Source organism: Streptosporangium amethystogenes subsp. fukuiense (assembly GCF_042665875.1).
GTDB classification, from domain to species: domain Bacteria; phylum Actinomycetota; class Actinomycetes; order Streptosporangiales; family Streptosporangiaceae; genus Streptosporangium; species Streptosporangium fukuiense.
This window is the reverse complement of record NZ_JBHTEE010000001.1, coordinates 9,479,505-9,535,504: the sequence shown is the minus strand read 5'-3', so window position 1 is coordinate 9,535,504 and position 56,000 is coordinate 9,479,505. Positions and strand designations below refer to the sequence as shown.

General features: G+C 71.0%; 50 protein-coding genes, 1 tRNA gene and 1 pseudogene (2 of these 52 cut by a window edge). 24 read left to right on the top strand and 28 right to left on the bottom strand.

Features of this window, described 5'->3' with window-relative positions:
- A protein-coding gene (locus ACFQVD_RS42255) for a M64 family metallopeptidase (protein ID WP_343975112.1) crosses the window boundary here: on the top strand, positions 1 to 472 show its 3' end. 503 nt of this gene lie to the left of the window's left edge; the window shows 472 of its 975 coding nt (coding positions 504-975); its start codon lies off the left edge, out of view; the stop codon is at positions 470 to 472.
- A 112-nt stretch (positions 473 to 584) separates the two neighbouring features.
- Here the strand turns inward: ACFQVD_RS42255 and ACFQVD_RS42250 are convergent, their stop codons facing one another.
- The gene (locus tag ACFQVD_RS42250; RefSeq protein ID WP_343975109.1) at positions 585 to 1,892 is read right to left on the bottom strand and encodes a M64 family metallopeptidase; all 1,308 of its coding nucleotides are present in this window, start codon (positions 1,890 to 1,892) and stop codon (positions 585 to 587) included.
- A gap of 166 nt (positions 1,893 to 2,058) precedes the next feature.
- Positions 2,059 to 3,315: an alpha/beta fold hydrolase gene (locus tag ACFQVD_RS42245; RefSeq protein ID WP_343975106.1), complete on the bottom strand. Its 1,257-nt coding sequence runs from the start codon at positions 3,313 to 3,315 to the stop codon at positions 2,059 to 2,061.
- Positions 3,316 to 3,425: 110 nt separating this feature from the next.
- Here ACFQVD_RS42245 and ACFQVD_RS42240 point away from each other — a divergent pair, with 110 nt between their 5' ends.
- Positions 3,426 to 4,376: a LysR family transcriptional regulator gene (locus ACFQVD_RS42240; RefSeq protein WP_343975103.1), complete on the top strand. Its 951-nt coding sequence runs from the start codon at positions 3,426 to 3,428 to the stop codon at positions 4,374 to 4,376.
- A gap of 28 nt (positions 4,377 to 4,404) precedes the next feature.
- Here the strand turns inward: ACFQVD_RS42240 and ACFQVD_RS42235 are convergent, their stop codons facing one another.
- Positions 4,405 to 5,217: a DUF1684 domain-containing protein gene (locus tag ACFQVD_RS42235; protein WP_343975099.1), complete on the bottom strand. Its 813-nt coding sequence runs from the start codon at positions 5,215 to 5,217 to the stop codon at positions 4,405 to 4,407.
- 184 nt (positions 5,218 to 5,401) lie between these two features.
- Here ACFQVD_RS42235 and ACFQVD_RS42230 point away from each other — a divergent pair, with 184 nt between their 5' ends.
- Positions 5,402 to 6,964: a glycoside hydrolase family 10 protein gene (locus tag ACFQVD_RS42230; protein ID WP_343975097.1), complete on the top strand. Its 1,563-nt coding sequence runs from the start codon at positions 5,402 to 5,404 to the stop codon at positions 6,962 to 6,964.
- A 69-nt stretch (positions 6,965 to 7,033) separates the two neighbouring features.
- Here the strand turns inward: ACFQVD_RS42230 and ACFQVD_RS42225 are convergent.
- Positions 7,034 to 7,107, bottom strand: a tRNA-Lys gene (locus tag ACFQVD_RS42225).
- A 101-nt stretch (positions 7,108 to 7,208) separates the two neighbouring features.
- Between ACFQVD_RS42225 and ACFQVD_RS42220 the strand changes: the two genes are divergently transcribed.
- Both ACFQVD_RS42220 and ACFQVD_RS42215 read left to right on the top strand, forming a co-directional pair.
- A complete protein-coding gene (locus ACFQVD_RS42220; RefSeq protein WP_343975094.1) occupies positions 7,209 to 8,060 on the top strand; it encodes an AAA family ATPase in 852 nt (283 codons plus the stop codon).
- 52 nt (positions 8,061 to 8,112) lie between these two features.
- A complete protein-coding gene (locus tag ACFQVD_RS42215; RefSeq protein ID WP_343975091.1) occupies positions 8,113 to 9,465 on the top strand; it encodes a vWA domain-containing protein in 1,353 nt (450 codons plus the stop codon).
- 30 nt (positions 9,466 to 9,495) lie between these two features.
- Here the strand turns inward: ACFQVD_RS42215 and ACFQVD_RS42210 are convergent, their stop codons facing one another.
- Positions 9,496 to 10,233, bottom strand: coding sequence for a nuclease-related domain-containing protein (locus tag ACFQVD_RS42210; RefSeq protein ID WP_343975088.1), 738 nt, complete (start codon positions 10,231 to 10,233; stop codon positions 9,496 to 9,498).
- A 228-nt stretch (positions 10,234 to 10,461) separates the two neighbouring features.
- Here ACFQVD_RS42210 and ACFQVD_RS42205 point away from each other — a divergent pair, with 228 nt between their 5' ends.
- Positions 10,462 to 11,067 (top strand): TetR/AcrR family transcriptional regulator, encoded by a 606-nt coding sequence (locus ACFQVD_RS42205; protein WP_343975085.1) that lies wholly within the window; start codon positions 10,462 to 10,464, stop codon positions 11,065 to 11,067.
- An 87-nt stretch (positions 11,068 to 11,154) separates the two neighbouring features.
- Here ACFQVD_RS42205 and ACFQVD_RS42200 read toward each other — a convergent pair whose 3' ends face one another.
- The 3 genes from ACFQVD_RS42200 to ACFQVD_RS42190 form a co-directional block, all read right to left on the bottom strand.
- Complete coding sequence (locus tag ACFQVD_RS42200; RefSeq protein ID WP_343975080.1) at positions 11,155 to 12,264, bottom strand: acyl-CoA dehydrogenase family protein; 1,110 nt, start codon at positions 12,262 to 12,264, stop codon at positions 11,155 to 11,157.
- 28 nt (positions 12,265 to 12,292) lie between these two features.
- Entirely contained in the window at positions 12,293 to 13,468 is a 1,176-nt protein-coding gene (locus tag ACFQVD_RS42195; protein ID WP_425580477.1) for an acyl-CoA dehydrogenase family protein, read from the bottom strand.
- 101 nt (positions 13,469 to 13,569) lie between these two features.
- The gene (locus ACFQVD_RS42190; protein WP_343975077.1) at positions 13,570 to 13,704 is read right to left on the bottom strand and encodes a hypothetical protein; all 135 of its coding nucleotides are present in this window, start codon (positions 13,702 to 13,704) and stop codon (positions 13,570 to 13,572) included.
- 195 nt (positions 13,705 to 13,899) lie between these two features.
- On the opposite strand from ACFQVD_RS42190, the gene ACFQVD_RS42185 reads away from it, so the two are divergent.
- A complete protein-coding gene (locus ACFQVD_RS42185) occupies positions 13,900 to 14,487 on the top strand; it encodes a GNAT family N-acetyltransferase (protein ID WP_343975074.1) in 588 nt (195 codons plus the stop codon).
- Between the two features lie 129 nt (positions 14,488 to 14,616).
- On the opposite strand, the gene ACFQVD_RS42180 is transcribed toward ACFQVD_RS42185, so the two are convergent.
- Entirely contained in the window at positions 14,617 to 15,192 is a 576-nt protein-coding gene (locus ACFQVD_RS42180) for a TetR/AcrR family transcriptional regulator (protein ID WP_343975071.1), read from the bottom strand.
- 73 nt (positions 15,193 to 15,265) lie between these two features.
- Here ACFQVD_RS42180 and ACFQVD_RS42175 point away from each other — a divergent pair, with 73 nt between their 5' ends.
- Entirely contained in the window at positions 15,266 to 16,408 is a 1,143-nt protein-coding gene (locus ACFQVD_RS42175; protein WP_343975068.1) for an FAD-dependent oxidoreductase, read from the top strand.
- Between the two features lie 17 nt (positions 16,409 to 16,425).
- Here the strand turns inward: ACFQVD_RS42175 and ACFQVD_RS42170 are convergent, their stop codons facing one another.
- The 3 genes from ACFQVD_RS42170 to ACFQVD_RS42160 form a co-directional block, all read right to left on the bottom strand.
- Entirely contained in the window at positions 16,426 to 17,313 is an 888-nt protein-coding gene (locus ACFQVD_RS42170) for a DMT family transporter (protein WP_343975065.1), read from the bottom strand.
- 157 nt (positions 17,314 to 17,470) lie between these two features.
- Positions 17,471 to 17,836 carry a VOC family protein gene (locus ACFQVD_RS42165; RefSeq protein ID WP_343975062.1) on the bottom strand — a complete coding sequence of 122 codons (366 nt, stop codon included), beginning with the start codon at positions 17,834 to 17,836 and terminating at the stop codon, positions 17,471 to 17,473.
- 112 nt (positions 17,837 to 17,948) lie between these two features.
- Entirely contained in the window at positions 17,949 to 20,072 is a 2,124-nt protein-coding gene (locus ACFQVD_RS42160) for a prolyl oligopeptidase family serine peptidase (RefSeq protein ID WP_343975059.1), read from the bottom strand.
- Between the two features lie 247 nt (positions 20,073 to 20,319).
- Between ACFQVD_RS42160 and ACFQVD_RS42155 the strand changes: the two genes are divergently transcribed.
- A complete protein-coding gene (locus ACFQVD_RS42155; RefSeq protein WP_386273851.1) occupies positions 20,320 to 21,261 on the top strand; it encodes a DMT family transporter in 942 nt (313 codons plus the stop codon).
- 65 nt (positions 21,262 to 21,326) lie between these two features.
- Here the strand turns inward: ACFQVD_RS42155 and ACFQVD_RS42150 are convergent, their stop codons facing one another.
- Positions 21,327 to 22,118, bottom strand: coding sequence for a class II aldolase/adducin family protein (locus ACFQVD_RS42150; RefSeq protein ID WP_343975053.1), 792 nt, complete (start codon positions 22,116 to 22,118; stop codon positions 21,327 to 21,329).
- A 387-nt stretch (positions 22,119 to 22,505) separates the two neighbouring features.
- Between ACFQVD_RS42150 and secA2 the strand changes: the two genes are divergently transcribed.
- Entirely contained in the window at positions 22,506 to 24,716 is a 2,211-nt protein-coding gene (gene secA2, locus ACFQVD_RS42145; protein ID WP_386273848.1) for an accessory Sec system translocase SecA2, read from the top strand.
- 19 nt (positions 24,717 to 24,735) lie between these two features.
- Here the strand turns inward: secA2 and ACFQVD_RS42140 are convergent, their stop codons facing one another.
- Positions 24,736 to 25,011 carry a type II toxin-antitoxin system RelE family toxin gene (locus tag ACFQVD_RS42140; RefSeq protein WP_343975050.1) on the bottom strand — a complete coding sequence of 92 codons (276 nt, stop codon included), beginning with the start codon at positions 25,009 to 25,011 and terminating at the stop codon, positions 24,736 to 24,738.
- Positions 25,008 to 25,286: a type II toxin-antitoxin system Phd/YefM family antitoxin gene (locus ACFQVD_RS42135; protein WP_343975047.1), complete on the bottom strand. Its 279-nt coding sequence runs from the start codon at positions 25,284 to 25,286 to the stop codon at positions 25,008 to 25,010. The genes ACFQVD_RS42140 and ACFQVD_RS42135 overlap by 4 nt, the downstream gene beginning before the upstream one ends.
- 186 nt (positions 25,287 to 25,472) lie before the next feature.
- Between ACFQVD_RS42135 and ACFQVD_RS42130 the strand changes: the two genes are divergently transcribed.
- The 4 genes and pseudogenes from ACFQVD_RS42130 (at position 25,473) to ACFQVD_RS42115 (ending at position 29,034) form a co-directional block, all read left to right on the top strand.
- Positions 25,473 to 25,892, top strand: a complete 420-nt coding sequence (locus ACFQVD_RS42130; protein WP_343975044.1) for a hypothetical protein — start codon at positions 25,473 to 25,475, stop codon at positions 25,890 to 25,892.
- A gap of 380 nt (positions 25,893 to 26,272) precedes the next feature.
- Positions 26,273 to 27,471 (top strand): annotated as a pseudogene (locus ACFQVD_RS42125) (IS110 family transposase); the annotation flags it as partial.
- 69 nt (positions 27,472 to 27,540) lie between these two features.
- Entirely contained in the window at positions 27,541 to 28,464 is a 924-nt protein-coding gene (locus ACFQVD_RS42120; RefSeq protein WP_343975208.1) for an aminoglycoside phosphotransferase family protein, read from the top strand.
- Between the two features lie 90 nt (positions 28,465 to 28,554).
- Positions 28,555 to 29,034 (top strand): hypothetical protein, encoded by a 480-nt coding sequence (locus ACFQVD_RS42115; protein ID WP_343975042.1) that lies wholly within the window; start codon positions 28,555 to 28,557, stop codon positions 29,032 to 29,034.
- On the opposite strand, the gene ACFQVD_RS42110 is transcribed toward ACFQVD_RS42115, so the two are convergent.
- Positions 29,001 to 29,999 (bottom strand): quinone oxidoreductase family protein, encoded by a 999-nt coding sequence (locus ACFQVD_RS42110; protein WP_343975039.1) that lies wholly within the window; start codon positions 29,997 to 29,999, stop codon positions 29,001 to 29,003. The genes ACFQVD_RS42115 and ACFQVD_RS42110 overlap by 34 nt on opposite strands.
- Positions 30,000 to 30,086: 87 nt before the next feature.
- On the opposite strand from ACFQVD_RS42110, the gene ACFQVD_RS42105 reads away from it, so the two are divergent.
- Both ACFQVD_RS42105 and ACFQVD_RS42100 read left to right on the top strand, forming a co-directional pair.
- Positions 30,087 to 30,509 (top strand): MarR family winged helix-turn-helix transcriptional regulator, encoded by a 423-nt coding sequence (locus ACFQVD_RS42105; RefSeq protein ID WP_343975036.1) that lies wholly within the window; start codon positions 30,087 to 30,089, stop codon positions 30,507 to 30,509.
- Between the two features lie 574 nt (positions 30,510 to 31,083).
- On the top strand, positions 31,084 to 31,887 hold the full coding sequence (locus ACFQVD_RS42100) for a helix-turn-helix domain-containing protein (RefSeq protein WP_343975033.1): 804 nt from the start codon (positions 31,084 to 31,086) through the stop codon (positions 31,885 to 31,887).
- Positions 31,888 to 31,925: 38 nt separating this feature from the next.
- Here the strand turns inward: ACFQVD_RS42100 and ACFQVD_RS42095 are convergent, their stop codons facing one another.
- The 4 genes from ACFQVD_RS42095 to ACFQVD_RS42080 all read right to left on the bottom strand — a co-directional run bounded on the left by ACFQVD_RS42095 (position 31,926) and on the right by ACFQVD_RS42080 (position 36,193).
- Positions 31,926 to 33,392, bottom strand: a complete 1,467-nt coding sequence (locus ACFQVD_RS42095) for a PepSY-associated TM helix domain-containing protein (protein WP_343975030.1) — start codon at positions 33,390 to 33,392, stop codon at positions 31,926 to 31,928.
- 323 nt (positions 33,393 to 33,715) lie between these two features.
- Entirely contained in the window at positions 33,716 to 34,258 is a 543-nt protein-coding gene (locus ACFQVD_RS42090) for a hypothetical protein (protein WP_343975027.1), read from the bottom strand.
- A 221-nt stretch (positions 34,259 to 34,479) separates the two neighbouring features.
- Complete coding sequence (locus ACFQVD_RS42085; protein ID WP_343975024.1) at positions 34,480 to 35,535, bottom strand: CU044_5270 family protein; 1,056 nt, start codon at positions 35,533 to 35,535, stop codon at positions 34,480 to 34,482.
- The gene (locus ACFQVD_RS42080; RefSeq protein ID WP_343975021.1) at positions 35,528 to 36,193 is read right to left on the bottom strand and encodes an RNA polymerase sigma factor; all 666 of its coding nucleotides are present in this window, start codon (positions 36,191 to 36,193) and stop codon (positions 35,528 to 35,530) included. The genes ACFQVD_RS42085 and ACFQVD_RS42080 overlap by 8 nt, the downstream gene beginning before the upstream one ends.
- Positions 36,194 to 36,486: 293 nt before the next feature.
- On the opposite strand from ACFQVD_RS42080, the gene ACFQVD_RS42075 reads away from it, so the two are divergent.
- A complete protein-coding gene (locus tag ACFQVD_RS42075; protein WP_343975018.1) occupies positions 36,487 to 37,596 on the top strand; it encodes an ADP-ribosylglycohydrolase family protein in 1,110 nt (369 codons plus the stop codon).
- Here ACFQVD_RS42075 and ACFQVD_RS42070 read toward each other — a convergent pair.
- Positions 37,574 to 38,560 (bottom strand): hypothetical protein, encoded by a 987-nt coding sequence (locus tag ACFQVD_RS42070; protein ID WP_364148793.1) that lies wholly within the window; start codon positions 38,558 to 38,560, stop codon positions 37,574 to 37,576. The two genes, ACFQVD_RS42075 and ACFQVD_RS42070, sit on opposite strands and share 23 nt — an antisense overlap.
- Positions 38,557 to 38,946 (bottom strand): hypothetical protein, encoded by a 390-nt coding sequence (locus ACFQVD_RS42065; protein WP_343974296.1) that lies wholly within the window; start codon positions 38,944 to 38,946, stop codon positions 38,557 to 38,559. Before ACFQVD_RS42065 ends, ACFQVD_RS42070 begins: the two co-directional genes overlap by 4 nt.
- Positions 38,947 to 39,067: 121 nt before the next feature.
- Here ACFQVD_RS42065 and ACFQVD_RS42060 point away from each other — a divergent pair, with 121 nt between their 5' ends.
- The gene (locus ACFQVD_RS42060; protein WP_343974300.1) at positions 39,068 to 42,625 is read left to right on the top strand and encodes a CHAT domain-containing protein; all 3,558 of its coding nucleotides are present in this window, start codon (positions 39,068 to 39,070) and stop codon (positions 42,623 to 42,625) included.
- 37 nt (positions 42,626 to 42,662) lie between these two features.
- Here ACFQVD_RS42060 and ACFQVD_RS42055 read toward each other — a convergent pair whose 3' ends face one another.
- Positions 42,663 to 43,379: an SDR family oxidoreductase gene (locus ACFQVD_RS42055; RefSeq protein WP_343974303.1), complete on the bottom strand. Its 717-nt coding sequence runs from the start codon at positions 43,377 to 43,379 to the stop codon at positions 42,663 to 42,665.
- A gap of 167 nt (positions 43,380 to 43,546) precedes the next feature.
- On the opposite strand from ACFQVD_RS42055, the gene ACFQVD_RS42050 reads away from it, so the two are divergent.
- The 3 genes from ACFQVD_RS42050 (at position 43,547) to ACFQVD_RS42040 (ending at position 47,348) form a co-directional block, all read left to right on the top strand.
- Positions 43,547 to 44,392: a helix-turn-helix transcriptional regulator gene (locus tag ACFQVD_RS42050; RefSeq protein ID WP_343974306.1), complete on the top strand. Its 846-nt coding sequence runs from the start codon at positions 43,547 to 43,549 to the stop codon at positions 44,390 to 44,392.
- A gap of 62 nt (positions 44,393 to 44,454) precedes the next feature.
- Positions 44,455 to 44,787 carry a hypothetical protein gene (locus ACFQVD_RS42045; RefSeq protein WP_343974309.1) on the top strand — a complete coding sequence of 111 codons (333 nt, stop codon included), beginning with the start codon at positions 44,455 to 44,457 and terminating at the stop codon, positions 44,785 to 44,787.
- 68 nt (positions 44,788 to 44,855) lie between these two features.
- Positions 44,856 to 47,348: a DUF4132 domain-containing protein gene (locus ACFQVD_RS42040; RefSeq protein WP_343974312.1), complete on the top strand. Its 2,493-nt coding sequence runs from the start codon at positions 44,856 to 44,858 to the stop codon at positions 47,346 to 47,348.
- A gap of 152 nt (positions 47,349 to 47,500) precedes the next feature.
- Here the strand turns inward: ACFQVD_RS42040 and ACFQVD_RS42035 are convergent, their stop codons facing one another.
- From ACFQVD_RS42035 to ACFQVD_RS42025, 3 genes are all read right to left on the bottom strand, one after another.
- Positions 47,501 to 48,163, bottom strand: a complete 663-nt coding sequence (locus tag ACFQVD_RS42035; protein ID WP_343974316.1) for a DUF998 domain-containing protein — start codon at positions 48,161 to 48,163, stop codon at positions 47,501 to 47,503.
- Between the two features lie 667 nt (positions 48,164 to 48,830).
- Complete coding sequence (locus tag ACFQVD_RS42030; RefSeq protein WP_343974319.1) at positions 48,831 to 49,985, bottom strand: ARPP-2 domain-containing protein; 1,155 nt, start codon at positions 49,983 to 49,985, stop codon at positions 48,831 to 48,833.
- Positions 49,982 to 51,451: a hypothetical protein gene (locus ACFQVD_RS42025; RefSeq protein ID WP_343974322.1), complete on the bottom strand. Its 1,470-nt coding sequence runs from the start codon at positions 51,449 to 51,451 to the stop codon at positions 49,982 to 49,984. Before ACFQVD_RS42025 ends, ACFQVD_RS42030 begins: the two co-directional genes overlap by 4 nt.
- A 439-nt stretch (positions 51,452 to 51,890) precedes the next feature.
- Between ACFQVD_RS42025 and ACFQVD_RS42020 the strand changes: the two genes are divergently transcribed.
- On the top strand, positions 51,891 to 52,355 hold the full coding sequence (locus ACFQVD_RS42020) for a hypothetical protein (protein WP_343974325.1): 465 nt from the start codon (positions 51,891 to 51,893) through the stop codon (positions 52,353 to 52,355).
- 236 nt (positions 52,356 to 52,591) lie between these two features.
- Positions 52,592 to 53,566: an ankyrin repeat domain-containing protein gene (locus ACFQVD_RS42015; RefSeq protein ID WP_386273839.1), complete on the top strand. Its 975-nt coding sequence runs from the start codon at positions 52,592 to 52,594 to the stop codon at positions 53,564 to 53,566.
- Here the strand turns inward: ACFQVD_RS42015 and ACFQVD_RS42010 are convergent.
- Complete coding sequence (locus ACFQVD_RS42010) at positions 53,470 to 53,976, bottom strand: winged helix-turn-helix transcriptional regulator (protein WP_343974333.1); 507 nt, start codon at positions 53,974 to 53,976, stop codon at positions 53,470 to 53,472. The two genes, ACFQVD_RS42015 and ACFQVD_RS42010, sit on opposite strands and share 97 nt — an antisense overlap.
- 93 nt (positions 53,977 to 54,069) lie before the next feature.
- On the opposite strand from ACFQVD_RS42010, the gene ACFQVD_RS42005 reads away from it, so the two are divergent.
- Positions 54,070 to 54,741: an NAD(P)-dependent oxidoreductase gene (locus ACFQVD_RS42005; RefSeq protein ID WP_343974338.1), complete on the top strand. Its 672-nt coding sequence runs from the start codon at positions 54,070 to 54,072 to the stop codon at positions 54,739 to 54,741.
- Between the two features lie 76 nt (positions 54,742 to 54,817).
- Here the strand turns inward: ACFQVD_RS42005 and ACFQVD_RS42000 are convergent, their stop codons facing one another.
- On the bottom strand, positions 54,818 to 56,000 hold the 3' portion of the coding sequence (locus ACFQVD_RS42000; protein WP_343974341.1) for a serine/threonine-protein kinase. It continues 377 nt past the right edge of the window; only the last 1,183 of its 1,560 coding nucleotides appear in the window; the start codon falls outside the window, past its right edge — the gene reads right to left on this strand; it ends in the stop codon at positions 54,818 to 54,820.

The following is a 56,000-nucleotide window of genomic DNA, read 5'->3' as shown; positions in this document are numbered from 1 at the left end:
GACCGCCAAGTCCTACGCCGCGCTGGCCCCCGGCTCCGACCAGGTGGTGGCGCTGGCCAACAGCACCAAGTACGGCGGTGCGGGGTACGGCGCGGGCGGCGGCGTCGCCACGGCCTCGGGAGGCAACGCGAGTTCCGGCCAGGTCGCGATCCACGAGCTCGGACATTCGATGGGTAATCTCGCGGACGAGTACTCCACCGTCAACAGCACCTACACCGGCGGCGAGCCGTCGGCGGCGAACGCGTCGAAGTACACCGCCGCGCAGCTCACCTCGGGCAGGCGCAAGTGGTACCGGTACCTGGGCCAGGCCACTCCCGACGGTGGCGTGATCGGCGCCTACCAGGGGGCCGCCGACTACGCGTACGGCATCTACCGCCCGTCGGAGAACTCGATCATGCGTACCCTCGGAAGGCAGTTCAACCTGGTCGGTCTCGACGCGATGACCAAGGCGATTCTCGCCAAGACCGGATGACGATCCGGCCCTGAACGCACTAGATCGCCGAGAGACGCCCGCTCCCGTGCAGCGACTTTCGGCGATCGCGGTCCTGCCGCGCCCCGCTCGGGGCGCGGCAGGACCGCCTGGTTCAGTGCTTGTCGACCGTCCAGGTGATCGACTGGGTGAGGACGTCCGCCTTGTAGGCGGAGTTCCGCACGAAGTCGGTGGAGTCACCGACCTGCACCGAGTAGGCGCAGTCGCCCTTCTTGGCCTTCAGGTCCTTGCGCCCGCACCACGGCGCCTCGGGCTTCCCGTGGCCCTTGGGCTTCTTGGTCAGGGCCACCGCCGAGGTCCTGCCCGCCCACTCGGTGATCTCGTGGCCGTTGATGAACCAGCGGGTGGACACGGTCGGCAGACCCACCGGGGTGACCGTCAGGGTGCTGTCCGGCTTGACCTTGCCGCTCGGGGTGGAGTCGTCGATCAGGCCGGTCGTGCCGACGAAGGTGCGGACCATCTCCTCGCGGCCGACCAGGTTGAACTCCCGGTACAGGGTGCGCATCAGCGAGTTGTCGCTGGGCCGGTAGATGCCGAGGTTGTAGTAGGCGCCGCCCTCGAAGGTGTCGATCACGCCGCCGTCGGGGGTCTGGGCGCCCAGCCAGTACCACCACTTCGTCCGCTGGGCGGTCTGCTGCCCGGCGTTGTAGATCGAGACGTTCTTCTCGACCGGCTCGTCGTCGGTGTAGGTGCTGCCGTCGTCCGGGTAGGCCCAGTAGGGGTACTCGTCGGCCAGGTCGCCGATGGAGTGGCCGAACTCGTGCGGCAGGATCTCCGGGCCACTCCTGTGCCCGCCGGAGAAGGTGACCAGGTTCTCCTCGATGTAGCCGGCACCGCCGTAGGTGGGGCTGTTGATCACGACGGCGATCTGGTCGAAGGCGGGGGCCAGCGCGGCGTAGGACTCGGCGGTGGGAACGTCCACGCAGACCAGGCGCTCCAGGTCCTCACACCAGTACTCACCGCCCAGCGCGGTGTCCTTCCGCACCCCCTTGACCGGGTCGTTGTCGACGCCGGACTCGCCTGAGACGACGTTCACCTGCCAGACGTTGAACAGCTTGCGGTAGCTCTTGAACGGCTCGCGCTGAACCAGGATGTTCCAGCTGTTGGCCACCTGGGCGGTGTAGGCGGCCTGCTCGGCCTCGGTGAAACCGTCGCCGAGATAGACCAGGTCGATGCGTTTGTCGCTGGGGCCGTTGACCTCGATCGGCGTCACCGTGGCGGACGGCGTGGCCAGGCCCCTCGCCTTGCCGCTCTCCACCGGAACCTCGGTGTAGCCCTGGGGGGCGTTCTCGCCGAAGACCTCGACCTTTCGCGTCCGACCTGGATCCTCGGCGTGAGCCGGGCCGGTCGACAGACACGCCATGACCATGAGCGTGGCGACCACCACGGACGATCTGCGCACGGGTTCTCCTTGCTTGGGGAATGTCGCAGATTGTCACCGGTGTCGGATAACGGGGTGATCACGCGAGAGTGTCGAGCTTGCCGCCCCGTTCGCGTCCGCTGGGGAGTCGCAGGTCAAGGCCGCCCATAACCGACGGGTTATGGGCAGTTGAGATGGAGTGATGGGCTCACCGGCGGGCCATCGTGACGAGCCGGTCCAGCACGGCCCCGCCCGAGGCGCTCAACCCGTCGTGGGCGTACTCGTTGGTGATCCAGGAGGACAGGTCGCGCACCGCGCCCGCCGTGCGGAGGGAGCTGTCGCGGTCCACGTACAGGTCGTCGTGGTAGATCACCGCCGCCACCGGGACGGTGTTGCCGCTCAGCCGGTCCAGGTCGTAGAGGCGCGGCCAGGACTCGCAGGCGGCCAGTGCCTCGGCACAGGCCCGCAACGGGACCAGCGCCGGGTCCTCGTCGAAGAACCACGGGAAGATCATCTCGCCGAAGAACCGGACGGGCCCGCCCTGCTCCACATCGAACTCGGGGAACTCGCCCAGCGCCCGGTGCGCGGCCCAGCCGGAGGCTTCGCCCTGGCAGTAGGACGCCTCGTGCAGCACCGCGTACAGCGGGTGCTCGGCGTAGGAGACCATCGCGTCCACCCGGCGCAGGAAGACGTCGGACAGCTCCTTCTCACCGGCGAACGCCTCCTCCAGCAGATGGTGCAGCGTGTCGAACCTGCCCTCCGTGCCGAACGTGATCCCGAGGGTCTGGAAGCGCCGCGGGGTCAGCCGCTCCCCGCCGGGCAGGAACACCTCCTGCCGGTGCAGGTGGTCGACCACCTGACGGGCGATCGCCAGGTCACCGGGATAGCGGGCGAAGAACCGCTCGTTGTGCGCCAGGACGCGGGGGTAGGCCGCCCGGTACACGTCCTCGGGCCGGCCGGTCAGCGGCGGCAGCCCACCCGCGATCATGACTTCGCGCAGCCCCTCGGGGGCCAGCGACAGGTAGGTCAGCGCGCAGAACCCGCCGAAACTCTGCCCCAGCAGGCTCCACGGCCGGTCCCCCGCAAGGTGCGCGCGGAGCAGTTCGGCGTCCCTGACGATCGAGTCGGCCCGGAAATGGCGCAGGTAGGCGGCGGGGTCGTCGAGGCCGGCCAGGGTCTGCCGGTTGGCGGGAGTGCTGCGCCCGGTGCCGCGCTGGTCCAGCAGCAGCACCCGGTACTCCCGGGTGGCCCGGTGCAACCACCCGGCCGGCGAGCGGGGGGCGCTGTGGCCGGGTCCGCCCTCCAGGTACAGCAGCCACGGCAGGCCGTCCCCCTGCCGCCCCGCCGCGACCACCTCCCGCGCGAACACCTCGATCGTCGCACCGTCCGGGCTGGAGTGGTCAAGCGGGACGGTGATCGTGTGATCGGTGAAGACGAGGTCGGAACGACGGTAGGTCACTGGCATAGGGGTTCCTTCGAAAGTCGGGATCACCGTTAACTGTGCGCCAAACCGAGGAGCCTCGTCTTATCCCAGAGACATATAAATCCAGCGTTATGCCGCACTATATTTGGCCCATGCAGCTGGAGCTACGGCACCTTCGAGCGTTATGCACCATCGCCGGCGCGGGGAGTCTCAGCAAGGCGGCGGCCTCCCTGGGCGTCTCCCAGCCCGCCCTGACCGCCCAGCTGCACCGGATCGAGTCCACGCTCGGCGGCCAGGTCTTCCGGCGCAGCCGGTTGGGCGTGACACCGACCCCGTTCGGCCAGTTCGTGCTCACCCGGGCCAGGTCCGCGCTGCACACCGTGGACGAGCTGATGACAGGCGCCCTGCCGCCCAGCGGCCAGACGAGCGTCGCCCGCATCGGCGGCTACGCCAACCCCCTGTTCAGCGGCCTGCTGCGGCGGCTGTTCGAGGTCCCGGGAGCCTCGATCACCGTGCACACCGAGCACTCGCCCCGCCTGCTGCTGGATCTGCTGGCCTCCCGGCGGCTGGACGCCGCGACCCTCATCGACTACCCCGGCCACGAGCTGGTCATCCCGCCCTCGGTGGGCGTGCGTCCCATCGCCGTGGAACCCGTCTTCGTGGCGATGGCCGAGGCCCATCCCCTCGCGGTGCTGGAGGAGGTGCCGCTGGCGGAGCTGGCGGACGACGACTGGGTGCTCTCGCCACCGGACGGCGCCGGGTGGCCGGAGTGTTTCGTGACCACCTGCCAGAACGAGGGCTTCGTCCCGAAGATGCCGTACATCATGATCGAGCCGATGATGATCCGTAATCTCATCGCCGAGAAGCACGCGATCTCGCCCTGCCAGGCCAGTTTCCCCTCGGGGCAGGGGCTGGTGGTCCGCCCGATCGCCGGATCACCACTGTGGATCAGGCACCTGGCGGCCTGGCGCCGCGACGGCGCCCTCGCCCACCGGGCCGAGGAGCTGACGCGCCTCGCCACCGAGGCCCACCGCGAATCCCTCGAAAGCCAGCCGCACTACACCGCCTGGCGCGCCCGCCACCCGGCGGACCTACGGCCGTGACGGGGGCACGGGCGCGCCCGTCCGGACGTCAGCCGCGCTCGTAGGGGATCTTCTCGCCCGCCTCGATCGCGACCGGCAGCCGGTTCTCCGCCGGCGGCAGCGGGCAGGTGGCGAAGTCGGTGTAGGCGCACGGCAGGTTCGTGGCCCGGTTGAAGTCCACGGTCACCTGGTTGTCGGCGTCGGGCACCCCCAGTTGCAGGACGCGGTTCGCGGCGTAGGTGGTCACACCGGAGGTCGCGTCGGTGAACAGGGCGATCAGGCTGCCCGGCGCGTGGCCGTTGAACGCCGTCAGGCTCAGCGTCCGCCCGTCGAGCTCGAACTCGACCCGCCCTGGCGCGTCGTAGACGTGCCGCAGCCCTTCCACCGCGGCCCCGACGTCCGTCGGCCGGGGCTCGTCGAACGGCAGGTAGCGGCCGGTGACCAGCCATCGCGGGTCCGGCGGGAACACCGGGGTGCCGGCGAACGCGACCCGCAGCGGGTGGTCCGGGTGTCTCGGCCTGACGATGTCATGCCCGCCTCGCCTGGCCACCTCGATCACCGCGTCACCCCAGGTGGCATTGATCGCGCCGCGTTCGGGGATGGGGCCGAACACGTACCGGCCACGCACCGGCGTGCCGTCCACGACCAGTTCCTCCGCGTCGCCGAGGGTCACCACGACGCCCTCGCCGCCGGTCGACCACTCCCCCGGGGCGTCCGGCAGGCGCTGCGGTTCGGAGGTCAGCCAGTGCAGGTTCGTGACGGCGAGGAACCCGTGGGGATCGGCCAGCACCGCCTCGTGCCGGTGGTGCCAGTCCTGCCATTCCTGGACGTAGGTGGCCACGTCGATCACTTTGGCTGCCATGGCTGCTCCCTGAATGTCATGGAATCTTTCATACTATTCCTACCGCTTATATCGGTTTACGTCCAGAGTCGCCCGGACGCTGTCGAGCGGCTCGACGATGTTTTCTTTCATTGTCATTGATTTGAAAGTAAGTTTCTGCCAATGTCACGCTCGGCGCCTTCTTCTTCAGCCCCCGGAGGTCCGCATGAGCGCACCCACCCGACGTTCCGTCCTGAACGGTCTGGCCCTGGCCTCGGCCGCGACGATTCTCCCCCTGTCGGCCCTCACCTCGATGCCCGCCTTCGCCGCCGAAACCGCCGACAGTCCCGTCCCGCCGCTGCGGCAGATGCGCGGGATGTGGATCGCCTCGGTGCTCAACATCAACTGGCCGTCGAAGCCCGGCCTGACCGTCGAGGCGCAGCAGGCCGAGTACCTGGCCTGGCTGGACCTCGCGCGGGCCCGTCGGCTCAACTCGGTCTTCGTCCAGATCCGGCCGACCGCCGACGCCTTCTGGCCCTCGCCGCACGAACCGTGGTCGGAGTACCTGACCGGCGTTCAGGGGCAGGCCCCGGGCTACGACCCGCTGGCCTTCCTGGTCGAGGAGACGCACCGGCGCGGCCTGGCCTTCCACGCCTGGTTCAACCCGTACCGCGTGTCGATGCAGCCGGACCCGGCCAAGCTGCACCCCGAACACCCGGGCCGCAAGAACCCGGACTGGATCGTCTCCTACGGCGGCAAGCTGTACTACAACCCGGGCATCCCGGCGGTGCGGGCGTTCGTCCAGGACGCGATGATGGACGCGGTCACCGGATACGAGATCGACGGCCTGCACTTCGACGACTACTTCTACCCGGTCAACACCACGGCCTTCGACGACGCCGCGGCCTACGCGCGCTACGGCGCGGGCTTCCCCGATCTCGCCTCCTGGCGGCGCGACAACGTGGACCTGCTCGTCCGGGAGATGCAGCAGCGGGTCCGGCAGGCCAAGCCGGAGGTCGCCTGGGGCATCAGCCCCTCGGGCATCTGGCGGAACAGCTCCACCGACCCCCTCGGCTCGGACACCGCCGGCAGCCAGTCGTACGACAACCTGCACGCCGACACGCGGGGCTGGGTCAGGAAGGGCTGGCTGGACTACATCGCACCGCAGATCTACTGGTACATCGGCCAGTCGAACGCCGACTACGCCAAGCTGATCCCCTGGTGGTCCGGCGTGGCGGCGGGCACCGACGTCCAGCTCTGGATCGGCCAGGCCGCCTACAAGGCCGGTGCCGCCGGGCAGCCCGCCCAGTGGTTCCAGCCGGACGAGCTTTCCCGGCACCTCACCCTCAACCTGGACAACCCCCAGGTCGGCGGTGATATCTGGTACAACTCCGGCGATGTACGGGAGGACCGGCTGGGCAGCGTCAGCACCGCCGTGACCGACCACTACATCCGCCCGGCCCTCGCCCCGCTGCTGCCGCGCCTCGCGAGCGGCCGGCCACCGCGCCGCCCGGTCCTGGCCGCCGCCCACAAGGTGGCCGGGGGCGCCGAGTTGCACATCGTCGCCCCCGGCAGGGACGTCCCGTTCCAGTTCGCGGTCTTCAGGTTCGACCGGCAGGCCGGTTCCGGCGACTTCGCCGACGCCCGCAACCTGGTCGCGGTCATCCCCGCGGGCCGCGACGTGCGCTGGGTGGACCCCGAGGGAGCACGGGGCGCGAACTACCACGTGACGGCCGTGGACCGGGCGAACCGCCAGAGCGAGCCCAGCCCCGGCCGCCGGGTCCGCTGACCCGGGTCAGCGAGGATTCACACAGAGAAAAGCCCGGATCGGCGATGCCGATCCGGGCTTTCCCGCAGGTGCGCCGCCAGGGACTCGAACCCCGGACCCGCTGATTAAGAGTCAGCTGCTCTAACCAACTGAGCTAGCGGCGCTTGAAGCCCTTGAAGGATAGCGCACATCGGGCAGGGCTTCGAAATCCGTGACGATCAACGGGTAAGCTAGAACAACATTCGGTCCTGTACTGGGAGCACACATGTGGTTCGCCTCGCCCGCCGACGCCAGCGAGCGGCTCAGCGCCGTCGACTACCTCTCCGACGACTCCATCGCGACCTCGGTCTTCCTGGCGGGAGCACTCGGCAAACCACTCCTCGCCGAGGGACCGGCCGGCGTGGGCAAGACCCAGCTCGCCAAGGCCGTGGCGGCGGCGACCGGGGCGGAACTGGTCAGATTGCAGTGCTACGAGGGACTTGACGAGGCCAGGGCGCTGTACGAGTGGAACTACAAGAAGCAGCTGCTGCGCATCCAGGCCGGGCAGGACGAGAGCTGGGACGCCACCCACGACGACATCTTCACCGAGGAGTTCCTGCTGGAGCGGCCACTGCTCGCGGCGATCCGGTCCCGGACGCCCACGGTCCTGCTGATCGACGAGACCGACAAGGCGGACGTCGAGGTGGAGGGGCTGCTGCTGGAGATCCTGTCCGACTACCAGGTCACCATCCCCGAGCTCGGCACGATCACCGCCGTGCGCAGGCCGTACGTGGTGCTGACCTCCAACGCGACCCGCGAGCTCTCCGAGGCGCTGAAGCGGCGCTGCCTCTACCTGCACCTGGAGTACCCGACGCCGGAGCGCGAGCGCGACATCGTGCTGGCCCAGGTGCCCACGATCACGGCCGCCCTGGCCGAGCAGCTCGCCCGCACGGTGGCCACCATGCGCACCCTGGAACTGAAGAAGGCGCCCTCGATCGCCGAGACGGTCGACTGGGCCAACACCCTGATCGCGCTGGGCAGGACCGAACTGGACGAGGCGGCGATCGGGGCCACCCTCGGCGTCGTGCTCAAGCACGCCTCCGACCAGACCCGGGCCCGCAAGGAACTGGCCCTGTGACCGGCCCTGTGACCGACACGGGGCGCCCGGCCCACGGGGCGGGAGGCGGAAGGTGAGCCTGCTCGACCGGCACGTGGGATTCGTGCACGCGCTACGCGAGGCGGGACTGCCGGTGTCGCTGGCCGAGGGGCTGGACGCGGCCAGGGCACTGGAGGTGATCGACCTGACCGAGCGGGAGTCGCTGCGGGCCGCGTACGCCGCGACGCTGGTCAAGCGGCCCTCGCACCGGCCGGGCTTCGACACGCTGTTCGACCTGTGGTTCCCCGCCTCCACGACCGGCCTGCGGCCCTCGCACGAGACCGAACTCGATCTGGAGACCGCCGAGCTCCCCGAGCTGCGCGACCGGCTGGCCGGGCTGCTGCTGGGCGCCGAGGGGATTAACGAGTTCGCACGGGCCATGGTGGAGCGCTTCGGCCGTCAGGCGGCGAGTCCCGGCAGGCAGAACTGGTTCTCCTACTCGGTGATGCGGGCGCTCTCCCCCGAGACGCTCATGGCGCGCCTGCTCGCCGAGGTCCTCGCCGGTCAGGAGCGCGGCGGGCTGGCCGAGAAGGTCGCCCGGCAGCGGATCGGCGAGAACACCAGACGCTTCGAGGACGCCGTCTCCCGCGACGTGCGCCGCCGGATCGCCGAGGACTCCGGAATCGAGCGGATCGCCCGATCCTCGGTACGCCCGCCGCTGGAGCAGCTCGACTTCCTGCGGATCACCAAGGCCGACCTGGCCAGGCTCCGCAGGGAGGTCCACCCGCTCGCCCGGCGCCTCGCCGCCAGGCTGACCGTCAAGCACCGGCTCGGCCACCGCGGCCGCCTCGACTTCCGCAGGACCGTACGGGCCTCGCTGTCCAGCGGCGGGGTGCCGCTGACCACCTTCAACAGGCCGCGCCGCCCGCACAAGCCCGAACTGGTCGTGCTCTGCGACACCAGCGACTCGGTCGCCGCCTTCGCCCACTTCACCCTGCTGCTGACCTACGCGCTGCGCGAGCAGTTCACCAAGGTCCGCGCGTTCGGGTTCGTGGACACCGTGGACGAGATCACCCGGTTCTTCGTGCCCGGTGCCGACGTGGCGGAGGCGATGACCCGGCTGGTGCGGGAGGCCGACATGGTGCGTTTCGGCCGGACCAACTACGGCCATGCGCTGGAGAGGTTCGCCGAGCGGTACGGCGACGCCATCGGGCCGAAGACGTCGCTGCTGATCCTGGGCGACGCCCGGTCCAACTACCAGCCGCCCGCGCTGGAGACGCTGAAGCGGCTGACCAGGGAGGCCCGGCACAGCTACTGGCTCAACCCGGAGCCGACCGCCCAGTGGGACACCGGCGACTCGGTGGCGACGGCGTACGGGGGGATCGTGCCCATGTACGAGTGCCGGAACGTCGCGCAGCTGGCGGCCTTCATCGAGGAGCTCGCCTGAGCGGCCCCCACCTCCGCGGTCGGCGTACGGTCAGCTCATCCGGCGCAGCACCCGGGCCGCGGTCCTGGCGAGCACCTCCACCTGGGCGTCGTCGAAGTCCGCCCGCGGACCGTCCTTGATCCAGCGCGCGACCAGGCGGGGCTTGAGGAGGGTGAGCCCCTCCGCGGTGACCGACCGCCTGAGCTGCCCGCCGTGCACGGCGAGCAACGGCTCGATGGTGACGGGGATGCCCGACTCGCGGGAGAGCACCTCGGCCAGTGACTCGGAGACCTCGACGAGCGCCTTCGCCGTTTTCGTGCCGTACTTCTCGCCGAGGAACAGCCGGTCACCGTACCGGGCGATCTCGGTCTCCGGGTGCCATGCCTCGTTGTCGACCACCCAGACGCCGCCGGGACCGATGACGAGGTGGTCGATCGAGGCCTTGCCCGGGATGGCCCGGCCGTCGAGGATGTGGTAGCCGGCCCTGCGCAGCCTGCGGCGGAGCAGCCTGCCGGTGATGGTCTCGCCCCTGCGCCTGCCGCGCCAGACGGCGGTGGCGTCGTACTCGCGCCAGGTCCAGAACGCGTCCGCGGCACCGACGAGCAGCCCGCACAGCAGCCCGAGGATCGGCGCGGACAGGTTGAACCGGTAGGCCAGCGCGACGCCCACCACCAGGCCGACCGCCGCCTTGACCCCGCGCATCTTCCTGCGGTGGACGACCTCCTTGAGCCAGAACTGCTCGTACATGACCTGGGGTGACAGGCCGTGGACCTGGTCGACTGGCGTCACGTAGATAGATCCGCCGGGCATGACGAACCCCCATGGCTCGATGTGGTCGTGAAGGAAATGTGGGGGGACCTGCCACACTGAAGATCCTTGGACTATGAAATACCCAATTGGGGGCTCCAGCTATCGCGTAAACGCGAAGGTGACGCAAGTAACACGTCTCCGACAATCGACCGCCTGTTTGACCAACCAGTCGGTACGCTTTCCCTCACCACACCATGGGGGACACGTATGACTCAGGACCAGGAGCCGGTAAGGCAGCGCCTGCTCGGCGAGGCCACCCGCCTCTTCGCCGAGCGGGGCTTCGAGGGCACGTCGGTGCAGGGGATCGTCTCGGCGGCCGGTGTCACCAAGGGCGCCATGTACCACTACTTCGATTCCAAGGACGACCTGCTCCGCGAGATCTACGGCCGGGTGCTGCGCATGCAGATGGAGCGGCTGACCCACTTCGCCGAGAGCTCGGGACCGGTGGCCGAGCGCCTGCACACCGCCGCCGCGGACGTCGTGGCGACCACCGTGGAGAACCTGGACGACTCCAAGATCTTCTTCCGGTCGATGCACCTGCTCGCGCCCGACATCCGCAAGGTCGTCCGCGCCGAGCGGCGCCGCTACCACGAACGCTTCCGCGACCTGGTCATCGAGGGACAGCAGGAGGGCACCTTCAGGAAGGACGTGCCCGCCGACATCGTCGTCGACTTCTTCTTCGGCTCCGTGCACCACCTGGGCACCTGGTACAGCCCGGAGGGCCCGCTCTCGGGTTCGGAGCTGGGGGCGCACTTCGCCGACCTGCTCCTCACCTCGCTCCGTCCGGAGCCGACGCCCCCCTTTACGAAGTAAGTCCCCTACCCGGCGCACGGGGCAAGCCCCGCTCCCCGCTCGCGAGCCGGATGACACCGACCCGCGAGCGGGAGCGGGGCGGCGGGATCAGGCGGGCGCGGGCAGGTCCGCGAGAGCCGCCACCGCCTCCCGGTGCGCACCGGGGGTGCCGAGTGCGATCTCGGTCGCCTTGGCGCGCTTGAGATACAGGTGCACCGGGTGCTCCCAGGTCATCCCGATCCCGCCGTGGAGCTGGACGCTCTCCTCGGCGACGTGCAGCGCCACCTCGGAACACCACGACTTGGCCACCGCCGCGGCCAGCTCACGGCTCTGGACCGTCTCCGCGTCGCCGAAGCCGACCCGGTCCCCGGCGTCCCCGGCCGGCAGGTCGGCCGCGTTCCTGGCCGCCGCGCGGGCGCGCACCACGTCCAGCCAGAGATCGGCCATCCGGTGCTTGATCGCCTGGAAGGACCCCACCGGGCGGGCGAACTGGTGACGCTCCTTGATGTAGGCGAGCGTCGTGCCCAGGCACCACTCGGCGACGCCCAGCTGCTCGGAGGCGAGCAGCCCCGCGCCGAAGCTCAGCACCCTTCGCACGTCGAGCCTGCCGAGCGCCGACGCGGGGGTGTCCGAGAAGGTGACGGTGGCGATCGGCCGGGTCAGGTCCAGCGAGGGCAGCACCTTGATCCGGACGTTCTCCGCCTCCACCCGGTAGAGCGCCGTTCCGACGGGCACCAGCAGCACGTCCGCCACGTCCGCGCCGGCCACCGCCCTGACCTCCCCGTTCAGCAGCCCCTCGTCGGTGACGGTGACGGTCTCCGGCAACGGCCGGTACGGAGACGCCGCCAGCGACACCGCCAGCGCCGCCGTCGTCTCGCCCGAGGCGAGCTCCTGGATCAGGTCCTCCTCGCCGACCTGCAGCAGGGCCTTCGTGGCGAGCACCGAGCTGGTGAAGAACGGCAGCGGCGCCACCGCCCGTCCCAGCTCCTCCAGCACCACCGCGACCTCGCGCGCCGACGCCCCCGCCCCGCCGTGGTCCTCCGGCACCAGCAGGCCCGCCACCCCGATCTCCCGCGACAGCGTCTTCCACAGGTCCATGTCGTACGGCGCCTCGGACTCGACCCGCTTCAGCACGGCGTCGGCCGGGCAGCGGTCCGCGAGGAGGCCCCGTACGGAGGCGCGGAGCTCCTCCTCGACCTCGGTGTAGAGCAGTGTCACCGGTCGCTCACCACTTTCGCGTCGTACCTCATCGGGGCAGGTCCTTCCAGGGCACGTCCTTGTCGACGCGGGGTTCCGAGGGCAGGCCGAGCACGCGCTCGGCGACGATGTTGCGCAGGATCTCCGAGGTGCCGCCCTCGATGGAGTTCCCCTTGGCGCGCAGGTAGCGGTACCCGGAACCCCGGCCGACGAAGTCGACGCCCTCGGAGCGGCGGAAGGTCCAGTCGTCGTAGGCCAGGCCCTCCTCGCCGCGCAGCTCGACGTCCAGCCCGGACAGGGCCTGGTTGAGCGAGGCGAAGGCGAGCTTCATACCGGAACCCTCGGGGCCCGGCTGCCCGGCGGACAGCTGCTCGCGCAGCCGCGTCCCGGCCAGGCGGGTCACCTCCGCCTCCACCCACAGGCGCAGCAGCCGCTGGTGGAGGTCGTGGGTGCGCGCCTCGGGCCGGGAACGCCAGACCTCCGAGAGCAGGCCGACCATGCCGCCGCCCCGCTTGACCGGCGTGCCGCCGATGGCGACCCGCTCGTTCATGAGCGTGGTCTGCGCGACCCGCCAGCCGTCGCCGATCTCTCCCAGCCGCAGGTCGTCGCCGAGCCGCACCCCGGTGAGGAAGACCTCGTTGAACTCGGCCTCACCGGTGATCTGCCGCAGCGGCCTGACCTCGACCCCGGGGGCGTGCATGTCGCACACGAAGTAGGTGAGCCCCCGGTGCTTGGGCACGTCCGGGTCGGTCCTGGCGACCAGGATCGCCCACCGGGAGTGGTGGGCACCGGAGGTCCACACCTTCTGCCCGTCGACGACCCACTCGTCCCCGTCCCTGACCGCGCGGGTGCCGAGCGTGGCCAGGTCGGAGCCGGCGCCGGGCTCGCTGAAGAGCTGGCACCAGATCTCCTCACCCGTCCACAGCGGGCGCAGGAACCGGCTGCGCTGCTCGTCGGTGCCGAACGTCAGGATCGTGGGCGCGGCCATGCCCAGCCCGATCGTCTGCAGCCCGAGGTTGATCTGCGGCGTCCCCGCGAGCTCGTGCTCCACGACGTGCTGCAACTCGCGGGCGGCTCCGAGCCCGCCGAGCCCCTCGGGGAAGTGCACCCAGGCCAGCCCGGCGTCGAACCTGGCCCGCAGGAACTCCAGCCGATCCCCAGCGGGATCGTGCGCGGCCAGGAACGCGACAGCGCGCTCCCTGACCGCCTCTTCGTCCAGCGCCACGAACGCTCCCTTCGTCGATCTTCATCGATTCGGGCGCCCGGCGACCCCGGGCCCCCTGGCACCGCCCGCAGTCCCGGCACGCGGGAGGGGGAACGGCGAGGTCAGGTCAGGTGCTTTTCAGAAGATCCGCAGCGCCCGGCGACCCGGGCCGCGAGCACCGGACGGGCGAACCCGTCCATGACGTCGGGCAGCCGCCCCCGCGACTGCCCGGTCCCGGTCTGGAACACGAAATCCATGGGATCTCCTCACGGTCTGCCGAGAGTGTACCGACCAGACGGTACGCCTGTCGACACGCCCGACCCTGCCGAAATTCACGGGATCCCGTTCCGCGACGGGACCGGGGGCCGCGCCCCGGCCGCCGAGTGGTCGCCGGAAAGTCCTGCCGAGTGGACCTTCGAGCAGGTCCGCTCGGAGCCCTAGAGTCACCTGCCATGACCGCGCAGATGCCCACTCCCCTCACCCTCGAAGGCGACACCGTACGGCTGGAGCCGTTGACCGACGGCCACATCCCCGACCTGTTCGCCGCCGGCGGCGGCGACGACGAGGTGTGGCGCTGGGTGACCGGCCCCGCCCCGCGCACCGAGGCCGAACTGGCCCTGATCGCGGCGCGGCTGATCGAGACACCGGACCACGTGCCGTTCGCGGTGGTGCTGAGGGAGACCGGCCGGGCGGTCGGCTGGACCACCTACATCGACACTCCCGGGTACGCCGACAGCATCGAGATCGGCTGGACCTGGTACGGCAGAACCGTGTGGCGCTCCGCGGTGAACACCGCGTGCAAGGTCCTGCTGATCGACCACGCCTTCGACAAGCTGGGCGTGAACCGGGTGCAGCTCAAGACCGACAACCTGAACATCCGCTCGCAGAACGCGATCAGGCGCATCGGCGGCGTTCACGAGGGCACCCTGCGCCGCCACCGCCGCCGCGCCGACGGCACCTGGCGCGACACCGTCTACTTCGGCATCCTGGACGACGAGTGGCCCGCCCACCGCGCCCGCCTCACCGGCCTGACCCGCTGAGCGGCTCCCGAACCGGCCCGTCCGCCCTTCCGGGCCTCTCCGGTCCCCCGGATCGCCGCTGAACCCTGCCGAGCCCCGAACCATTCGAGCTCCGGACCTCTCCGGTCTCCGCGACGCTCCGGCCGAGCCCTACCCTTCCCGGCCCAGCATGCCGCGCAGCAGCTCTCCGATCCCCAGGCGGAGGTCGTCCAGGGTCGGTTCGGCTCCGGCACCGACCATGGCGTCGAACATCATCCCCTCGCCGAAGGCCACGACCTGGCGCCCGTGCCGTACCGGATCGGCCGACCCGGCGGCGGCGAGGATCGCGACCACGGGATCGCGGAAGCGCTCGCCGGCCCGGTCGTAGATGGTGCGCAGCTCGGGACGGCGGGTGGCCTCAAGGGCCAGCTCATAGCGGGCGACCGTCCGGCGGCGGCCGACGGTCAGCTGCGACCAGAGCAGCCGGGCCGTCATCTCGGCGAGCACGTCGACCGCGTCCAGCCCCGGCGCGTCGAGGATCGGCGCGAACAGGGCGGACTCCAGCCGGGTGAGCCGGTCGAGGGTCAGCTCCAGCAGTGCGGACCGGGTACGGGCCAGGTTGGAGGTGGACCCCGGCGGCAGTCCCGCCGCCTCGTCCACGGCCCGGTGGGTCAGGCCGCGCATCCCCCGCTCCACGAGCAGGTCGATGGCGGTGTCGGCGATGAGCTCGGCGCGCTGGGACTTCACCCTCGAATACTACATTTGTAGTTTAACTACGGACGTAGTAACTTTCACTACATCCGTAGTGAAGGAGAGGGCCATGGCACACGCGGCGATCGTCGGAGCGGGCATCGGCGGGCTGACGGCGGCGGTGGCGTTACAGCGGCGGGGCTGGCAGGTGACGGTCTTCGAGCGGGCCGCGTCCCTGGAACCCGTCGGCTCCGGCCTGGCCGTGGCCGCCAACGCACTCAGGGCGCTCGACACGATCGGGGCCGGCGACGAGATCCGCGGGCTGTCGGCGATCCAGGGCGCGGGCGGCCTCCGGCGTTCCGACGGCAGATGGCTGGCGAAGACCAGTACGGAGGCCGTCTCCGCGCGCAACGGCGGCGACTTCGGGGTGCTACTGCGCCGCGCGGACCTGGTCACCGCGCTCTCCGCACGCCTCACGAGCGGCACGGTCCGGCTGAACACCGAGGTCACCGGGGTCGACGCGGACAGCGGCCTGGTGACCTTCGCCGGCGGGCGGACGGAGGCGGACCTGGTGGTCGGGGCCGACGGCATCCACTCCCCCGTCAGGTCCACGCTGTTTCCGGCGCATCCCGCCCCGAGTTACTCGGGCGTCACCGCCTGGCGGCTGCTCGTCCCGGCTCCGGGCATACCCGGCCAGGCCTACGAGAGCTGGGGACGCGGAAAGGTCTTCGGGGTCATGCCGCTGGCCGGGGACACGGCCTACTGCTACGCCACCGACACCGTCCCCGCGGGCGGCGGTGGCGGGGACCAGTCGGCCGAGCTGCGCCGGTTGTTCGCAGAGTGGCACTCCCCGATCCCGGAACTGCTCGCCGCCGCCACACCGGAACGGGTGCTGCGGAACGACGTCCACCACCTCGCCACCCCGTTGCCCGCCATGCACCGGGGCAGGGTCGCGCTGCTGGGCGACGCCGCGCACGCCATGACCCCCAACCTCGGCCAGGGCGCCTGCCAGGCGATCGAGGACGCGGTGGTGCTGGCCCACGTGGTCGGCGACGGCGAGACCGGCAGGCTGGCCGACTACACCGCCGCCCGGCTGGAGCGCACCTCCAGGATCGTGGCCCGGTCCGCCGCGGTCTGCCGCGTCACCCGGCTGCGCAACCCGCTGGCCGTGCGGCTGCGCGACACGATGACGGCGCTCAGCTGGCGGATCGCCCCCTCACGCGCGAACGGCGCGATGGACGAGGTGCTCGGCTGGACGCCACCCTCGGCCTGACCCGCCGCCCGGGGCGGCTACGGCGAGACCGTCGCCTTCTCGCGCGCCGCGGCCGGGACCCCCTGGTCCGGGGAGAGCCTCCCCAGGACGACCGTCCCCCAGACCACCAGCGCGCCCGCGAAGAGCGCGGGGACCACGTTCAGCCAGCCGGTGGGCACCGCCTCGTCGAGCAGGAGCACGCCGGCGAGGATCGAGGTGATCGGGTCGACCACCTGCACCGCCGCGTAGGAGATGCCGAAGTAACCCACCTCGTAGGTCTTCTGCAGCAACACGACCGCGCAGACGAGCAGCACCGGGATGGCGACCGTGAACCAGCTGAGCAGCTTGCCGAAGTCGCCGCCGAAGTTGCCGCCCACCACCCGGACGAAGGTGGAGACGCTGGCGGTCATCGCTCCGGCGGCGACCGACAGCATGAGCGCCTTGGCCGAACCGCCCATCTTCCGCCCCAGCAGATGGGTCACCAGGATGACCAGCCCGACGCAGCCGAGGAAGCCCAGCGCCTCCTGGTTCGTCAGGTGCGGTTTCACCGGGTGCACGGGAACCAGCAGCAGCAGGCCGAGCAGCCCGACGGCCACCGCGATCGAACCGCTGATCTCCGCCCGGTGCGGACGTCTGCCGTGCAGTATCGCCGCCAGCGGCACCGCGAACACCAGCGTCGCCACGCTGATCGGCTGTACCGCTATCAGCGGCGCGAAGCTGAGGGCGACGGCGTGCAGGGACGCCCCGGTGAACCCGATGACACCGCCGATCCACCAGCGGGGCCGCCTCATCAGCTTCAGCGAGGCGCCCTCGGAGACCGCCTCGAACTGCTGGAGCGCGGCCCCCAGGGCGTAGCCCAGCGCACCGACCAACGCGATCGATATCCCGACCCAGGTCATCGCCACCCCGCAGAACGAACAGGACATCTGGGAAGAAGCGCTTCTTGGGTCACCCCGCAAGCTTAGAGCGCGCGACGAACGGGTAGAGACTTGCGCCGCCTCTCATCGCACCCGGCGGCGGCCCGCCGCCGGGTGCGATGACCGTCCACGCTCGCCGGGTTCGGCGGCGGGGCCCGGAGACGGCCTACTGGTCGCCCGTCGGGCAGACGCAGAACAGGTGGCCCTCGGGGTCGGCGAGCACCACCCACTTTCCCTCGCCCGGCTGGAAGGCGGGCCTGGTGGCCCCGAGCTCCAGGTAGTCCCGGACCGCCGTCTCCACGTCGGCGACGCGGACGTCCAGGTGGAACTGCTTGTCGGGGCCGGGCCACGCGGCGGGCTTGCGGTCCAGGTTCTGCTGGAAGTAGAGGGTCATCGTGCCGTCGCCGATACCGGCGTAGGTGTCCTCCGCGTACTGCACCTGGTAGCCGAAGACGGCCGCGTAGAACTCGGCCAGTCGCCTGGGCTCGGCGCAGTCTATGGTCACGGCGAGGAGTTTCGCTGTCATGGTCATGGCACGATCCTCTCGCCCATACCTGTCAGCCGCTGTCACGTTCACCGACCGTTTACCGGCGAAAACCGGTGGCCCCGTTCTCCGAGCCCACGACGAGCGTCCCCGGCCCGGCTCAGCGCGCGGCCCGCGAGGTCACACCGGACGCCTCGTCCGGCGAGGGCACCGCGACGTCGAGCGCCCAGCAGCAGAAGCTCAGCTCGTCGACGTCCTGTTCGACGAGCGCCGTCAGCGTGGTGCCGCCGCCGTGTCCCGAGGCCCGGAGCGGCAGCAGGAGATAGGGGCCGCCCTCCTTGGCCTCGGACTGGAGCATGGCGACCATCTTGAGCGGATCGTGCGGCGGCGCGACCCGGTCGTTCAACGCCGGCACGAACGCCATCACGGGATAGCGGCGATCGGCTCGGACGTTGTGATACGGCGAGTACCCGGCGAGATAGGCGCCCTCGACGGGGTCGTCGGGCGAGCCGTATTCGACGGTCGCCGAGCTCAGGTGGCCGAATCTCGGAAAGTTCAGCATGTCGAGGACGGGCGCGCGGCAGTAGACGGCTCCGAACGCCTCGGGTGCCTGCATGGCGGTGACGGCGACGAGCAGACCGCCGTTGCTGTTGCCGCGCGAGAGGAGCCTGGAGGGTGTCGTGTAGCCCGCCGACTCCAGCCGGCGGGCCGCCGCGATGTAGTCGTCGAAGGCGTTCTGCCGCCGCGTCTTGACCGCCCCCTCGTGCCAGGCGCGGCCGTACTCGCCGCCGCCTCGCACGTTGGCGAAGGCGAGCACGCCGCCCAGTTTCAGCCAGGCGGCGTTCAGCGCGGAGAAGCGCGGCTCCAGCGGGATGTTGAAGCCGCCGTAGCCGTTCAGCCGCACGGGCCGGCGACCGTCGCGAGGCAGATCCCGGTGATGAACGACGAACATCGACACCCGGGTACCGTCCGGCGACTCGTACCAGTCCTGGTCCGTCACGTACGCGGAGGCGTCCAGCCCCACGTCGGGTACGTGGTACGGCGACAGGCGGTCGGCCGCGTAGTCGTACCGGTAGACCGACGGCGGCTGCACGTACGAGGTGAAGTTCACCCACACCTCGTCGCCGCTCCAGGAGCCGCTGACACCGCTGACGATGCCCTCGCCCTCGTTGCGATTCACCGAGCCGAGCCCCGGCAGCGCCAGGTCGCGCAGATAGGCGCCGTCTTCGGCGTGGATGCGCACCCGGTGCGACGCCGCGTGCGAGTAGACGGCGTAGAGCCGGCCGCCGATGCCCGTGACCGTCTGCAGCGTGTCCGAGTTCTCCGGGATGAGCGTCCGCCACTCCGTCGGGGCGGTGAGCGGCGCGACGCAGAGGCGGCCACGCGGCGCGTCGAGGTCGGTGTGGACGAGCAGAGAGTCGCCGACCACCTGCACCTGGTTGAGAGAGCGCATGACGGGAGCGACCGGCAGGAACGCGTCGTCGGCCAGGCGCAGCAGGTGGACGACGTTGGCGTGCACGTAGTCCCACTTGTACAGCACGGCGAAGCGCCCGCACTCACTGATCCTGACGGAGCACCAGTACTCCTTCTCGTGGTCGTCACCGAAGATCCGGCGGGCCGGCTCGTCCGACCCGAGCCGGTGCTCATAGACGGCGTTCCAGTGCGCCTCGTCGCCCGCGGGCACCTCGCCCGGCTCGGGACAGGCCGCGTAGAAGAACCCCGACCCGTCGGGTCGCCAGGCCGGTGCCGTGTGGCCCGTGCCGCGGGGCCGGTCGGGAAGGAGCCGCCCCGTCTCGACGTCGAGCACCTGGATCACCGCGTCGTGGGTACCGCCGACGGCCTTCCCGAACGCGACCAGCGCGCCGTCGGGCGACGGCACGGCGAACACCAGTGCCTCGTCGCTCGGCCAGGTGTTGGGGTCGAGCACCGCCTCCAGCGGTGCGCCCCCGTGGCGCCGGAGCATGAGGGAGAGCTTCTCGTCGCCGGCCTCCGCCCGCCAGACGAACTCGCGTCCGGGCGGCCCGGCGGGAATCGGCGGCGACAGCCGCGCGTGGCGCGCCGATCGGGACACCGCCGCGCGCAGCCAGTCGCGTCCGGGCTCCGCGCGCAGCACGGAGTGCGTGACGGCCTCCTGCGCCGCGATCCACGCCTGGGTCTCCGCGTCGTCGAGCCGCTCCAGCCAGGCGTAGGGGTCGGCGAACCACCTGCCGTGCAGCGTGCGGCCACCGTCCGGATCACGTCGCGTCCCGGGAACCGCCAGGGCCCGGCCCGGCTTCCTCGTCATCTGATCCTCCGCTGGTGCGACCAGCCTGTCGTCGGGAGCTTCCGTGAGCCCGGTTTCCATGGGAATGCGAATTGAGAATCTACAGAACGTCTGGCTAGGGTGAGTCCGTGTTTCTGATCACTTCCCCGCCGACCGCCCGCTAGCGGGCGGCCCTCTCTCCTGACGACCGGACCCGAGCGGTCCGGTGGGTGCTTGCCGTCCGCATACGTGCGACCTGACGACGATCACCTCATCTGGAGAGACCTCCATGACGCATGTCTCCGTGCGGCGGGGCCTGCTGTACGTGTCCGTCGCGGCGACCGCCTGGGGCACCGGCGGTGCCGCGGGCGCGCTGCTCTACCAGGCGGGCGGGCTCGGCCCCGTCGCCGTCTCCTTCTGGCGGTTCGCCGCCGGAGCCGCCATGCTCCTGCTGGCCGGCCGTCTCCTCGGCCTCGGCGGCCCCCGGTCCGCCGGACCGCCCACCATCCGCGGGACCCGCTCGCCGCGGCCCCGGCTCGGGGCCGCCCTCGGGCGGATCCTGGTCACCGGCGTGGCGATGGCCGTCTACCAGACCGCCTACTTCGCGGCGATCGCCGGATCGGGACTGGCCGTGGCGACGGTGGTCACCATAGGCGCCACTCCCGTCCTCGTCGCCGCGGGCGGGCGGCTGCTCCTGGGCGAGCGGCTGGGCGCGGCCGGGCTGGGCGCGGTCACGATCGCCCTGACCGGTCTGGCGATGCTGACCCTCGACGACGGCTCCGCGACCTTCTCCGCGGCCGGCATCGGGTGGGCGCTGCTGTCGGCGGCCGGGTACGCGGGCGTGACCCTGCTCAACCGGGCCTCCTCCGGCGAGCCGTACCGCACCGCCATGGGCGGCTTCGTCGTCGGCGGGCTCTGCCTGCTGCCCGTCGCACTGGCCCAGGGCCTGCTGCCCTCCGGCGACCCGCTCGCCTCCTGGGCGATCATCGCCTTTCTGGGCACGGTTCCGACGGCGCTGGCCTACGGCCTCTTCTTCACCGGGCTCGCCGGGGTGCGTGCCACGACCGCCTCGGTGATCTCCCTGGTGGAGCCGGTCGGCGCGGCGCTCCTCGGCGTCCTGCTGCTCGGCGAGCGGCTCACCGTGGCGGCGGCGTGCGGCGGCGTCCTGCTGCTCGGCGCGGTCGCCCTGCTCGCCGCGGGCGAGAGGGGAGGGGGGAACGGCACGACCTGAGCCGTGCCGAATCACCGCGAGCCGCGGCGCCGTCCCCGAAGGAGGGCGACGCGGCTCGCGGGCCGTCAGTCGAACAGGTCGGGTTCCGTGGCGACGATCTGGTCGTGCAGCGGCTGGAAGTTGATCCAGCCGACCGTGTCGTTGCCGATCTGCCCGTGGGTGAGCTTGGCGTTCTCGTGGCTGATCTGGACGGTGGGCCCCGCGGCCTTGGCCAGCAGCTGCGCCTGGCACGAGCGCTCCATCGTGATGAACCACCAGGCCGCGGCGTCCACGCTGTCGCCTACCGTGAGCAGGCCGTGGTTGCGCAGGATGACGGCCTTGTGGGAGCCGAGGGCCTGTGCGATGCGGCGGCCCTCCTCGGTCTCCACCACGACACCGGTGTAGTCGTCGAACAGCGCGTGGTCCTCGTAGAACGCGCAGGCGTCCTGGGTGAGCGGTTCCACGAGCGTGCCGAGCGACGACAGCGCCTTGCCGTACACCGAGTGGCTGTGCGCGGCGGCGACCACGTCCGGCCTGGCCTGGTGGACCATCGAGTGGATCGCGAACGCGGCCTGGTTGACGTGGTAGCGGCCCTCGACCACCTGGCCGTCGTGGTTGACCAGGATCAGATCGCTGACCTTGATGTGCTTGAACGACATGCCGAACGGGTTCACCCAGAAGTGGTCCAGGTGCTCCGGGTCGCGGACCGTGATGTGCCCGGCCACCCCCTCCTCGAAGCCGAACCTGCCGAACAGCCGCAGCGCGGCGGTCAGGCGCTCCTGGCGGTGCCGCCGCTCCTCCTTCACGTCGTCGAACTTCTGCGGCAGCCGGAAGGCGAGCTGGTCTGTGGGAACGGGCTGCAGGTCGGACAGGCTCATCGTGCCTCCAGGGCGGTCGTCGTTTCCACGGTGGTCGTCATATGTTCGGCGGTCGTCGTATGTTCGGCGGTCTCACAACCTTCGTGCCGATCATCGGGGATGTCCACGCCTCCCCGGCAGAGAATAAGTCCGATTTATTACGCTATGACATAACAAACCTTGGATAAATTCGTATCTCGCGTCATCGGCCGGGCCGGTGACCTGGCCCTTCGGTGTCCCTCGGTGTCCCTCGGTGTCCCACCGGCCCGATGTCCACGGTGAGCCACCCGCCGCCGCCCGGCACCGACCGGGTCTCGCCTGCCCGCTCCGATCCATGAACAATCGATCTTTGCACCACAATGTGCGAAGAGACGGAACGCGAGCCCGCAAACGGGCGTTGGAGGAGACGTGGCCTCGATAACTCAGCTCTTCAGGCGCTTCCTCGAACGCCCCGGCACCATCGACCTGTCGAAGTTCGAGCGGGTCGTGGCGGATGCCGGGACCCGCGAGGAGCGGATCCGCGCGCTCGACGAACTGCCCACGCCCTCGGTCGACGACCTGGCGGAGTTCTGCGCGATCGTCAGGGAGGCCGCGCGCCGCACGCTCGACCTGCGGCCGTACGACGTGCAGCTGGTCGGCATGCTGGCGATGCTGTCGGGAAACGTCGCGGAGATGGCGACCGGCGAGGGCAAGACCCTGTCCGGTGCGATGGCCGCCGCCGGATACGCCCTGCAGGGCAAGCGGGTCCACGTCATCTCGGTCAACGACTACCTGGCCCGGCGTGACGCCGAGTGGATGGGCCCGCTGTACGAGGCGCTCGGCGTCTCCTGCGGCTGGATCGGGCAGAGCTCCACGCCCGAGGAGCGCCGGGCGGCGTACGCGGCGGACGTGACGTACGGCTCGGTCAGCGAGATCGGTTTCGACGTGCTGCGCGACCGGCTGAGCACCCGGGTGGAGGACCTGATCGTGCCCGCGCCGGCCGTGGCGGTGGTCGACGAGGCCGACTCGGTGCTGGTCGACGAGGCCAGGGTGCCGCTGGTGCTGGCCGGGGCCGCCGACCCCGGTGACGCGGTGCCGGAGATGGCGGCGCTGGTCAGGCAGCTGGTCAAGGGCTACCACTACGAACTCGACGACCAGGCGCGCAACGTCCACCTGACGACCAAGGGGATCGACACCGTCGAGCAGGCGCTCGGCCTCGACCTCTACGACACCCCCGCCACGCTGACCGAGGTCAACCTCGCCCTGCACGCGCACGCCCTGCTGACCAAGGACGTCGACTACATCGTCCGGGACGGCAAGGTGCACCTGATCAACCCGTCGCGGGGCCGGGTGGCGCTGCTGCAGCGCTGGCCGGACGGCCTGCAGGCGGCGGTGGAGGCCAAGGAGGCGCTGTCGCCCTCGGAGACCGGCGAGATCCTCGACTCGATCACCGTCCAGGCGCTGATCACCCGCTATCCGGAGAAGTGCGGCATGACCGGCACCGCGGTCGCGGTCGGCGACCAGCTGCGGGAGTTCTACGACCTCAAGGTGGCCGTGGTCTCCTCCAACCGGCCGTGCGTGCGGACCGACGAGCCCGACCGGCTCTTCGAGTACCGGATGGAGAAGGACCTCGCGCTGGTCGAGGAGATCGCCGAGGTGCACGCCACCGGCCGGCCGATCCTGATCGGCACCATGGACGTGGCCGAATCCGAGCGCCTGGCGCTGACCCTGAGCGGCCGAGGGCTGGAGTGCGTGGTCCTCAACGCCAAGAACGACGCCGAGGAGGCGGCCATCATCTCCCGGGCCGGGGAGCGCGGCGCGCTCACCGTCTCCACCCAGATGGCCGGGCGCGGCACCGACATCCGCCTCGGCGAGGGCGTCGACGAACTCGGCGGCCTGTACGTCATCGGCTCGGGCCGGCACACCAGCAGCCGCCTGGACGACCAGCTCCGCGGGCGCGCGGGCCGTCAGGGCGACCCCGGCGGCTCGGTCTTCTACGTCAGCGGCGAGGACGAGCTGATCGCCCACTACGTCGCCGACGAGTACGCCAAGGGCGTGCCCGAGCACTCCCTGGTGGGCCATGCCCAGCGGGTCGCCGAGGGCGTCAACATGGAGATCCACCGCAACACCTGGCGCTACACCCGGCTGCTCGAACGCCAGCGTGGCCAGTTGCTGGAGCGCCGCGACCGGGTCCTGCGCGGGCGGGTGGCCGGCGAGGCCCTGGCCTCGGCGGCTCCCGAGCGATGGTCGGAGCTGGTGGAGAGCGTCGGCGAGGAGGTGCTCCACGAGGCCGCCCGCCAGATCGTGCTGTTTCACCTCGACCGCGGCTGGGCCGACCACCTGGCCTATCTGGGAGAGCTGCGAGAGGGCATCCACCTGCGGGTTCTCGGGCGGCTCAACCCGATCGACGAGTTCCACAAGGACGCGGTCCCGGCCTACCAGCGCCTGCTGGCCGAGATCGAGTCACGCTCGGTCGAGACCTTCGAGACCGCCGTCGTCACCGCCGACGGCCTGGACCTCGACGGTGCGGGCCTCAAGCGCCCCACAGCCACCTGGACCTACCTCGTCCAGGACAACCCGTTCGGCACCGAGTGGGACCGCATCCTCAACCGCCTCACCACCAAGGTCCGCCACCGCTGATCAAAGCGCAGCTCACCACTCATCGTGACCGATAGGCGTCCGCCCGATGCTGGATAGTGATCACCTGCACCACGATCCGGCCGCCGTCGATCAGATAGAGCACCCGGTAGTCGCCTCGCCGCGCCGACCACTGCGGGGCGAGGGGCTCGTCGAGAGGCTTGCCCACCCGGCGAGGATTGTCGAGAAGCGGGCCGGTGATGAACTCCCAGACCGCAGGCACGACCTTCGCCGGCAGTCGCTCGGCGAGATCCTGTCTGGCCCGACGGGTGAGGCTGAGTTCGTACCGCTCGCTCACAGGCGGCCGGTCCGGCGAAGCTCGGCCTCCACCTCCTCCGGTGAGGAGGTGCGTCCCGATTCCAGGTCGGCAAGCCCCTCTTGGATGGCCGCCACGGTTTCGGCCGAGGCGAGGATCTCGATCATCTCGCGCATCGTGTCGTAGTCGTCGGCGGCCAGCAGCACGGCGGCGGGCACGCCGTTACGGGTGATCTCGAACCGCTCGTGGGTGCTGACGGCGGACTCGACGATGCCGGAGAGCCGGTTTCGCGCGTCTGCCAGAGAAAGAACCGTCATGTACATAATTCTAGCCAATGAAGGTTGCAGGGACCAGCGTTCCGGCGAACACGGACTCCTGGTGTCGGTTGCAGTTGAAGCTGTCGGTGTTCGTGTCGGTGTTCAGGTTGAGTTGTCGGATTCCCCTTCGGCTCCGACAGGAACGGCCTCTGGGAGATCCACTACGACCCTTACGATCTGTCGCAGGTGTTCGTACGCACGCCGGACGGCTGGGTGAGCGCCCCGTGGGCGCACCTGCCGATGGTCGCGGCGCCGTTTGCGGATTTCACCTGGCGCTACGCTCGCCGCCTGACCGCCGAGGCCGGGTTGGACGACACCAACGAGACCGTGGTGGCCACGGTGTTGGACGCGCTGCTGACCCGGGCTCAGGCCGGCCCCGCCGATGCTGGGGACGCGCTGGTGGACGTCACCGGATCGCGCATCGCGGCCCGCACCCGTCTCGGCGCGGCTGCTCACCGCCCTCCCGTGTTGGAGCCTGCCGACCCGCAGTCGTCCGAGCCGCCCGGGCCGGTCGAGGCGGCTGAGGAGCCCGGCGACGCGCTGACCGGGCTGGTGGTCCCGCTCGGGATCTTCGACGTGGAAGCGGAAGCGGAAAGGTGGATATGACGCGCAGTTTCGACGCCTGGCCTGACTTTCCCGGCGCCGACGGAGGAGGCGGGCAGGTTCCTCCCGATGCGCCGCTGACTACGAAGGAGGGGTGGCGGCACTTCGTCGACTACCACCCCCGCTATGTTTTTCGTGGTCCTGCAAGAAGGCCGCTGGCCTCCGGGCCCGGCATGACTGTGTCCCCCCTGTCGAAGGCATGACCTGGGAGGTGGTGTCACCGGGCCCGGGAGGTGCCGTCGGAGACGCTGATGAGAGGTCCGGCCGCCGCCCGGTCCGGTGCAATGCCGGACAGCTCGCGGGCGGCAGGTCTGCATAACGTGGATGCGCGCGTACGACACCACTGCCGAGGCCGGCACGTTCAACTCCTCTGGAAGGGTGCGATGTTCGACACCAGCACTGTAAGCGTCTTCCTCGGCATGGACGTCGGCAAGAGCGCCCACCACGGGCACGGGCTCACCCCGGCTGGCAAGAAGGTCTTCGACAAGGCCATGCCAACAGCGAGCCGAAACTGCGGGCGGTGTTCGACAGGCTGCTCGCGAAGTTCGGCACCGTGCTGGTGATCGTGGACCAGCCCGCCTCGATCGGTGCTCTCCCCCTGACCGTTGCCCGGGACGCGGGCTGCAAGGTCGCCTACCTGCCCGGCCTGGCCATGCGCCGGATCGCCGACCTGTATCCGGGCGAGGCGAAGACCGACGCGAAGGACGCCGCGGTGATCGCGGACGCAGCCCGGACGATGCCGCACACCCTGCGCTCGCTGGAACTGACCGACGAGATCACGGCCGAGCTGACCGTGCTCGTCGGCTTCGAGCAGGACCTCGCCGCCGAGGCCACCCGCACCTCCAACCGGATACGCGGCCTGCTCACCCAGTTCCACCCCAGCCTCGAACGCGTCCTCGGCCCTCGCCTCGACCACCAGGCCGTCACCTGGCTCCTGGAGCGCTACGGTTCCCCGACCGCCCTGCGCAAGGCCGGCCGCCGCAGACTCGTCGACCTCATCCGGCCCAAGGCGCCCCGCATGGCCCAGCGGCTGATCGACGACATCTTCGACGCGCTCGACGAACAGACCGTAGTCGTGCCCGGCACCGGCACCCTCGACATCGTCGTGCCCTCCCTGGCCGCCTCGCTCGCCGCCGTCCACACCCAGCGCCGGGCTCTGGAAGCCCAGATCAACACCCTGCTGGAGGCGCACCCTCTTTCCCCGGTCCTGACGTCGATGCCCGGCGTCGGCGTCAGGACCGCCGCCGTCCTGCTGGTCACCGTCGGCGACGGCACCGGCTTCCCCACCGCCGCCCACCTCGCCTCTTACGCCGGCCTGGCCCCGGCCACGAAGTCGTCGGGCACCTCGATCCATGGCGAACACGCCCCACGGGGCGGAAACCGGCAGCTCAAACGCGCCATGTTCCTCTCCGCCTTCGCCTGCATGAACGCCGACCCCGCCTCCCGCACCTACTACGACCGCCAGCGAGGCCGCGGAAAGACCCACCCCCAAGCCCTCCTCCGCCTCGCCCGCCAACGCATCAGCGTCCTGTTTGCCATGCTCCGAGACGGCACCTTCTACGAACCCCGCATCCCCGAAGCAGCCGCCGCACGACCCCCGGCCTTACCTGTGGTCGCGGTGGGAAGCCCACTCCCCCGAAGGACAACCCCCATGAGTTCGCCGCAGGTTATCGAAGTCCCTGACGCCCTGGTCGCGTCGTACACGAGGAACGGTGGTGAAGAGGAACGGACCTGGATCGCCCGGCTGCCCGCGCTGGTGGCAGAGCTGCTCGACCGTTGGGAACTGGAGCACGACGGCGGCATCGGGTCCGGCGAGGCCTCACTGGTGGTGCCGGTGCGCCGCACGGACGACACCCGCGCCGTGCTCAAACTCCAGATGCCCCGCGAGGAGACGACCGCCGCGCTGATCGGGCTGCGGGCGTGGAACGGCGATGGCATCGTGCGGCTGCTCGACCACGACCCGGAGAGCAGCGCCGTGCTGCTGGAACGCCTGGACGGCTCACGCACCCTGGCTTCCGTCGAGGACGACGATGTGGCCATGAGCACCTTGGCCCAACTTATGGCCCGGCTGCACTCCGTCCCGGCGCCTGAGGGCCTGCGCTGCCTCGGTGACGTCGCGCGTGACATGCTGGCGTCCGTGCCTGCGGCGGTCGCCGCCCTGCCGGACCCCGAGGACCAGCGGCGGCTGCACGGCTGGGCGTCGGCAGTCACCGAACTGGTCGGCGAGCCCGGCGACCGGATGCTGCACTGGGACCTGCACTACGACAACGTGCTCGCCGCCGAGCGCGAGCCGTGGCTGGCCATCGACCCCGAACCCCTCGTCGGCGACCCGGGCTTCGACCTGTGGCCGGCACTGGACACCGGGTGGGAGAAGCTCCACGCCACCGGGGACGCTCCCCGGGTGGTGCGGCGCCGCTTCGACCTGCTGACCGAGGCGCTCGGACTGGACCGCCAGCACGCGGCCGGCTGGACCCTCGCCCGGCTGCTGCAGAACACGCTGTGGGACATCGAGGACGGACGAACCACCGTCGACCCATCCCAGACCACCGTGGCCGAGGCGCTGCCCCGCCACTGAACACTTCACCACCGAGCGCGACATGCCCCCAAATCACCCCAAACCCAACATGGGTGCCTTGACGAAAGACATAGAGGCACCCCCGCGCCGGTGCTGCTCGCGGCTGACGAGCTGTTGGCGCTGTCGCGTCGTGAGCGCGCCGCCTACGATGAGGGCCGCCGCGACTACCACGGCGACCTGCCGCTGGTGAACACCCCGACGATCCGCCAGGTCATCAACACCAGCCGGCTGCTGGTCCAGCTCAACCGCAGGCAGGTATCGGCTCGCCGCGGCGTCATCATCTCCGGCGCGTCCGGCACCGGCAAGACCACCGCGCTGACCCAGCTGGGCCGCACCCACGAACGTCACATCCGCAAACGCCACCCCGGGGATCGGCATCGGCTGCCCGTCATCTACGTCACAGTCTGCTACACCATGTCTCGCCCTACTCATGCCATGCTGAGAACTTCCTCACTATGTGTCCCACTTGAGCCTGACACAGAGGGGAGCGGCGTTGATGCCGTTGACAGCCGGAGCCTCGGGCCGCTTGTTGCTTCCTATCCGACCTTGAGGGCCAGCTTCCCGACGTAGTGATCGTTCAGGGCGCGATGCGCATCCTTGACTCGCTCCATCGGGAAGGTCCGGGCGACGTGGACCTCGAAGGAGCTCGCCTCGATGATCGCGTTCAGCCGATCGGTGGCGGTGCGGCTACGATCGCCGTCGTAGTAGGACACCGTCGCGCCCGGCGGCGTTACGGGCACGGGCAGGACACCGTTCGGCCAGGCGATCCGTCCCGAGCTCTTGATCGCGCGAAGAGATCGTTCGGCGGTCTCGCCTCCCACGGTGACCAGCGCCGCATCGAGCCCGCCTGGTGCGAACTCGAGCGCCGCGGCCAGCACATCCACTTTGCGTCCGTCGATGGCGTCGTCGGCGCCCAGCCGCCGGGCCAGGGCGACACCGTCGCCACCAGAGGCCACGGCCAACACTCGGATGCCGCTGTGCCGCGCCAGCTGCACGGCCATGTGGCCGACACCCCCGCTGGCCCCGAAGACCATGAGCGTCTCGTTCGGCCGCAGGCCGAGCAGATCGAGGCCGCTCAGTGCAGTCAGGGCATCCCAAGCCATCGCGCCAGCCTGTTCGGTCGGCATCCGGTCGGGCACGCGCGCCACGAACTCCGCCTCAACGACGCCGTACGCGGCGTAGAAGCCGCCACGCCGCACCGGCATCGTCGCAGCGTAGACACGCTCGCCCACGTCGAACCGGGTGACGTTGCGTCCGACCGCAGCCACCGTACCCGCCGCGTCCCAGCCGAGGACATAGGGGAAGGCCGACGCGACGCCGAAAGCGTCGTCATAGTCCCCCTCTCGCTCGACCGCGTCCCAGGACGCGACGCCTGCGAACTCCACCCAGACGAGGACGTCGTCGTCGCCGATCTCCGGGAGCGGTATCCGGCGCGGCGAGAGTTCGTCGACTCCGCCGAACCGGTCAAGGACGATCGCGTCCATCTGCGGCACCACGATCGCGCCATCCGCTGTGCTCTCGGCTCTGCTGTCCATCGGCTCTCCTCGTTTACTTGAGTGAATCAAGGATTATTGGACCACAGCTATTTGAGGGAATCAAGTAACTGCTCTAAACTGGGAGCCATGGCGCTGCCGAACGGACCCGTAGCCACCTCGTCCGAGGCCGAGGCCGTCCTGTTCGACCTGGTCGACGTATATGACCGCGCCTACGAGGCGGCCGCGGCCGAGCTGTCGCTCAGCTCGGCGCAGGCATGTGTGCTCGGGCGACTCGATGAGCGACGCGGTATGGGCGCCTTGGCCGAGGAGCTCGGCTGCGATGCCTCCAACATCACCCAGATCGTCGCGCGTCTCGAGGCGCTCGGCCTCGTGACCCGCGAACCGAATCCCCGGGACCGCCGCGCACGACTCGTCGCGCGAACTTCCCGAGGAGACGAGATCAACCACCGGTTCGCAACAGCCTTCACCTTCGCCCGCACGGCGGTCGGACGACTCTCACCCGACGAACAGGATCAGTTGACGGCGCTGCTGCGCAAAGCACTGGGCTGACACGCGCCCGCAGCCCCACCCAACCAAGGTGGATCCAACGGCTTCATGGGTGCGGGCTGCAGCAGCCTCTGGTTGTTCGCGGTCACTGCGGAGCTCGACGGAGGCATGTTCTGCGACGATAAGCATGCTGTCAGCTGTCACGTCGGCGACGCTGCGCCTTCCGCAAGCTCCTCGTCTCCCGCTCTAACCAGGCGCTATGTCTTCGCGGACATCCTCGCCGACCGGCCCTCCAGAGCACGCGGAATCGAGGAGAAAGGTCATGCCCCCGCCGCCTACTGTGCCGAGGTCAGAGGCACGACTGTCCCTTTCTCCCGTACTTGGTCTGCCCCCATTGCGTCCTCGACGGTGCTTTGGCCTGGCCACGAACCACCGGCCTTGGGGCATTCTCGCCGACAGGAAGACCTGAACGGCTCCACGCGAAGTCGTCCAAGCCTAAGAGTCGTGTCGCAGTTCAACACGTGTCCCTTCCGCCAACTTCATCTGAAAGGGACACCTGGCCGCCTCCTCCACATCATGGCGAGCATTACATCTTCAGTAATGGTTTCGCTGATCATCACCGGTTATCGTGGGCCGCATGACCACCACCAGCGCGTCCCGGCCGGTAGGTGAGCTTCTGCGCCAGTGGCGGGAGCGCCGGCGAATGAGCCAGATGGACCTGGCGATCCAGGCGGACATCTCCACCCGGCACCTGAGCTTCGTGGAGACCGGCAGGTCCAAACCGAGCAGGCAGATGATCCTGCACCTCGCCGAGGAGCTGGACCTCCCCCTCCGCGAGCGCAACCACCTGCTGCTCTCCGGCGGTTTCGCACCGCTCTACTCGGAGACACCGCTCAACTCCCCGCACATGGCGTCCGTGCGCGAGGCGCTGGGGCAGGTGCTCAGCGGGCACGAGCCGTACCCGGCGGTGGTCGTCGACCAGCGCTGGAACCTCATCGACCGCAACCCCGCCACCGGGTTGCTGCTCCGCGGGGTCGCGCCGGAACTGCTGGAACCCCCGGTCAACGTGCTCCGGCTGAGCCTGCACCCCAAGGGCATGGCGCAGCGGATCATCAACCTGGGCGAGTGGCGGGCCCACCTCCTGCACCGGCTCCGCCGTCAGATGAGCCTCACCGCCGACCCCGAGCTGGCCGCGCTCTGGCGGGAACTCGACGACTACCCCTGCGACCAGCCCGAGCCGGAGATAGACCGGCCGGGGCCCGGTCACATCGTGATCCCGCTCAGGCTCCGCCGCGGCTACCGGGAGCTGGCCTTCTTCAGCACCATGGCCACCTTCGGCACCCCGCTGGACATCACCGTCGCCGAGTTGGCCATCGAGGCGTACTTCCCGGCCAACCCGGAGACCGCCGCCTACCTGCAGCACCAGCACCACCCGGACTGACCCGGACGGGGGTGCGGGCGTGCCCGCACCCCCGTCGCTCAGCCGGAGACCCCGGCTCCGGACCTGGCGGCACCGGACTCGTCGGTGCCGGACCCGTCGGTGCCCGACCTTCCCGCGCGCGTCCCCGCGATCCTGGCGAGGACGACGTCGATCACCAGGAAGGCCAGCAGCGAGACGCCCAGCAGCGGGAGGAACACGCCCACCGCGATCGCCGCCGCCATCAGGGGAAGGGCCACGACCAGGGGCAGCCTCCGCAGGCCGCCGCGCCGGTAGGGGGCGGCGAAACCCCGGGTCGGGCGGCGCAGCCACCACATGCGGTAGCCCCACACGATGACCGAGATCAGCGCCACCGCCAGCACGGCCAGCAGAATCTGGTTGGCCAGGCCGAACAGCACGCCCATGTGCCCGTCGATGCCCCACCTGGTCAGCTTGGCCGCCACGGGGAAGTCGTCGAAGCGCAGTTCCGCGGTCACCTGGCCGGTGGCGGGATCGACCGCCACCTGGTCGTTGCGCTGCGGCCAGAGCCGGTCCATCTCCTTGACCACGTACGAGCTCCCCGGCTCGGACGGCCAGACGACCTCCAGGGGCCCGGACAGTCCGCTGCCCGCCGCCGCCCGGACCACCTGGTCGGCGTCGAGGCTCCGGGGGCCGCCTCCCCCGTGTCCCCCGGCGGCGTGGTCACCGTGGCCGCCCGAGGAGGGCAGCGACGGGGTGGACCAGCCGAACGAGGTCTGCAGCACGTCGACATTGGCTCCGGCGTACTTCGACCAGGTCAGACCGGTGGCCGACAGGGCGAGCAGGCCGATCAGCGCCCACAGGCCGACCGAGCCGTGCCAGGAGAGGGTCCCGCGCAGGCCGCGGGCGCCGCGCTCGGGCGCGACGACGCGGCGCAGCCGCCGGCCTGCCCGGCGGCGACGGGTCAGCCAGAGCACCAGCCCGCCGAGTCCGACCAGCCAGAGCCAACTGGCGGCCATCTCGCTGTAGAGGCGTCCCGGCTCGCCCAGGTGCAGGTGGCGGTGGAGCTGGGAGATCCAGGTCCGCACGGGCAGGGCACCCGAGCTGCCGTAGCTCTCCAGGGCGCCCCGGACCTGACCGGTGTACGGGTCGACGAAGACCGCCAGGCGGGTGCTCTCCGCGAGGCCGGGCACGTCGAGCAGCACCTGGGTCGTCTGGCCCGGCTCGTCGAAGGTCCGCACGGCTCCGAGCGTTCCCTCGGGGTGCGCGGCGGTGGCGGCGTCGATCTGTTGTGCCAGCGGCACCTTCCGCTGCCCCTCGGGGACGGGGACGGTCAGCTCGTGGGAGTGGACCACCTTCTCCAGTTGGAAGGAGGCCGCGTACAGCAGGCCGGTCGTCGCCGCCACCAGCAGGAAGGGCGCGACGAGGATGCCGGCGTAGAAGTGCAGGCGGAGCAGGAGCGAGCGCAGCGTCGTCCAGGTGGAGGGCGTGCGTGGGGCGGCCGGTGTGGACGGCCCGGTCTCGGGCTGGAGCTCGACGTTCGACGTCATGGAGGTTCTCCGTTCGCAGGGAACGCGCGCACCGACAGGTACGCGTCACCGCGGTGTGGGGTTCGGTTCGCCGGGACGGCCGTCGCGAGAGCGTGACGGCATCGGGGCGGAAAACCGGGAGGGCACTGCGAAAGCCGCGCTCGCCGCCCCGGGCAGGAGACGGGAAGCCGGCTCACCACCCGGGGAGGGCGCGGAGGAGTTCGGGCCGACCGGCCGTGCCGGCAGCCGTCCGGGAAGGGCGCGACGGCTCACGGTCCGGGAACACACGGCGTCCGGGGTCGTGTGCCCGGCGGACACGACGGCATCCGGGCGCGGGCCCGATGTCAGATGGCGAGCGGGAGCGCGGGCGGCCCGCGGCGTGACACCGCGGCGGCGAGCAGCCGGGTACGGAGTGGCACCCGGTCGTCGGGCGCGGCGGGCGGAGCGACGCGGCGGACGACGGGCGCGCGCCACAGCAGCAGGGTGAGGAGCGAGGCGAAGAGCAGGTACAGGAGCATGGCCAGACCGCGCTCCCCCCGCTCCAGCCAGTGGGCGGACAGCAGCGCCATCACGGCGTGCACCAGCAGCATGAACACACCCGCGTACAGGCCGCCGGCACCGTGCTCGTGCCCGGTCACCGGTGTGACCTCACCGGAGGTGAACCACAGGTGCATGCCGTACTGCGCGGCGAAGCTCGCCCCGAGCAGCATGCCGAAGCCACGCTGCCGCCTGGCGAGCAGGAGGGCGCCCGCCGCGGTCGGCGGCACCGCCCAGACCAGCACGCCCGGCCCGACCGGGCTGCCTCCGGCCAGCACGTGCATGGCCAGCGACGCCGTCACGCACACGACCGCGAACACCGCGGCGCGCAGGAGGCGGAAGGCGTGCATAGGGCAATGGTGACAGAGACCGGTGCCTTCGCCATACCCCCGATTCGCAGTGAAAGCGTGGATTCGTATCGCTCGATGGGTGCGCCACGATCGGGTGGTCGGGGCCGCTCACCTTCGGGGCCCCGACCTGGCGATGCCCTCGGTGCCCTCGGTGCGCGCACGGGGCGCCCGCGCCGGTGGCGTCACTCGCGAGGCGTCGGAAGAGGGCGGCACGGCCCCGGCTATCGGGCGACCCTGGGCGCGTGGTCGGCCACCTCGACCTTCAGCAGCGCCGTCGAGGTCAGCACGCTGCCCACCGGGGCGGCGGCCCTGGCCGCGTCCACCACCACGACGCGCTCACCCAGGTACCGGTAGGTGGCCGGGTCGAAGATGTACTCGTGCCGCACCCCGCCCTCCCGGTTGGCCATGGCCGCCGCGACCCCCGCGCGTCCCGCGGCGTCCCTGACCCCGCCGACGGTCTCCACCCCGGGGATGGTGCCGGTCGCCGCGAAGAGCGCGGCCCGCTGGGCGGCCGGCAGGTACGCCTGCGTGATCATCGAACCGACCCGCCCCCAGGCCTCGTAGTGATCGAGGGGCCTCCCGGACAGGCCGGTGTAGAGGTGCTCGCGCATCCCCGCGGGGTCGGTGGGCAACCGGCTCAGGTAGGCGTAGTCGGTGCGCAGGTGGTCCGGACGGATGTCGACGCCCTCGATTTTCGACGGCTCGCCCCCGCTCCCCACCCGCCGCCTGGCCTCGGCGGGCAGCGGCTCTCCCGGGTACGGCTCCGGCTCCAGGTGCCTGACCGATATGACCCCCTCATCCAGGGGGGATCCCTCGACCGGCAGCCAGAGCTTGATCGTGACGCGGTCGAGGTAGCGGCCCTCCTCCGGCTTGACCCGGAACATGGCCTGCGACTCGTAGACGAGGAACTGGCCGGGCTTCGGATGCAGTTCCTCCTGGCTGCCCGCGGTGTCGGCGGCACGCCGGAGAACCTCCACCACCGCCACGGGCGCCACCCGGACCGCCGATTCCGGCGAGGGGAGCGAACGGGCGCCGACGAACGCGACCCCGGTGACCGCCATGGCCGCGGCTCCCAACGCGACGCTCGTACGGAGGTTCGCCCGAAGGCTCACCGGACGGCCCGGCAGGCGGCCTGTCCGGCGACCGGGACGGCCGGGCGGCACCGTGCCGAGAGCGGCGATCTCCGATAGCAGCCGCCGCTCCTCGGCACGTAGCTCGGACACTCCTGCCCGGGGTACCTCCGAGCGCAGCCGGTTCAACCGGGTCATCTCATTCATGGACGGATTCCTCGCTGACAGATGTGGGATCGACTCCGCCGAGCCGCCTGCGTACCTTGCTCCGGGCGCGGTTGACACGCGAGCGGACCGTGCCCACCGGGATGCCCAGCGACCGGGCGGCCTCCGGGTAGGTCAGGCCACCCCATGTCACCAGCAGCAACACGTCCCGGTGGCCCGCGGGCAGCCCGGCCAGGGCGGCCGCCAGGCTCCGTCGTACCGCGCCGGCACTCAGCCGCTCGTCGCTGCGCTCGGTGAACGGGACGGTCACCGGATCGACGCCGGTCCGTTCGAGAACGCGCAGCTGCCGCACCTCGACGCGCCGGTGCCGCCTGATCAGGTTGGTCGCGATGCCGTACAGCCACGGGCGCGCGCTGGGCTGGGACGGGTCGTAACCCTCCCGCCCGCGGAACGCCACCAGGAAGGTGTCCGCCACCACGTCCTCCGCCGCGTCGACCCCCAGCCGCCGGGTGACGTAGCGCTTGATCTCCGGCGCGTGCCGGTGGAAGACCTCGGCGAACGCCTCGGGCTCCCGCCGGGACCGCTCGATGAGGGAGGCGTCGTCCACCCCCTCGGCGGGGGCCTCCTCGTCGTGGGAAAGGACCTCGTCGGGGAGAAGGACCGCGCCGACCTCCGTCCCGGTCCGGCTCGTCTCGCTCATATCCGGCCTCTCGGCTCTCGGTCAGGACACCCGTTGTTGCCTTCCCGAGCGCTCGCGGTTCCCGAAAACGACGAGGACATCTCCCGGATGTCGCACCGCGCCATGTTTCGGAGGCTTCTCACCCGGCCGCCGTTCTCCACGTTCTGGGTGCCTCTCGAAAACGCGGCCAGCTCACCCCATATCGGTCATTTTCCGTTATGACTCCGCGTACAGTCTCAAACTCCGATCCCGACACCGAGGAGTGAACAGACGTGCGTCCTCCCGCCCATGACCTGCCGGACCATCGCAGTCGCGTGAGAGGTTGCCTGCTGGGCGGCGCGCTCGGCGACGCGCTGGGAGCTCCCATCGAGTTCGAGTCGATCGGCCGGATCCGTCATCAGCACGGCCCCGAGGGAGTGACCGGGCTGGTTCCCGACTGGCGCGGCGCGGTGGGCCTGATCACCGACGACACCCAGATGACGCTGTTCACCGTGGAGGGGTTGATCCGCGGGGGCGATGTCGGCGCGGTCCACCGCGCCTACCTGCGCTGGCTGGACACCCAGCGGCATCCCTCCCCGCCCCCCGGCTCTTCTGGGAGCGACCCGATCCGCACCGGCCTGCTCCGCGAGCAGAGGTGGCTCTACTCCCGGCGCGCCCCCGGGAACGCCTGCCTGTCGGGCCTGCGACACCGGGGCGCGGTCGTCCCCGCGCCGTTCGGTGAGCCGGGTCCGGTCAACCCCGACTCCAAGGGCTGCGGAACGGTGATGCGCTCGGCCCCGTTCGGCCTGCGCGCGCAGAGCCCCCTGCGTCCCCGAAGCCCCCTGGGCCCCCGGCACGCCTTCGACCTGGCCGCCGAGTGCGCCCAGCTCACCCACGGCCACCCCACCGGCTACCTCGCCGCCGGCGCCTTCGCGGCCGTCGTGCACTTCCTGGTCACTCCCGCCGGGCAGAGCGACCTCCCCGTGGCGGAGGGCGAGCCGCTCGCGCGGGCCGTACGGCAGGCGACGGACCTGCTGGAGACCTACCCCGCGCACGAGGAGACCAGCCGGGCGCTGCGCGCCGCCGTGTCCCTGGCGGCGAAGGGAGACCCGAGCCCGGAGCGGATCGAGTCACTCGGCGGGGCGTGGGTCGCCGAGGAGGCGCTCGCCATCGCGGTCTACTGCGCCCTGGCGCACCCCGCGCCCGGCGACGTCGAACGGGCGCTACTGCTCGCGGTCAACCACTCCGGCGACAGCGACTCCACCGGGGCCCTCTGCGGCAACCTGCTGGGCGCCCTGCACGGCGAGGCCGCGCTGCCCGCCGGTTGGCTCACCCGTCTGGAGGGCCGCGACGCCATCACCGAACTGGCGGACGACTTCGCGGCCTGGTCCACCGGAGATCACGAGATCACCGACGCCTGGCTCAGGAGGTATCCCGGTCCCTGACCTCGGGGACCGCCCGCTGCTCCACGGATGTCGCGGGAACGGCCGGCAGGGATTCCAGGTCTTTGCGGAGGGTGCCGGTGATGGCCAGTCCCGTCTGGCGGGTCAGGGGGCCGTCGTGGGAGATCCCGAGCTGTACGGCCAGATCCCGGCCGTACAGGTCGACGGTGGCCTCGACGAGGTCGGCGAGGACCGCGGCGGCCTGGCGGGCCCTGACCCGGGCGGTGAGAGCGATGGCGACGGTGACCGGGATCGCGGGCCACCACCACCAGCCGAGGGGAAGGTAGAGGATCGCCCAGCCCGCGAGGCGGGCGGCGGCGGTGTGGTTGTCGCGGGCGACGGTGAGCTCCGCCCGGGTCTGCTCGGGCATGATGAGCCACAGGCGTGGCCAGGCGGAGTCCAGATCGAGGTCGTAGGCGGCGTGGACACGCTGGTCGGCCGCGTACAGGCGATCGCCGATCCAGGTGGGCCGCTGCGGGCGTGTCAGGCCGATGGCGTTCCGCGCGCCGATCGCGTCGCCGACCTCGTGGGCCGGCGCGCCGGAGACCTGGGGCGCGGAGCCCGCTCCGGCCCGGACCGCGGCGGTGATCTCCCGCCGGACGCGCGCGTCGGCCTCGTCCCAGCGCTTCCTGCGGCGCTCGGTGAGCCGCCGGGCCAGCGGGTTGCGTCCGGGGGTGGTCCAGACCCGCTCGACCGCCTGCCCGAGTGCGGCGGCGGTCAGGGCCGCGGCGGCCGCCGCGGCCAGGATCCCGGCCGCGGCCAGCAGGACGGCGCCGGGGCTGGCGGAGGCCGGCTGCGCGGCGATCCGGTTGGCGGTGTCGCGAAGTGCCGCCACGTCCAGGGCGCGGCCGTGCCGCAGGGTGGCGGCCACCACGGCGCAGGTCAGATAGACCAGACCGGGGAGGACGAGGAGGGTCAGCCATCTCTCGGCCAGCTTCTTGCCCAACTCGGCCAGGAAGACGGTCATGTCGGTACCCGTACCAGCGCCATCGCGGTGCCGAGGGCCGCGCACACGGGTGGTGCGGACTCCCGCGTCACGGGTTCGACGCGGCCGCACCGCCTCAGCAGGGGACAGGCCCACGCCTGCACCACGGGATGGCCGCCACCGGTGCCCGCCACCGGGCGGTAGACGCGCTCGGAGGTCGTCACGGCTCCCAGCCCGAACCTGGCCATCGCCTCGTCCAGCGCGTCCAGATCTCTTTCCAGCGCCGCGCCGTACTCGCCACGGCCGAGGGCGTCCACGACGGCCGCCAGCGTCTCACCCGCACCCGCCTGCTCGACGTACCCGGACAGGTCGTCGTCCGCACCCAGCAGGGCGCACAGGTTTCCGACTCGCTCCGCCAGCCCGTCCATGATCCTCACTCCCGGTATGCGCCATGGCGAGTGTAAGGCGTGCGGTTCATACGTGATCTAACATCAGAAAACGGCGAGGCGGGCAGGGTCATCACACGGTGCCGGTACCGGGAGGACGCCAGTGCGAGAGCTTCTTCTGGCCGCGATCCGCAGGCGGATCCTGGCGCTCCCGACCACCGGGGACCCCGGACGGCTCCTGGGTGCCGACGCCCTGGACGAGGTGAGACGGCTGCTGGAGCTCGTCGGTGACGTGGCCGGCGACATGGAGGTCGCGCACACCGTCGGCATGCTGTACATGTTCCGCTGGCAGTCGCTGTCCGGGGGCAAGGACGACGACGACATGCGGACCGCGGTGATCCTGCTGGCGCAGGTCCACCGGGTCGCTCCCGACCGCGTTCCCGAACCGTTGCGAACCTACTTCCGGCAGAATCCGAGCGTGGTCGCCGACGTTCCGAAGCTCGGCGAGGACGGGCCCGAGCAGTGGACCGAGCAGGCCCGGCACCTGCTCGGGCGCGCCCGGCGAAGCGGGGATCCGGCCCTCGCCGTCGAGGCCGTGAACCTGCTGCGGCGCGCCCTGGCCGCCACCCCTCCCGGCCACCCGGACCATGTCACCGGCCGCGCCAACCTCGGGTTCGCCCTGCGGACCCTGTCCGGGGCGACCGGGGACCCGGAACCCACCCGCGAGGCGATCTCACTGTTCCGCCAGGCCCTGGCCGCCGCCCCGCCCGGCCACCCGGATCACGGTTACGTTCTGGCGGGCCTCGCGATCTGCCTGCAGAGCCTGTTCTGGCTGGCCGGCGACGTGGACGCGCTGACCGAGGGGGTCCAGGCGTACCGATCCGCGGTCGCCGCCACCCCACCCGGACACCCCGAGCACGCCAGACGTCTGGCGCGGCTCGGGGCCGCCCTGCAGGCGCTGTTCGAGCGGACCGGGAACGTGGACACCCTGACCGAGGCGGTGGAGGCGGGCCGGGCCGCGGTCACCGCCACTCCCCCCGGACACCCCGACCGCGCCGGGCACCTGAACGAGCTCGGGGTCGCCCTGCGCCTGTCGTTCCAGGTGACGGGGGACCTGGGCAGGGTGACCGAGGCGGTGGAGGCGTACCGGGAGGCGATCGCCGCGACCCCTCGGAACGCCCCCCACCGGGGCAGGGGCCTGCGCGAGCTCGGGATCGCCCTGATGGCCCTGTTCATCAGGACCGGGAACGCGGATGCCCTGACCGAGGCCGTGGAGGCGAACAGGGACGCGCTCGCCGTCACCCCGCCCGGCGACCCCGACCGTGCCGGCTACCTGCGTGACCTCGGGAGTGCCCTGATGATCCTGTTCGGCCGGACCGGGGACACCGGCACACTGACCGAGGCGGTGGAGGTGTGCCGGGCCGCGACCGCCGCCGTCCCTTCCGGCAACCTCCGCTACGCTCCGTGCTCCATGCTGCTCGGCAACGCGTTGCGGCTGAGATTCGAGCGGGCCGGCGATCTGGAAGACCTTCGGGAGGCGGTGCGGGCGAACCGGGACGCGCTCGCCGTCACCCCGCCGGAACACATCAACCACACCGCGTACCTGAACACCCTCGGCATGACTCTGCTCGACCTGGCCAAGCGGACCAAGGATCCGGACGCCGAAGCCGAGGCGCTGGAGCTGTTCCGCCGGTCCCTGGCCGCGACCCCGGTCGAACACGCCGCCTACACGGCGTACTCGGCCAACCTCGGAGCGGCCCTCGGCAGGATGTTCGAGCGGACCGGAGACATGAACACCCTCGGCGAGGCGGTGCGGGCCTACCGGGACGCGCTCGCCACCACCTCACCCGAACATCCCGTTCACGGCGAGATCTCCCTCGCCCTGGGGCGGGCCCTGTGGAGCTCCTTCGAGCGGACCGGAGATCCGGATGCACGGCGGGAGGCCGGCGCCCTGTTCACCCGGGCCACCGCCTCGACGGCCTCATCGGTGAGCACGAGATTCAACGCGATGAGAGGAACGGGGGTGCTGGCGATGGCGGCGGGGGACGCCACGACGGCGCTCACCACACTGGAGAACGCCGTCGCGTTGCTACCGCAGTTCTCGCCGCGCCGGCTGTCGCGGGCGGATCGCGAACACGGCCTGGGAAGAGCGGCCTGGGTCGCCGCGGAGGCGGCGTCCGCGGCGATCGGGGCGGGACGCCCGGACCGGGCGGTGGAACTGCTCGAACAGGCTCGCGGGGTGCTGCTGGCCGAGACCATGGGGGCCCGGGGAGATCTCTCCGATCTGCACGCTCACGCGCCGGAGCAGGCGGCGGAGTTCGTACGGCTCCGCGACGAACTGGACGCCACGGACCCTTCCGGCTTCGACCCCGCCACCGGCGGCCCGGCCCTTCCTCCCATGACCTCGCCCGGCGGTGAAGCGGTCGGTGAGACCCGCGAGGAACAGGCACGGTGGGCGATCCGGCACCTCGCCGACCGGCGCCGGCGGCTGGCCGACGAGTGGGAGGAACTGCTCACCCGGATTCGCGAGGTTCCCGGCCTGGCGACGTTCCTGCTCCCGCCGCGGATCGACGACCTGCGCGGGCAGGCGGCCGACGGACCGGTGGCGATCGTGAACGTGAGCAACTTCCGATGTGACGTGCTGATTCTCACCTCGGACGCCGGACAGCCGGTCAAGCTGGTGGAGCTGCCCGGCATCACCATCGGCGACGTGGTCGAACAGGTCAACCGCTTCCAGTCCGCGCTCGCCCTCACCACCGGCTCACCAGGCGAACGGCTACGGGGCCAGCAGCAGGTGCGAGCCGTGCTCTCCTGGCTGTGGGACGAGATCACCGGCCCCGTGCTCTCCGAACTCGGCCTGACCGGCCCGGTCGAGGTGGGCGGTAGGTGGCCGCGTCTGTGGTGGTGCCCGGTCGGGGAGATGGCGTTCCTGCCGCTGCACGCCGCGGGCCACCACGGTGCGGCTCCGCCGGACACCGGCGAGGACGATCTCCACGACACGCCGCCGACGGTGATGGACCGGGTCGTCTCCTCCTACACGACCACCCTCCGCGCGCTGCGCTACGCCCGGCAGGCCCACCGCGACTCCCCCGGACCGGATGCCGGCCGGGGAAAGGGCGCGCTGATCGTCGCGATGCCGGAAACCCCCGGTGCCCTCGTCTCCGCCCTGCCGGGTGCCCGCTCCGAGGCACAGCGCCTGACCGAGTTACTCCCCGGCTCTCTCCTTCTCACCGGACCGGCCGCCGACCACGACGGCGTGCTGGCCGCGCTGCCCCGTCATCGCATCGTCCATCTGGCCTGCCACGGGCTCAGCGACGCGAACAACCCCGCCGCCGGCAGGCTGCTGCTGTACGACCACGAGACCAGACCGCTCACCGTCACGGCTCTGGCCCGGCTCCACCTCGCCCGTGCCGACCTGGCCTACCTGTCGGCGTGCGGCACCACGGAGACCAGCCAGCGTCTGGCCGACCAGGCCGTCCACATCACCGCCGCCTTCCAACTGGTCGGCTACAAGCACGTCATCGGCACCCTGTGGAGCATCAACGACAGGGTCGCCGTCACCGTCGCCGACGAGGTCTACACCCACCTCACCGACGGCGGTACGACCGAACCGCGCAGCGAGCGAGCGGCCCATGCCCTGCACCACGCCATCCGGCGGCTCCGCGACGACTACCCGGCCAGCCCGACTCTGTGGGCCTCGCACATCCACGTCGGAATCTAGCGTTGTCCGGGGCGGGCCGACCGGGGCGGAACGGCTGTCACCAGGGGACGGGACCTGCCGCGTCGAAGTAGCCACCGGTGGGACCGTCGGCGCCGACCATGGCCAGGCGCACGATGACCTCCGCGCCCTGCTCGACGGTCTGCACACCGTTGTGGCCGTTGAGGTCGGTGGCGGTGTAGCCGGGGTCCACCACGTTGATCCTGATCTTCGGGTACGCCTTGGCGTACTGCACGGTGAGCATGTTGAGCGCGGCCTTGGAGGAGCAGTAGACCAGGGCGGGTATCTTCGACTCGAAGCGGGTGGGATCGGTGGTCACCGCCAGCGAGCCCAGACCGCTGCCGACGTTCACGACGACGGGGGCGTCACCGGCTTCGAGCAGCGGCAGGAACGCGTGCGTGACGCGCACGGCGCCGAAGACGTTGGTCTCGTAGACGGTCCTGGTGTCGGAACCGGTGACCTCGCCGACCGGTTTGCGCGGTCCGGCGATACCCGCGTTGTTGACGAGGACGTCGAGGTGGCCGACCTGCTCGCGGACGACCGCCGCGGCGGCCTGGACGGAGTCGTCGTCGGTGACGTCGATCAGCAGCGGGCGGGCCTCGCCCGCTCCACCCCGGGCGTTGAGGCTCTCCACCGCCTCCTTCCCGCGCAGTTCGTCGCGTGCCCCGAGGTAGACGGTGTGTCCCGCCGCGATCAGGCGGCGGGCGGTCTCGAAGCCGAGCCCCTTGTTCGCTCCGGTGATCAGTGTGGTTGTCATGCCCACCACTGTCGTCGGCGCGGAACCGCACAGGTAGTACCTCGCGCTTCCTGGGAACGGCGGTACCAGGCAACGGACGCCGCCCCGGACAGGAAACACCGGGAATCCGTCCTGCCTGGTACAGGCGGTACCAGGCAGGGGCCGGAGAACCATCGCATACTGGATGAATGACCGGGAACGGAGAGCTGGGTGCCGCGCTTCGGCACTGGCGGGACCGGGTCGGCCCGACCACGGTCGGCCTACCGGCCGGCGGCCCGCGCCGGGCGGCCGGGCTGAGGCGCGAGGAGCTGGCGATGCTCGCGGGGGTGTCGGCCGACTACATCACCCGCCTCGAACAGGGCCGGGCCTCCTCCCCGTCCGCGCAGATCCTCACCGCGCTGGCGCGGGCCCTGCGGCTGTCCGCGACGGAGCGGCAGCACCTGTTCCTGCTGGCCGGCCGGCCGCCGCCCACCACCGGGCAGATGTCGGCCCACATCACGCCGGGGGTGCGGCGGCTGCTCGACCAGCTGGACGGCACCCCGGTCAGCGTCCACGACGCAGCCTGGACCCTGCTCGATTGGAACCCGCTGTGGGCCGCGCTCTTCGGGGACCCGTCCGTGCTGCGCGGACGCGACCGCAACCTGCTCTGGCGCCACTTCTCCGGCGGGTCCGGTCGCGTCAGCCACACCGCCGAGCAGGAGGCCCGGTTCGAGGCGGCCACGGTCGCCGACCTCAGATCGGCGACCGCCCGCTATCCCGCCGACGCCGACCTGAGATCGCTCGTCACCGACCTGCGGAACCTCAGCCCCCGTTTCGCGGAACTGTGGGACGCGCACGTCGTCGGCGTCCACGAGTCGGACACCAAAACCGTCGACCACCCCGAGCTCGGCCCGCTCACGCTCGACTGCGACGTGCTCACCGTGCACGGCAGCGATCTCCGCATCGTCGCCTACACCGCCGCCCCCGGCAGCGAGGCCGCCGACAGGCTGAGACTGCTCGCCGTCATCGGCATCCAGAGCATGTCACCGTCCTGACCCTCGGCGGATCGAAGACCACCGACGACCACAGCCGGACGTTGTTGCGCCAGGTGATGGCGATGGACGGACGGCCGGAGGCGCGTGCCGGCCGGCGCGCCAGGCCCAAGTACGCCACCAGCGCGGCGACCAGCCCGAGGCCGGTGTGGGCCGCGAAGACCGCCCACACCGGCAGTCCGGGTATCGCCATGACGGCTGTTCCGAGCCCGAAGGCCACGGCCAGGACGCTCAACGCGGCGCGTGGCGGCAGCCGGTCGGCCGCGGACGTCCTTGCCGTAAGCCGGTTCGCCGTCTCCGCCCTCGCCGAGACCACCGCGGGCCTGCTGACCTTGGCGACCGGTATGGCCGCGCATCCGGGCGAGCGTACCTGGCTCGATGCTCATCTGCCCGCCTGAAACCGCGGCCGGGATTGTCGGAGCCGGTTGGTAGTCATGGCGGTGCCCCCTATCGCTGGAGACGACCGTTGACTTCTGACATGGGCCTTCTCGACGAGCTCTCCGCCGAGCAGCTCGGCTGGCTCGGCGACCTCGACCGGACCCGCGCGGACGTGTTCGCCCGGCTCGACGAGTTCTACGTACCGGAGCAGTGCTGGCCCGCACCGACGTTCACCGAGAAGGTCACCGCCGCGCTCGGGTCCGATCTCAGCGACGCGCAGTGGCGCGCGGTGGGAGTGTGGGCGCAGTTGCGGATGAGCATGCCCCGCGACCACCGCCCCGGCTCCGCGCTGCTGGCCCTGCGGGTCTCCGAGCGGAGACCCGCCTGGACCGGTGACGAGATCGAGCTGCTCTGGCGGGCAGCGGTCGAGCCGATCCTGCACGGTTACGCCCACGAGGCCCCGCTGCTCATCCCGTGGGCGGTCACCAGGAAGCTCACCCACGAGGAACAACGCCGCCATCTTCCCACGATGCGCCGGATCCAGGAGATCATGACCGCCCACCCATGGCACTCCGGCTCGCGGCTCAAGCGCGACATGGACGTCTTCCTGGCCGGGCACGCCGAGAACCCCGTAACGGCCGCCACCTGCCTGGTCGGCGGCGGCGACGGCTTCGCCGCCCTGCTGGTCACCGAGTACGGCTCGCGCCTCGGTGACCCGCGGACGTTCCCCCTGCTGCGCCACTGGATGACCGCCACCTCGGCGCGTCCCAAGCCCGCCTGGCTCGGGCAGGCCGCCGACCTGCTCACGCCGGACGCCACCGCGCTCATCCGGGAGATCCTGGGTCGGGTGCCCGCCTATCGGGAGTCGACGGTCCAGCAGCGATACGGCGATCATGTACGGACCACGACGACATACCTCCATGAACGCACCGCCACACTGCTGCGTGGCATGGTGTGGAACTGCGAGCTGATCGGCGAGCCCTGGACGGTCCCGCTGCTCGGAGAGGTGGCGCTGGCGGCGGGCACCGGAATCGGCGGGTCCGGACCCAACTCGCGCTGCGAGATGCTGGTCAACGCCGCCCTGCTGGTACTGGGCCGGAACGGCGGCCTGGAGGTGGTGGCTCCGCTGGCCCGGATGCAGGCCAAGGTCAGGAGGAAGTCGATTCTGGCGAAGGTCGCACAGGTGCTGGACACGGTGGCCGTCCATGCCGGGCTCAGCCGCGAGCAGTTACTCGACCGGACCGCGCCGACGTTCGGACTCGGCCTCGACGGCGTACGCGAGGAGAGGGCGGGCGAGCACGTCATCCGCCTGGCGCTGAACGAGGCGGGCACACCGCTGCTGACCTTCCTCAACCCGGCAGGCAGACCAGTCAAATCAGTGCCGAAAGCAGTCAGGGAGAGCCACGGCGCGCTGCTCTCCGAGTTCAGGAACACACTCAAGGAGATACGCGGGACCCTGCCCACCGAACGGTTCCGCGTCGAGCGAGCGCTTGCCGAAGACCGGGTCTGGCGCTGGGGTCAGGTCGAGGAGTTCTTCCTCGACCACCCCGTCACCGGCGTCCACGGCAGGCGGCTGATCTGGCAGATCCTGCAGGGTCCCGCCGGGACACCGGTCAGGGCCGGCGACGGCTGGGAGCTCACCGACCCGCTCGGCCGCCGGATCCAGCCTCGTGCGGACACCCCGATGCAGCTCTGGCATCCCATCAGGGAGACCGTCGAGGAGGTCCGCGCCTGGCGCGACCACCTCCTGGAGATCGGGTCACGGCAGCCGTTCAAGCAGGCATTTCGCGAGGTCTACCTGCTCACCCCGGCCGAGGAGCGGTCCGGGACGCTCTCCAACCGCTTCGCCGAGCACCGGCTGCGGTACGGCCAGGCCAAGGCGCTGCTGTCCGAACGTGGCTGGACCGGTCTCTCGCTCGGTCACTGGGACGCGGCGGGCGGCTCTGAGCAGGGCGAGGCCGTCAAGGACATCCTCGGCTGGCAGGCGCGCTGGGACATGCACCTTCCCTGGGAGTCCTGGGAGACCGACGGTGGTGGCACCGCCGCGTTCTGCGTCAGTGGCCCGATCCGGTTCTACCGCACCGACGAGGAGTCGTCGCAGGAGGAGTTCCGTAGACCGGCACCGCTGACCGAGGTGCCGTCGCTGGTGCTGTCGGAGGTCATGCGTGACGCCGACCTCGCCGTCGGTGTCTCCTCCGTCGGTCTTGACCCCGAAGGGCAGGGCGACTACTGGCAGTCCTACAACTTCGGCGATCTCACCGAGACCGCCGAGATCCGTCGCGACGCCCTGGCCCGGCTGCTCCCCCGCCTGCGCATCGCCGACCGGGCCGAACTCACCGACCGCTTCCTGCGGGTCCGCGGTGACCTGCGCACCTACCGGATCCACCTGGGGTCGGGCAACATCCTGATGGAGCCCAACGACGCCTATCTCTGCATCGTCCCCCGGGGCGGGTCCGACTCGGTCTTCCTGCCGTTCGAGGAGGAGGGCGGCATGCTGTCGGTCATCATCTCCAAGGCGTTCCTGCTGGCCGACGACACCGCGATCACCGACCCGTCCATCACCCGTCAGATCAAGGTCTGACCCGATGTCCGCACGCCGCGTCCCTGCCCTCGGGCGCCGAGGCCCGGCTATGGAGGGTGACGACAGGCGAGACGACCTGGCCGAGCAGAACGGGCCGTGTCCCCTCGCGGTGCGAGGGGACACGGCCCGCGGCGGGTCTCCACCGGGTGTCTCTAGCGGAGCGAGGCCAACCGGTCCGCCGCCACCACGGCGACCCACACCATCGCGGTGATAGCGCCGATGGCCAGGATCAGCGATCCCGCCTGCCCACCCGACATCGCCCAGATGTCGCCGATGGCGAAGACCAGGCCGCTGAGCCGCGAGGCGGCGGCGAAGCCGGGGCGGCCGGCGCGGGAGAAGTGACGGCCCAGCACGAAGCAGGCGGCGATGAGCGCGGTGAACGCGATGGATCCGGCGACCATGTGCATGAGGCCGCTCCCGCTCAACGTACCCGTCTGGCCCAGCGGGGTGCCTGCCGGGAAGCCGTCGCCCGGGTCCATGACGAACACCCCGGCGGCGGCCATCGCGACGCCGTTGACCAGGATCAGCCTGGGCGCCCAGGTGCCACCGGGCGTGCCGCGCAGCACGCGGCGCAGGCCGATCGCGCCCGCGATCGTCAGAGCACCGCTGACCAGGAAGTTGGCGATCTGCAGCCAGCCCAGATCGCCGGTGCTCAGCATGCTCAGGGGGTGACGCGTCAGGTCGAAGCCCTCGCGGGTGAAGGCCTGGGCCAGCGACACGACCGCGAAGAGGGTCGTGGCGGCGACGGAGCAGGTGAGCAGGGCACGCGTCGCGGGGATGACGGGGATGACGGTGCCAGACTGGACGGCGGTCATTGAGATTCCTCTCTGGTGCGACGGGGATCCGTCGCCGTACTCGGTCCGCCGGTCTCACCCGGCCTCGCTGACGCGTCGAACGAGGGGGCCGGGAATCGACACTGCCCCACCGTCACGCCCCTGGACTGCGAATACGCCACCCCATGCGCATTCCCTGTCACATCGGGCCGCGCCCCGGGTCAGGCACCGACTCCGCCGCGCGGCTCGGGCCCACCGTACGGACCGCTGCCGGACACCGGGCGAAGGAACCGCTGGAGCCCGGCCGGGCAGGCCGGACTACGGGCTTTACCTCACCCCAAGGGCTGCGCGAACGCCTGCAGACGATCAACCAGGACCTGCCCGTGCCGGGAGTGGAGGCCGGCCTGCCGAAGCAGTCCTCGGCATGCTCGGCCGTCTGGACAGGTACGACAAGAAGGTGGCCGACGGGCACCGGAAGGTGATCGGCGACGCCCTGGCCACCGCGGTCGGCGCGCAGCCGGTCCTGCTCGGCTCGGAGTGGCAGGCGGGCGACCTCAAGAAGGCGCCGGACGGCGAGCTGGCGACCCTGCTCCGGTACGGCATGTTCCCCGCCGCGTGGCTCACCGAGATGGCACGGGGCAGGGCCGGAAAGCCGGTCGGCGACGGCGACGGCACCCTTCCCCGGCACGCCTGTGCCGATCCCGGGCGGTCACCGGGCGGCGCGGCGGGCCTGAGCCCGGTAGTGGTCGAGGACGTCCTGGCGGAGGAGGTGACCGAAGCCCGCGGCCTCGATGCGCAGGCCGAGCTGCGGCTCGGTCACGCCGAGCGTGACGGCGGTGTCGGCCAGGTTCCAGTCGGCCGCGGCGAGCCGGGTCAGCAGATGACCGCGGCGGACCTGGTTCTCCGACAGACGGAACGTCTTGAGGTACGCGAGCCGGCCGGCGCCGTCGGTGACGAGCTCGCCGATGTGGTTCTCACGCCGACGTTCGAAGGGCGGCAGGAAGCGGGACAGCCGATACCCGCCCATCTGGTAGACGCGCCGGTACGTGTAGTCCGCGTCCAGCAGCCCGCCCGCCATGACCCGGTCATGGAAGGCCGCCCACTCGTCCTGCTGCCGGCGGGCCCGCGCGCGCAGGTCGGCGAGTGAGTGCACCGTCGCGTCCACGATGCGGGCCCGAAAATCGGGCACCGGCCCGCTGAGCATCGCGTAGTGGTAGATCAGCTCGCCGTACAGATCGTGCACGAGGGTCGCGTACAGGGCGCGGTAGTCATCGGGATGCGGCACCACGAACGCGGCGGCGAGCGCGTCCGCGACGTAGACGAGGACGCCGCACTGACCGGGGTGGATCTCGAAGACGCGAAGGGCGTCCTCCAGGCCGCCGACCTCCGCGCCCACGTACGCCTCCTCGACGCGAGGCGAAAGCCCGTGGCTGATCGCGCGGTGCGACCATTCCTCCCACACGATCTCCGGGCCGCCGAAGTGCAGCGCCAGGTAACCCTCCAGCGCCAGGTGCAGCGGCAGGAAGCGCAGCCGGTTCCGGTCGGCTCGGCGAGCCATCCGGCGGTGGAACCGCAGCGGCATCCGGCTGGGCGTGCGGTCACGCTCGGCCGGCCCGCGCAGCTGGGTTCCGTACGCCGCGGCGGGGGTGCCGTCGCGCGTCCAGCTCGCCACGAACCCGTGCGGAATGTAGGAGAGGTACTCGGTCCGCGGGTCCACCTCGACGACGCCGGACTCCGCGTCGTAGAGGCGGGCGTCGAGCCGCAGGTCCTCGATCGGCTCCTCGCGGACCAGCGGGACGAGCCGTACGCCACCCCAGACCTGCGCGGGGCGGGTGGTGAGCCCGGTGAGAGCGAGATCTGTCATGCGTCCTCCCGCAGGAACCCCTCGACGCGGCGCGCCAGGTGGGCACGGAGCTCGAAGATCCCGGTGCGCCCCTCCGCGAACCGGGCCAGCTCCACCAGGGCGACCAGGTTCTCGGCGTCGCGAATCCCGGCGGTCGGGACGGTGGGCGCCAGCCGCCGTACGTCGAAGTCGGCGGCGTCGTACACCGGGTTGAGGTGCACGACGGCGCAGCTGTGGTCCGGGTCGAGCCGGGTGCGCCAGATCCGCAGCACCTCTCCCGCGAGCCCCGGCGGTGAGTTGTCCCATCCGTCGGAGACGATGACGAGGCGCCCGGGCCCGCGTTCGAGGCCGTCCAGGATGCGCTCGCCGAGCGGCGTCGCCCCGTACGGATGGACGAGCAGCGCGTCCGTACGACCCGACAGCCACAGCGGCGTGTACTCGGCGGCCAGCGCCTCCAGCAGGAAATGGCAGGCGAGCGCGACGGCGAGCGGACGGTGGCGCTTGTGCCCCGAGCCGTACGCGGAGAAGCTGTCGTCGAGGACGGCGGCCACCGCGCCCCAGCTCCCGGCCTGGTCGCCCGCGGTCCGGCGGGCGGCCGCGCGCAGCGCCGCCGTCAGCTCGGCGCGGCGGCGCACGCGATCATCCAGTGAGAGGGCGAGCACGTACGACGCCAGCCGGGTCAGCGGCATCGTGGTGAGGTCGGCCCGCACCGCGTCGACCTTCAGGCCGCGCGCCGACTCCTGCAGGCGCAGCCGCTCCAGCCGGGTGAGCCGGGGTGCGATGCGCTCCAGGAAGGTGGCGCGGGCGATGCGGTGCTTCGCCGCGAACCCCTCCGCCACCGTGTAGGGCAGCCTGTACAGCGCGGCCTGCTCGTAGTGGGCCCGCCGCCAGGTCTCCAGGATCGGTGTGGTGTAGGCGGCCGGCCGGTGCGGGGTGAACAGGAACGGCCCCAGCTCCCCGGCCGGGCTCAGGTGGGCATGGCGGACGGCGTCCCTGACGGCGCCGCGGTACTTCACCGCGTCGAACGTGAGGTCGGGACGGGCGGCCAGCCAGTCCCGCATGATCGCCCTGGTCCGCCGGTTGTTGACCCTGGCGCGGCGCAGCTCGCGAAAGAGCCCGTACACCCTGGGCGGCGGCAGCAGGGCCAGCCGCCGGGCGATCAGGCGCCCCTCGGCCCGGCGCTGCTCCAGGTCCGCCTCCCCCGCCGTGACCAGCAGGTTTCGAGCGATCAGTACGGCGTTGTGGTCGTTGACGTCCAGGGCGAGGGTGGCCGCGTACAGGTCGCGGTAGTTGCCCAGCAGGTACTCGTGCAGGAAGTCCAGCGAGAGGCTCTGCTCCTCCGCGCCGGAGTGGAACTCACGCTGGCCGGTGGCGGTGATCGCCGCGTTCACGAACAGCAGGACGTCCTCGGCGGCGATCAGATCCGCACTGGTCTCGATCTCCGCCTCCCGAGGTGGTGTACGGGGCCGGCCGGGGAATGGGGGCACGAGCTGCGAATCATCGCTTCAAAGGCGGGTCCCGGAAGTCGCACCGAAGTCCCGCGGCCGACCCCGGAAGGCTAGCACCGACATATCCCCTTCTTCTTCCTTATTTCCCGCCGCTGTGCGGCCCGTCTCGCCATCGGTACGTCCAAATGAACCGGCCCCGGTCACGGAATGGGCGATGCCGGCCATCCTCGACGGTCGCACCATCTGCCATGTTCTCGTCACCCCTGGAAGCTTCCAGGTTCCCGTACCCCCACCCCGTGTTCGATCATTTGATCGAGTGACCGTCTTCCGGGCAGACCATCGAACCGGCCTTGCCGGGATCACCTTCGGCGACCGCGACCGAGTTGTCGATTCCCAAAGAAAAACCACGGAATCGACCGGACAGGTAGCACGCCGAATCGGTTCCCTCTTCACCGGAAATACAGGAGAAAAGGAAGAGATGAAAACATCCCGTCGCCTGGCGATCGCCGGTAGTTTGCTGCTGACCGCGACCGTGGCGCCGTTCGCCGGTGTCCAGGCCGCCCAGGCCGCCGTGTCGTGCGGCTACACCACCGTCACCGTGGATCCCCTGATCACCCACAAGGGGGCGGGCACCCCCTCGCAGAACAACGGCCTCACCTCGTTCCGTGGCCGCGTGTTCCAGCTGCGCACGGAACCGACCTTCGACTACAGCCAGGGCAACATCGCCTCCGGCTACAAGTCGGGCGACAAGGTGTGGATAGACGTCTCCGAGAACCAGGGACAGAGCTGGACCCAGTGCGGCCCGTACTACCGCGACCGGACCTACTTCTCCTACCACAAGGGGAAGTGGATGCGCGTGTGCGTCAATGTCGACGGCATCACCCAGTGCGCGACCAACGGCAACAAGACCGGCCCCGGCGGAAGCAAGTGGTGGGACGACTGACCTCGATCCCACAGAACGAACCGGGTCGGCCAATGGGCGCTGTTCCGGCAAGCCCGTCAGTGGCCCGCAGCACAGGAGCCACCGGTGGAGGCGACGGAGACCCGTTCCTGGTGAGAACCAGGAGTTGAACCTGACCTCGGCCCTCTGCCCGCTCGGCAGAGGGCCGAGGCGAAACGACGGACAGTTCGGATACGACATAATCGCCCTGCCCGTTGCACGCCGATTCGAGGAGCGTCATGACCGGTTCCGGGGCGGCGGGATGGTTCGGCGTCAGCGCGCGCGGCTGGGCCGATCGCGATGTGATCCGCGCCAGGCTGGAAGCGGGCGCCGACCCGAACTCGGGCGCCTACGCCTTCGGCGGCTACGACGGAAAACCGTTGCACCTCGCGGCCGAATGGGGAACGCCCGAGTCGGTGACCGAGCTGGCCGGTCACGTCGACGACGTCGACGCCGAGTACGACGACCGGACCGCCCTGTGGGTGGCCGTCTTCGCCCACCGCCTGGACAACGCCCGCGCCTTGGTCGCCGCCGGAGCGGACCCGTGGCGGCCCATGATGGCCGGATGGTCTCCTGGACGACTCGCCCTCGCCGGTCCGGCGCCCGACCTGTTCCCGGTCCCCGCCGGGCATCCCGGCCTGTCCCCCGCCGAGGCCGCGACGGTCACGGAGGCGCGACGCCTTATCGCCGCGCTGGGGGAATTCGACGAAGAAGGCTTGAGCGTGGCGTGCGTGGCGAACATCAGCGCGGCCGAGGCCGCCCGGCGGCTGGCGGCCCGGCCGGCCGATGACGCCGACGTCGAGGCGGCCCTGGACGATCCGTGGTCCGACTTCGACGGCAGTCTGAGGATCGTCGGGGTCACCGACGTTCCCGGCGGATGCGTCGTCACCCAACCATGGGGATACGTCCCCTCCACCCCCGAAGTGACCCTGCCGCTGTCCGTGGGAACCGTCTGCTACAGCATGGGCGCCAATCCCAAGAGCGGAAACCAGGGGGCCGTGAGCCGCGACGGCGTCCTCGATGACTCGGACACGCATCCCGGCGGCGGCGACGCCGGGGGCCACCTGACGGCCGACGAGATTCTCGCCGAGTACCTCTACCAGGGCCAGGCCGTGGCCTATTGCTGCGCGGCGGCGGGGCTGCGACCGTCCGACGCGCGGGCCGTCGTCGGCCCACCGGATCTGTGGTTGCGGCTACCGGAACGAGACCGCTGATCCCCGTCTACGCCTGTCTCAGCGGTTCTCAGCGGTGGTGGGCCGGGTGCGGAGTCGTGCGCGTCACGGGCTTCGAGGAGGGCGGAGAGGTGCTCCCCGCTCCAGGCGCGTGCGGCCGCGATGAGGGTCAGCAGGCTGCGCCCCAGCGTCGTCAGCTCGTACTCGACCCGGGGCGGGTTCTCGTCGTACGCGGTGCGGGTGACCAGACCGTCGCGTTCCATCGCCCGCAGGGTCTGGGTGAGCACTTTCGGGGTGACGCCGCGCAGCGGTCCCCGCAGTTCGTTGAACCGCCGCCGGCCGCCTTCGAGACAGAGCACGACCATCGCGGTCCACTTGTCGCCGATCTGTATCGGCATGGCGCTGGACGGGCACACCGGGTCGAACATCTGCGGGTCCAGGGGTTCGATCATGGACGCGAGGCTATCCCGGTATCTTTGAGGTAACCAGTATCTCCCAGATACCGTCCTGTCCGGCGGCGACCTACGCGGCCGGATTGGAGCGACATGAGCGACATCGTCATCTTCGGGGCGGGGGGCCGGGCGGGACGGGCGGTCACGGCCGAGGCACGTGAGCGCGGACATCGCGTCACGGCAGTGGTCCGGGATCCGGACAGGTACCCCGGCATTCAGGCGGACGGCGTCCGCGTGGTGCGGGGCGACGTCACGGACGCATCGGCGATCTCCTCGATCGCGCCCGGCCATGACGCCGCGGTTCAGGCGGTGAGCCCGTTCTCCGGCCCGGAGCAGGGCTTCGCCGACCTCGACCCGCGGTTCTTCGTGAAGGCGGCCGACGCCCTGCTGCACGGCCTGGCCGAAGCGCGGGTGCCCAGGCTCGTCCTGGTCGGGCTGTTCGCGAACCTCCGCGACGCCCACGGGCGTCCGGTGATGGACGACCCCTCGGTCTTCCCCGCTGAGATCCGGCCGTTCGCCATCGCGCACACGGCCGGTCTGGACCGGCTCCGCGAGGCCGGGGACACCGCGGTCGACTGGCTCATGCTGACCCCGCCCGCGCTGCTGGAATCGACGGGCCCCAGAACCGGCCGCTACCGGATCGGTGGAGAGACCGTGCCCCAGGCGGCATCGGCGCACCTGTCCTACGCGGACCTCGCGGTGGCGGTGATCGACGAGATCGACACCCCACGACACCACCGCACCCGCGTCTCCGTCTTCGACTGAGCCGGTCCCGCGAGCGACCAGAGGCCGCTGAGACGAGGTCGTACAGCACGGCCGCGGACGCAATCTCGCGGGGGCGTCATCGATCGTCGAGACCGTCGAGGAGCGCGCGGACCTTACCGGCCTCGGCGTGCTGCGGACCGTATCTCCGCTCCAGGTCGCCCAGCAGGTCACCCAGCGTGCGTCTGGCCTGGGCCCGGTTGCCCGAGCCGAGTTCCACCAGCCCGATCTGACGCCGGAGTTCGAAGATCCGCTCCTCGTCGGCGCCGAATCGCCTCTCGTCGGCCAGGAGCTCACGGAACTGTGCCAGGGCGAGGCTCATCTCCCCGACCGCCGCATGGCAGTTCGCCTCCATCAACCGGCACCGCAGTGCGAGGTTGTTGCCCGGACCCTCCACCTTGGCGACATCGGCCGCCAGCCGCTGGAACTCGGGCGCCGCCCGGCGGTAGTCCCCGCCGAGGAAGAGCGCCTCGGCGAGCTCGATCCGCAGGTCCACCACCTCGGAGCTGGCCGAGCCGAACGAGCCCTCGGCGGGACGCATCACCTCCGCCAGCACATCCGCCGCCTGGGTGAAGCGCGATTCCACCTTGAGCTTCCTGGCATCCCTACGGGCGCGTTCGAAGTCATCGCGTCCGATCTGCGCAGATTCTCCGGCGAGCCTGATCCGCGGCGGCCGTACCGGATCGGCGGGCCGGCGGTTCCGGTTCGCTCCCATGGGAGCGACGCGTCCGACGACCGCGGCGTACATACGCACCGGGTGCGGCGCGTCCAGGTTCACATAACCGGGAAAGGGCGGCAGCTCGCGGCAGAAGTCCAGCAGCCGCTCGTAGACCACCTCCGCGGTGGCCGGCCGTTCCTCGGGAGACTTGGCGAGCAGCCACAGGACCAGCCGCTCCAGACCTTCGGGGATGCCCTGCCTTCTGGCGCGTAGCGGCCGGGGCGGGACGTCCGTGTGGTTGCGCATCGAGGCCAGCGCGGTGGGGGCGGCGAACTGGTTCTCGCCGGCGAGCATCTCGTCCAGGATCACGCCGAGGGAGTAGAGGTCGCTCTGCGGGCCGGCGACTCCGGTCGTGGCCTGCTCCGGCGCCATGTACGCCGGGGTGCCGAGCACCTCGCCCGTTCTGGTGAGCCGGGTCGTCTCCGCGCCGGCCCGGACGGCGGCGATCCCGAAGTCGAGCACCTTCACCGTGCCGTCGGAACAGAGCATCAGGTTGGCGGGCTTGAGGTCGCGGTGCACCAGCGAGTTGGCGTGGGCCACGGCC

Bases quoted from the DNA above. Each gene is read 5' to 3' on its own strand.
- ACFQVD_RS42245 (WP_343975106.1), bottom strand. From the start codon at position 3,315: ATGCCAGTGACCTACCGTCGTTCCGACCTCGTCTTCACCGATCACACG.
- ACFQVD_RS42240 (WP_343975103.1), top strand. From the start codon at position 3,426: ATGCAGCTGGAGCTACGGCACCTTCGAGCGTTATGCACCATCGCCGGC.
- ACFQVD_RS42235 (WP_343975099.1), bottom strand. From the start codon at position 5,217: ATGGCAGCCAAAGTGATCGACGTGGCCACCTACGTCCAGGAATGGCAG.
- ACFQVD_RS42230 (WP_343975097.1), top strand. From the start codon at position 5,402: ATGAGCGCACCCACCCGACGTTCCGTCCTGAACGGTCTGGCCCTGGCC.
- ACFQVD_RS42220 (WP_343975094.1), top strand. From the start codon at position 7,209: ATGTGGTTCGCCTCGCCCGCCGACGCCAGCGAGCGGCTCAGCGCCGTC.
- ACFQVD_RS42205 (WP_343975085.1), top strand. From the start codon at position 10,462: ATGACTCAGGACCAGGAGCCGGTAAGGCAGCGCCTGCTCGGCGAGGCC.
- ACFQVD_RS42190 (WP_343975077.1), bottom strand. From the start codon at position 13,704: ATGGATTTCGTGTTCCAGACCGGGACCGGGCAGTCGCGGGGGCGGCTG.
- ACFQVD_RS42185 (WP_343975074.1), top strand. From the start codon at position 13,900: ATGACCGCGCAGATGCCCACTCCCCTCACCCTCGAAGGCGACACCGTA.
- ACFQVD_RS42175 (WP_343975068.1), top strand. From the start codon at position 15,266: ATGGCACACGCGGCGATCGTCGGAGCGGGCATCGGCGGGCTGACGGCG.
- ACFQVD_RS42170 (WP_343975065.1), bottom strand. From the start codon at position 17,313: ATGTCCTGTTCGTTCTGCGGGGTGGCGATGACCTGGGTCGGGATATCG.
- ACFQVD_RS42165 (WP_343975062.1), bottom strand. From the start codon at position 17,836: ATGACCATGACAGCGAAACTCCTCGCCGTGACCATAGACTGCGCCGAG.
- ACFQVD_RS42160 (WP_343975059.1), bottom strand. From the start codon at position 20,072: ATGACGAGGAAGCCGGGCCGGGCCCTGGCGGTTCCCGGGACGCGACGT.
- ACFQVD_RS42155 (WP_386273851.1), top strand. From the start codon at position 20,320: ATGACGCATGTCTCCGTGCGGCGGGGCCTGCTGTACGTGTCCGTCGCG.
- ACFQVD_RS42150 (WP_343975053.1), bottom strand. From the start codon at position 22,118: ATGAGCCTGTCCGACCTGCAGCCCGTTCCCACAGACCAGCTCGCCTTC.
- ACFQVD_RS42135 (WP_343975047.1), bottom strand. From the start codon at position 25,286: ATGACGGTTCTTTCTCTGGCAGACGCGCGAAACCGGCTCTCCGGCATC.
- ACFQVD_RS42120 (WP_343975208.1), top strand. From the start codon at position 27,541: ATGAGTTCGCCGCAGGTTATCGAAGTCCCTGACGCCCTGGTCGCGTCG.
- ACFQVD_RS42110 (WP_343975039.1), bottom strand. From the start codon at position 29,999: ATGGACAGCAGAGCCGAGAGCACAGCGGATGGCGCGATCGTGGTGCCG.
- ACFQVD_RS42105 (WP_343975036.1), top strand. From the start codon at position 30,087: ATGGCGCTGCCGAACGGACCCGTAGCCACCTCGTCCGAGGCCGAGGCC.
- ACFQVD_RS42100 (WP_343975033.1), top strand. From the start codon at position 31,084: ATGACCACCACCAGCGCGTCCCGGCCGGTAGGTGAGCTTCTGCGCCAG.
- ACFQVD_RS42095 (WP_343975030.1), bottom strand. From the start codon at position 33,392: ATGACGTCGAACGTCGAGCTCCAGCCCGAGACCGGGCCGTCCACACCG.
- ACFQVD_RS42090 (WP_343975027.1), bottom strand. From the start codon at position 34,258: ATGCACGCCTTCCGCCTCCTGCGCGCCGCGGTGTTCGCGGTCGTGTGC.
- ACFQVD_RS42085 (WP_343975024.1), bottom strand. From the start codon at position 35,535: ATGAATGAGATGACCCGGTTGAACCGGCTGCGCTCGGAGGTACCCCGG.
- ACFQVD_RS42080 (WP_343975021.1), bottom strand. From the start codon at position 36,193: ATGAGCGAGACGAGCCGGACCGGGACGGAGGTCGGCGCGGTCCTTCTC.
- ACFQVD_RS42070 (WP_364148793.1), bottom strand. From the start codon at position 38,560: ATGACCGTCTTCCTGGCCGAGTTGGGCAAGAAGCTGGCCGAGAGATGG.
- ACFQVD_RS42065 (WP_343974296.1), bottom strand. From the start codon at position 38,946: ATGGACGGGCTGGCGGAGCGAGTCGGAAACCTGTGCGCCCTGCTGGGT.
- ACFQVD_RS42055 (WP_343974303.1), bottom strand. From the start codon at position 43,379: ATGACAACCACACTGATCACCGGAGCGAACAAGGGGCTCGGCTTCGAG.
- ACFQVD_RS42050 (WP_343974306.1), top strand. From the start codon at position 43,547: ATGACCGGGAACGGAGAGCTGGGTGCCGCGCTTCGGCACTGGCGGGAC.
- ACFQVD_RS42045 (WP_343974309.1), top strand. From the start codon at position 44,455: ATGGACGGACGGCCGGAGGCGCGTGCCGGCCGGCGCGCCAGGCCCAAG.
- ACFQVD_RS42035 (WP_343974316.1), bottom strand. From the start codon at position 48,163: ATGACCGCCGTCCAGTCTGGCACCGTCATCCCCGTCATCCCCGCGACG.
- ACFQVD_RS42030 (WP_343974319.1), bottom strand. From the start codon at position 49,985: ATGACAGATCTCGCTCTCACCGGGCTCACCACCCGCCCCGCGCAGGTC.
- ACFQVD_RS42020 (WP_343974325.1), top strand. From the start codon at position 51,891: ATGAAAACATCCCGTCGCCTGGCGATCGCCGGTAGTTTGCTGCTGACC.
- ACFQVD_RS42015 (WP_386273839.1), top strand. From the start codon at position 52,592: ATGACCGGTTCCGGGGCGGCGGGATGGTTCGGCGTCAGCGCGCGCGGC.
- ACFQVD_RS42010 (WP_343974333.1), bottom strand. From the start codon at position 53,976: ATGATCGAACCCCTGGACCCGCAGATGTTCGACCCGGTGTGCCCGTCC.
- ACFQVD_RS42005 (WP_343974338.1), top strand. From the start codon at position 54,070: ATGAGCGACATCGTCATCTTCGGGGCGGGGGGCCGGGCGGGACGGGCG.